Source organism: Shewanella litorisediminis (assembly GCF_016834455.1).
GTDB lineage: Bacteria > Pseudomonadota > Gammaproteobacteria > Enterobacterales > Shewanellaceae > Shewanella > Shewanella litorisediminis.
Window position 1 is genome coordinate 2,331,319 of sequence record NZ_CP069213.1, and the last position, 57,671, is coordinate 2,388,989.

The 57,671-nt window shown below is 53.2% G+C and carries 48 protein-coding genes (2 of these 48 only partly in view); 24 read left to right on the top strand and 24 right to left on the bottom strand.

From position 1 onward, the window contains the following. The 6 genes in view from fabG to yceD are tightly spaced (at most 57 nt apart) and all read right to left on the bottom strand, a layout consistent with a single transcriptional unit that may run on beyond the window. Positions 1–454, bottom strand: partial view of a 3-oxoacyl-ACP reductase FabG gene (gene fabG / locus JQC75_RS10125; RefSeq protein ID WP_203324001.1) — the 5' portion only. The gene continues 293 nt to the left of window position 1, outside the view; the window shows 454 of its 747 coding nt (coding positions 1–454); it begins with the start codon at positions 452–454; the stop codon falls past the left edge of the window. Between the two features lie 11 nt (positions 455–465). Continuing rightward, on the bottom strand, positions 466–1,392 hold the full coding sequence (fabD, locus tag JQC75_RS10130) for an ACP S-malonyltransferase (protein WP_203324002.1): 927 nt from the start codon (positions 1,390–1,392) through the stop codon (positions 466–468). A gap of 57 nt (positions 1,393–1,449) precedes the next feature. Beyond that, positions 1,450–2,409, bottom strand: coding sequence for a beta-ketoacyl-ACP synthase III (locus JQC75_RS10135; protein WP_203324003.1), 960 nt, complete (start codon positions 2,407–2,409; stop codon positions 1,450–1,452). 14 nt (positions 2,410–2,423) lie between these two features. Beyond that, a complete protein-coding gene (gene plsX / locus JQC75_RS10140; RefSeq protein WP_203324004.1) occupies positions 2,424–3,452 on the bottom strand; it encodes a phosphate acyltransferase PlsX in 1,029 nt (342 codons plus the stop codon). 14 nt (positions 3,453–3,466) lie between these two features. Next, positions 3,467–3,637 (bottom strand): 50S ribosomal protein L32, encoded by a 171-nt coding sequence (rpmF, locus tag JQC75_RS10145; RefSeq protein WP_011760097.1) that lies wholly within the window; start codon positions 3,635–3,637, stop codon positions 3,467–3,469. Positions 3,638–3,653: 16 nt separating this feature from the next. Then, positions 3,654–4,178, bottom strand: coding sequence for a 23S rRNA accumulation protein YceD (yceD, locus tag JQC75_RS10150; protein ID WP_203324005.1), 525 nt, complete (start codon positions 4,176–4,178; stop codon positions 3,654–3,656). 381 nt (positions 4,179–4,559) lie between these two features. On the opposite strand from yceD, the gene JQC75_RS10155 reads away from it, so the two are divergent. Together JQC75_RS10155 and JQC75_RS10160 are read left to right on the top strand one after the other, a co-directional pair. Then, the gene (locus tag JQC75_RS10155; protein ID WP_203324006.1) at positions 4,560–5,168 is read left to right on the top strand and encodes a Maf family protein; all 609 of its coding nucleotides are present in this window, start codon (positions 4,560–4,562) and stop codon (positions 5,166–5,168) included. Between the two features lie 298 nt (positions 5,169–5,466). Then, a complete protein-coding gene (locus JQC75_RS10160; protein ID WP_203324007.1) occupies positions 5,467–6,339 on the top strand; it encodes a PAS domain-containing protein in 873 nt (290 codons plus the stop codon). A 433-nt stretch (positions 6,340–6,772) separates the two neighbouring features. On the opposite strand, the gene JQC75_RS10165 is transcribed toward JQC75_RS10160, so the two are convergent. Then, positions 6,773–7,420, bottom strand: coding sequence for an HAD-IA family hydrolase (locus JQC75_RS10165; RefSeq protein ID WP_203324008.1), 648 nt, complete (start codon positions 7,418–7,420; stop codon positions 6,773–6,775). After that, complete coding sequence (gene rluC, locus JQC75_RS10170; RefSeq protein WP_203324009.1) at positions 7,420–8,382, bottom strand: 23S rRNA pseudouridine(955/2504/2580) synthase RluC; 963 nt, start codon at positions 8,380–8,382, stop codon at positions 7,420–7,422. Before rluC ends, JQC75_RS10165 begins: the two co-directional genes overlap by 1 nt. Positions 8,383–8,976: 594 nt before the next feature. Here rluC and rne point away from each other — a divergent pair. Next, on the top strand, positions 8,977–12,345 hold the full coding sequence (gene rne, locus JQC75_RS10175) for a ribonuclease E (protein WP_203324010.1): 3,369 nt from the start codon (positions 8,977–8,979) through the stop codon (positions 12,343–12,345). 181 nt (positions 12,346–12,526) lie between these two features. Beyond that, a complete protein-coding gene (locus tag JQC75_RS10180; RefSeq protein WP_203324011.1) occupies positions 12,527–14,083 on the top strand; it encodes a SulP family inorganic anion transporter in 1,557 nt (518 codons plus the stop codon). 82 nt (positions 14,084–14,165) lie between these two features. On the opposite strand, the gene JQC75_RS10185 is transcribed toward JQC75_RS10180, so the two are convergent. Further along, the gene (locus JQC75_RS10185) at positions 14,166–15,098 is read right to left on the bottom strand and encodes a bifunctional methionine sulfoxide reductase B/A protein (RefSeq protein WP_203324012.1); all 933 of its coding nucleotides are present in this window, start codon (positions 15,096–15,098) and stop codon (positions 14,166–14,168) included. A 179-nt stretch (positions 15,099–15,277) separates the two neighbouring features. On the opposite strand from JQC75_RS10185, the gene JQC75_RS10190 reads away from it, so the two are divergent. Both JQC75_RS10190 and ylqF read left to right on the top strand, forming a co-directional pair. Beyond that, positions 15,278–16,117 carry an isopenicillin N synthase family dioxygenase gene (locus tag JQC75_RS10190; RefSeq protein ID WP_203324013.1) on the top strand — a complete coding sequence of 280 codons (840 nt, stop codon included), beginning with the start codon at positions 15,278–15,280 and terminating at the stop codon, positions 16,115–16,117. 99 nt (positions 16,118–16,216) lie between these two features. Next, complete coding sequence (gene ylqF / locus JQC75_RS10195; RefSeq protein WP_203324014.1) at positions 16,217–17,161, top strand: ribosome biogenesis GTPase YlqF; 945 nt, start codon at positions 16,217–16,219, stop codon at positions 17,159–17,161. A gap of 89 nt (positions 17,162–17,250) precedes the next feature. Here the strand turns inward: ylqF and JQC75_RS10200 are convergent, their stop codons facing one another. Both JQC75_RS10200 and JQC75_RS10205 read right to left on the bottom strand, forming a co-directional pair. After that, a complete protein-coding gene (locus JQC75_RS10200; protein ID WP_203324015.1) occupies positions 17,251–17,730 on the bottom strand; it encodes a low molecular weight protein-tyrosine-phosphatase in 480 nt (159 codons plus the stop codon). A gap of 33 nt (positions 17,731–17,763) precedes the next feature. Then, the gene (locus JQC75_RS10205) at positions 17,764–18,777 is read right to left on the bottom strand and encodes a DNA ligase (protein WP_239001992.1); all 1,014 of its coding nucleotides are present in this window, start codon (positions 18,775–18,777) and stop codon (positions 17,764–17,766) included. A gap of 340 nt (positions 18,778–19,117) precedes the next feature. Here JQC75_RS10205 and JQC75_RS10210 point away from each other — a divergent pair, with 340 nt between their 5' ends. Next, positions 19,118–19,489, top strand: coding sequence for a diacylglycerol kinase (locus JQC75_RS10210; RefSeq protein WP_203324016.1), 372 nt, complete (start codon positions 19,118–19,120; stop codon positions 19,487–19,489). Between the two features lie 15 nt (positions 19,490–19,504). On the opposite strand, the gene JQC75_RS10215 is transcribed toward JQC75_RS10210, so the two are convergent. Then, entirely contained in the window at positions 19,505–20,377 is an 873-nt protein-coding gene (locus JQC75_RS10215) for a LysR substrate-binding domain-containing protein (protein ID WP_203324017.1), read from the bottom strand. 135 nt (positions 20,378–20,512) lie between these two features. Between JQC75_RS10215 and JQC75_RS10220 the strand changes: the two genes are divergently transcribed. The 4 genes from JQC75_RS10220 (at position 20,513) to JQC75_RS10235 (ending at position 24,269) form a co-directional block, all read left to right on the top strand. Continuing rightward, on the top strand, positions 20,513–20,950 hold the full coding sequence (locus JQC75_RS10220; protein ID WP_203324018.1) for a MaoP family protein: 438 nt from the start codon (positions 20,513–20,515) through the stop codon (positions 20,948–20,950). 20 nt (positions 20,951–20,970) lie between these two features. Further along, positions 20,971–21,900: an ATP-grasp domain-containing protein gene (locus JQC75_RS10225; RefSeq protein WP_203324019.1), complete on the top strand. Its 930-nt coding sequence runs from the start codon at positions 20,971–20,973 to the stop codon at positions 21,898–21,900. A gap of 185 nt (positions 21,901–22,085) precedes the next feature. Continuing rightward, entirely contained in the window at positions 22,086–22,946 is an 861-nt protein-coding gene (locus JQC75_RS10230) for a hypothetical protein (RefSeq protein ID WP_203324020.1), read from the top strand. A gap of 267 nt (positions 22,947–23,213) precedes the next feature. Beyond that, the gene (locus tag JQC75_RS10235) at positions 23,214–24,269 is read left to right on the top strand and encodes a GGDEF domain-containing protein (protein ID WP_203324021.1); all 1,056 of its coding nucleotides are present in this window, start codon (positions 23,214–23,216) and stop codon (positions 24,267–24,269) included. On the opposite strand, the gene JQC75_RS10240 is transcribed toward JQC75_RS10235, so the two are convergent. The 3 genes from JQC75_RS10240 to pdsO all read right to left on the bottom strand — a co-directional run bounded on the left by JQC75_RS10240 (position 24,256) and on the right by pdsO (position 27,874). Further along, positions 24,256–24,807: a class GN sortase gene (locus JQC75_RS10240; protein WP_239001993.1), complete on the bottom strand. Its 552-nt coding sequence runs from the start codon at positions 24,805–24,807 to the stop codon at positions 24,256–24,258. The two genes, JQC75_RS10235 and JQC75_RS10240, sit on opposite strands and share 14 nt — an antisense overlap. A gap of 79 nt (positions 24,808–24,886) precedes the next feature. Next, positions 24,887–27,058: a marine proteobacterial sortase target protein gene (locus JQC75_RS10245; protein WP_203324022.1), complete on the bottom strand. Its 2,172-nt coding sequence runs from the start codon at positions 27,056–27,058 to the stop codon at positions 24,887–24,889. Between the two features lie 93 nt (positions 27,059–27,151). Continuing rightward, positions 27,152–27,874, bottom strand: a complete 723-nt coding sequence (pdsO, locus tag JQC75_RS10250; protein WP_203324023.1) for a sortase-associated OmpA-like protein PdsO — start codon at positions 27,872–27,874, stop codon at positions 27,152–27,154. Between the two features lie 236 nt (positions 27,875–28,110). On the opposite strand from pdsO, the gene pdsR reads away from it, so the two are divergent. From pdsR to JQC75_RS10270, 4 genes are all read left to right on the top strand, one after another. Further along, positions 28,111–28,806, top strand: a complete 696-nt coding sequence (pdsR, locus tag JQC75_RS10255) for a proteobacterial dedicated sortase system response regulator (protein WP_203324024.1) — start codon at positions 28,111–28,113, stop codon at positions 28,804–28,806. Continuing rightward, on the top strand, positions 28,803–30,962 hold the full coding sequence (pdsS, locus tag JQC75_RS10260; protein ID WP_203324025.1) for a proteobacterial dedicated sortase system histidine kinase: 2,160 nt from the start codon (positions 28,803–28,805) through the stop codon (positions 30,960–30,962). Before pdsR ends, pdsS begins: the two co-directional genes overlap by 4 nt. 157 nt (positions 30,963–31,119) lie before the next feature. Continuing rightward, positions 31,120–32,121 (top strand): DUF2785 domain-containing protein, encoded by a 1,002-nt coding sequence (locus tag JQC75_RS10265; protein WP_203324026.1) that lies wholly within the window; start codon positions 31,120–31,122, stop codon positions 32,119–32,121. Positions 32,122–32,210: 89 nt separating this feature from the next. Next, positions 32,211–33,416, top strand: coding sequence for a cystathionine beta-lyase (locus JQC75_RS10270; RefSeq protein ID WP_203324027.1), 1,206 nt, complete (start codon positions 32,211–32,213; stop codon positions 33,414–33,416). Positions 33,417–33,570: 154 nt separating this feature from the next. On the opposite strand, the gene JQC75_RS10275 is transcribed toward JQC75_RS10270, so the two are convergent. Together JQC75_RS10275 and yegD are read right to left on the bottom strand one after the other, a co-directional pair. Next, entirely contained in the window at positions 33,571–34,065 is a 495-nt protein-coding gene (locus JQC75_RS10275; RefSeq protein ID WP_203324028.1) for a CreA family protein, read from the bottom strand. A gap of 21 nt (positions 34,066–34,086) precedes the next feature. Next, complete coding sequence (yegD, locus tag JQC75_RS10280; protein ID WP_203324029.1) at positions 34,087–35,439, bottom strand: molecular chaperone; 1,353 nt, start codon at positions 35,437–35,439, stop codon at positions 34,087–34,089. 375 nt (positions 35,440–35,814) lie between these two features. Between yegD and ppk1 the strand changes: the two genes are divergently transcribed. The 3 genes from ppk1 (at position 35,815) to JQC75_RS10295 (ending at position 40,103) form a co-directional block, all read left to right on the top strand. Next, positions 35,815–37,974 (top strand): polyphosphate kinase 1, encoded by a 2,160-nt coding sequence (ppk1, locus tag JQC75_RS10285; RefSeq protein ID WP_203324030.1) that lies wholly within the window; start codon positions 35,815–35,817, stop codon positions 37,972–37,974. A gap of 59 nt (positions 37,975–38,033) precedes the next feature. Then, positions 38,034–39,503 carry a Ppx/GppA phosphatase family protein gene (locus JQC75_RS10290; protein ID WP_203327195.1) on the top strand — a complete coding sequence of 490 codons (1,470 nt, stop codon included), beginning with the start codon at positions 38,034–38,036 and terminating at the stop codon, positions 39,501–39,503. A gap of 402 nt (positions 39,504–39,905) precedes the next feature. Next, positions 39,906–40,103 (top strand): hypothetical protein, encoded by a 198-nt coding sequence (locus JQC75_RS10295; RefSeq protein ID WP_203324031.1) that lies wholly within the window; start codon positions 39,906–39,908, stop codon positions 40,101–40,103. Positions 40,104–40,143: 40 nt separating this feature from the next. On the opposite strand, the gene JQC75_RS10300 is transcribed toward JQC75_RS10295, so the two are convergent. After that, on the bottom strand, positions 40,144–41,877 hold the full coding sequence (locus JQC75_RS10300; protein ID WP_239002146.1) for a SulP family inorganic anion transporter: 1,734 nt from the start codon (positions 41,875–41,877) through the stop codon (positions 40,144–40,146). 109 nt (positions 41,878–41,986) lie between these two features. Continuing rightward, positions 41,987–42,595 (bottom strand): LysE family translocator, encoded by a 609-nt coding sequence (locus JQC75_RS10305; RefSeq protein ID WP_203324032.1) that lies wholly within the window; start codon positions 42,593–42,595, stop codon positions 41,987–41,989. 101 nt (positions 42,596–42,696) lie between these two features. On the opposite strand from JQC75_RS10305, the gene JQC75_RS10310 reads away from it, so the two are divergent. From JQC75_RS10310 to ilvN, 4 genes are all read left to right on the top strand, one after another. Further along, positions 42,697–44,040: an aminotransferase-like domain-containing protein gene (locus JQC75_RS10310; RefSeq protein WP_203324033.1), complete on the top strand. Its 1,344-nt coding sequence runs from the start codon at positions 42,697–42,699 to the stop codon at positions 44,038–44,040. 185 nt (positions 44,041–44,225) lie between these two features. Next, a complete protein-coding gene (locus JQC75_RS10315) occupies positions 44,226–45,431 on the top strand; it encodes a multidrug effflux MFS transporter (RefSeq protein ID WP_203324034.1) in 1,206 nt (401 codons plus the stop codon). Positions 45,432–45,813: 382 nt separating this feature from the next. Then, positions 45,814–47,535 carry an acetolactate synthase 3 large subunit gene (locus JQC75_RS10320; RefSeq protein ID WP_203324035.1) on the top strand — a complete coding sequence of 574 codons (1,722 nt, stop codon included), beginning with the start codon at positions 45,814–45,816 and terminating at the stop codon, positions 47,533–47,535. Next, positions 47,535–48,029: an acetolactate synthase small subunit gene (gene ilvN, locus JQC75_RS10325; protein ID WP_203324036.1), complete on the top strand. Its 495-nt coding sequence runs from the start codon at positions 47,535–47,537 to the stop codon at positions 48,027–48,029. The genes JQC75_RS10320 and ilvN overlap by 1 nt, the downstream gene beginning before the upstream one ends. A 103-nt stretch (positions 48,030–48,132) precedes the next feature. Here the strand turns inward: ilvN and JQC75_RS10330 are convergent, their stop codons facing one another. From JQC75_RS10330 to JQC75_RS10345, 4 genes are all read right to left on the bottom strand, one after another. After that, positions 48,133–48,576, bottom strand: coding sequence for an Hsp20 family protein (locus JQC75_RS10330; RefSeq protein ID WP_203324037.1), 444 nt, complete (start codon positions 48,574–48,576; stop codon positions 48,133–48,135). Positions 48,577–48,773: 197 nt separating this feature from the next. Beyond that, positions 48,774–50,489, bottom strand: coding sequence for a bifunctional UDP-sugar hydrolase/5'-nucleotidase UshA (ushA, locus tag JQC75_RS10335; protein WP_203324038.1), 1,716 nt, complete (start codon positions 50,487–50,489; stop codon positions 48,774–48,776). A gap of 359 nt (positions 50,490–50,848) precedes the next feature. Beyond that, a complete protein-coding gene (locus JQC75_RS10340; RefSeq protein WP_203324039.1) occupies positions 50,849–51,529 on the bottom strand; it encodes an alpha/beta hydrolase in 681 nt (226 codons plus the stop codon). 3 nt (positions 51,530–51,532) lie between these two features. Further along, positions 51,533–51,763, bottom strand: a complete 231-nt coding sequence (locus tag JQC75_RS10345; RefSeq protein ID WP_203324040.1) for a DUF3389 family protein — start codon at positions 51,761–51,763, stop codon at positions 51,533–51,535. Between JQC75_RS10345 and JQC75_RS10350 the strand changes: the two genes are divergently transcribed. Beyond that, positions 51,749–52,780 (top strand): aminoglycoside phosphotransferase family protein, encoded by a 1,032-nt coding sequence (locus JQC75_RS10350; RefSeq protein ID WP_203324041.1) that lies wholly within the window; start codon positions 51,749–51,751, stop codon positions 52,778–52,780. The genes JQC75_RS10345 and JQC75_RS10350 overlap by 15 nt on opposite strands. Before the next feature lie 101 nt (positions 52,781–52,881). On the opposite strand, the gene JQC75_RS18995 is transcribed toward JQC75_RS10350, so the two are convergent. After that, a complete protein-coding gene (locus JQC75_RS18995) occupies positions 52,882–55,659 on the bottom strand; it encodes a TonB-dependent receptor plug domain-containing protein (protein ID WP_203324042.1) in 2,778 nt (925 codons plus the stop codon). Between the two features lie 241 nt (positions 55,660–55,900). Between JQC75_RS18995 and JQC75_RS10360 the strand changes: the two genes are divergently transcribed. Further along, positions 55,901–57,671, top strand: partial view of an alpha/beta hydrolase family protein gene (locus JQC75_RS10360; protein ID WP_203324043.1) — the 5' portion only. 221 nt of this gene lie beyond the right edge of the window; the window shows 1,771 of its 1,992 coding nt (coding positions 1–1,771); the start codon lies at positions 55,901–55,903; its stop codon lies off the right edge, out of view.

A 57,671-nucleotide genomic window follows, 5' to 3' on the forward strand; every position in this document is an offset into this window, starting at 1 on the left:
GACCGGCGTTGCCCATGGTGCCAACCACTGAACCAATGTTGATAATGCGGCCATGACGCTTTTTCATCATGCTGCGCATTACCGGCTTGGACAGACGGTACAGCGACGTGAGGTTGGTATCGATGATCTCTTCCCACTCTTCGTCTTTCATACGCATCAGCAGGTTGTCACGGGTAATACCGGCATTGTTGACCAGAATATCAACATCCCCTGCTTTTTCTTTGATCGCGGTAAACATTTCGGCAACGGATTCGCTGCTGGTGACATTAAGTACCAGACCAAACCCCTTGTCGCCCAGGTAATCAGAAATGGCTTGTGCGCCCTTTTCACTGGTGGCAGTACCCACTACAGTGGCGCCGGCATCGGCCAGCGTCAGGGCAATGGCTTTACCAATACCGCGACTGGCACCGGTAACCAGGGCTATCTTGCCGGTCAGATCCAAAGATACAGACATGGAAAACTCCTTTATTCGGTCAGCGCAGCAAAGCTTGCTACGTCGTTAACCGCTTGTGCAGAAACAGATTTGTTAATGCGCTTGGCCAGACCGGTCAACACTTTACCGGGACCGCACTCAACCAGATGGGTGATACCCTCAGCGGCCATGGCTTCCACAGTTTCGGTCCAGCGCACCGGGCAATACAGCTGACGCACGAGGGCATCACGGATGGCGTTTATATCACTTGGCGCCTGAACATCCACGTTATTGATAACCGGAATGGCAGGTGCGCTGAATTCGATTGCGGCCAGGGCTTCGGCGAGCTTATCGGCTGCGCCTTTCATCAAACTGCAGTGGGATGGCACGCTGACTGGCAGCGCCACCGCCATCTTGGCACCGGCGGCCTTACAGGCGGCAGCGGCGCGCTCAACGGCGTCTTTGTTACCGGCAATCACCACCTGGCCTGGGCTGTTGAAGTTAACCGGGCTCACTACTTCGCCTTCGGCAGACTCTTCACAGGCCTTGGCGATGGCGTCGTTATCCAGGCCAATGATGGCGTACATGGCGCCAGTGCCTTCCGGTACCGCGGCCTGCATCAGTTGACCACGAAGCTCGACCAGCTTTACGGCATCAGCAAATTGAATCACACCGGCGCATACCAGCGCTGAGTATTCACCCAGGCTGTGCCCTGCGAGCACCGCAGGCTGCGGCTTGCCGCTGGCCTGATAGGCACGCCAAATCGCGACGCTGGCGGTCAGCAGTGCAGGTTGGGTCTTCTGGGTTTGATTAAGCTGCTCGGCGGGGCCATCCTGCACCAGCGCCCACAGGTCATAGCCAAGCGCGGCACTCGCCTCAGCAAAAGTTTCAGTTACCACAGGAAACTCGGCAGCGAGATCGGCCAACATGCCCACGGCCTGCGAGCCCTGCCCTGGAAATACAAAGGCAAATTTATCCATTGTTATTAAACCTTTTTGAGTAAAAGCGTAAAAAGCCTAGCAGAATTCCGCAGGGAATTAGAAGCGCACCAGCGCACTGCCCCAGGCAAAACCGGCGCCAAAGGCCTCAAGCAATAAGAGTTGTCCGCGCTGAATACGGCCATCACGCACCGCTTCATCCAGTGCAATCGGCACAGAGGCCGCTGACGTATTGCCGTGCTTGGCCAGTGTCAGCACCACTTTATCCAAGCTCATATCGAGCTTCTTGGCGGTGGCGTTGATAATACGGAAATTCGCCTGATGGGGAACCAGCCAGTCAATGTCTGACTTCTGCACATTATTGAGGCGCAGGGTTTCTTCCACGACGTGGGACAGCTGAGTCACGGCAACTTTGAATACGTCGTTGCCCTTCATCTGCATAAAGCCCACGGCTTCTGAAGACTCACCCGTACGTGGCGGGAAAGCACATTTCAGCAGATCGCCCTGACGGCCATCGGCGTAAATATGGGTATTGATGATGCCCGGCTCGTCACTGGCGCCGACTACTGCAGCGCCGGCGCCATCGCCAAACAGAATAATGGTGGTACGGTCTTCAGGCTCACACAGGCGAGACAGCACATCGGCACCTATGACCAGCACCTTTTTGGCGGCGCCGGTTTTTACGAACTGATCGGCAACCGACAGCGCATAAACGAAACCCGAGCAGGCAGCCGCCACATCGAAAGCGGGAATAGTGTGCACACCCAAGAGTGCCTGAATTTCACAGGCGGCAGCCGGAAACGCATTGGCCGCACTGGTGGTGCCGCAGATGATCATATCCAGCTCTTCAGCCGCAATCCCAGCCATTTCAAGGGCTTTCAAAGCGGCCTGATAACCCATGGTAGACACTGTCTCGTCCATGGCCGCGATGCGGCGTTCCGAAATGCCTGTGCGTTCAACAATCCACTGGTCACTGGTTTCCACCATTTTTTCCAGATCGAGATTGCTACGCACCTGAGCCGGCAGGTAGCTGCCAGTTCCAAGAATTTTTGTATGCATAGTTTAAGGAGAAATCAGCTATTGATATCTAAAAGAATCGACTCGAGACGATCTTTAATCATCTCTGGCAGTCGACGTTTAGCCTCGGTGTAGGCAAGACTAATTGCTTGTATATAGGCGTGTTCGTCTGCATTACCGTGGCTTTTCACTACTACTGCGCGCAATCCTAACAGACTTGCTCCGTTATAGTGGTCGGGGTTCATCTGGTTGAGTACTTTCTGAATGCGGGGCGCGAGCAGTCGCGCGAGTAATCGAACCATAAAGCCTTTGGCCAGGCCTTGTTTTAATTGATGAACCAGCAGTCTGGCAATGCCTTCTGAGGTTTTGAGTGTGATGTTGCCCACAAAGCCGTCACAAACGATGACATCCACTTTTCCACTGTAGATTTCATCGCCTTCAATAAAGCCGGCGTAGTTGAGCTGAGGGGTGTGAAGCAGTAATTGTGCAGCTTGCTGCACATCGCCGTTGCCCTTGCATTCTTCGATGCCCACATTCAGCAGCGCGACCTTGGGCTTGGCGACCTTATCAATCGCCTCGCTGAGCACTGAGCCCATCACCGCAAATTGAAACAGGGTATCGTAGTCGCACTGAATGTTGGCCCCGAGATCCAACAAATAAACGGGTTTGCCATTAATTGCAGGTAAGCTGCTGACCAAAGCGGGCCTATCGACACCGGGCAGCATTTTCAGCAACACCTTGGCCATGGCCATCAGCGCGCCGGTATTGCCTGCACTGACACAACCATCAGCTTTACCATCACGGACCTGTTCAATAGCCAGTCGCATGGAGCTGTTTTTCGCGTGTCTGAGCGCAGTTGCGGGCTTATCGTCCATACGCACCACTTCTGTGGTATGCACAAGGGTTATCCTGCTGCGGACGTCTGTCTCGGCAGAGGAAAGATACGGGGCGATTTGAGTCTCGTCACCGACGAGCAGGAGGGAGAGCTTTGGGTGTAGTCTAAGTGCCTGCAGAGCAGCAGGCACCGTGACTTGGGGGCCGTGATCGCCCCCCATCGCATCTAACGCAAGCGTCAGATTCGTCATAGGAAGGCCAACAATTACTTGTTGATAACCTTCTTACCACGGTAGTAACCATCAGCGGTCACGTTGTGACGCAGATGCAGTTCACCGCTGGTAGCGTCTACTGACAGCTGAGCAGTGCTCAGAGCGTCATGTGAACGGCGCATACCGCGCTTTGAACGAGATTTTTTGTTCTGTTGTACAGCCATTTGTCTGTCTCCTGGATTACTTGCTCTTCAGTTTTTCTAACACTGCAAACGGATTTGGACGCTCCTCTTGAGCGGCTTCAATCTCGCCTACGACTATGTCCTGGGAACCCAGGTTGCAATCAATATTTTGATGCGCCGGGATCAGGGGCATTGCCAAAATCAACTCGTCTTCGACCAGTTGCTGCAGACGTATCTCGCCAATTTCATCGCACTCAATAGGGTCATACGCATCCGGGAGCTCATCGATTTCCGCCTCTGTCCTGCAAGGACTGAAGCAAAAGTCGACCGTAACCTCAGTGGTATAAAGTGCCATGCAACGTTGACATAACAGAGTGAGCTCCGTCACAGCCGTCCCTTTCAGGTAGACTATCCCCTGTAAATCAACACCACATTCCAACGACACTGTCACATCGGAACAGTCGCCGGCTGTCAATTCTCTCAATCGTTTTAACACCTTGCCCGGCACAATCCCCTGAAAACTCAGGCGATTTGACGCGGCACGGATCGGATCGATAGAAACCGGTATCTTTACTGTTTGCATAAGGCGCGCATATTATAGCTTCAACACGCCGGAGTCAAAGGAATTTTAGCCCAAATGCCCTGTGTGGGATCTGGCATCAGCTCCTGCTCCGGCAATGAAATTGACCGAGGCAAAATTCTACCCAAGCACCCTCGGGCACACAAGCGCCGGTCGCCTAAAATAAAAGCGATTGTTGTCCCGTATTGAAAATACCTCGAGACTTGCCAATCGGCTACTGGCCCGGGACAATGCCGCTGTCGGAATAATTAATCCTGAATCGGACAAACCAATCCCCTCGAATCATAGCTCATGGTTATGAGTTGAGTGTTCCGCTCCCATCATGGCTCTGAATACAGGACGAGTAGTGGTTATCAAACTAAAGACTAAAAAGGCCCACAATCAATGCGACCGTTAATCCTTGCCTCCACCTCACCTTTTCGGGCTGCACTGCTGGAAAAACTGGGGTTGCCCTTTCAGGCAATGGCTCCTCACACCGATGAGACGCCACTCCCCGGTGAATCCGCCATCGCCCTCACCGAGAGGCTTGCCATTGCCAAGGCCAGAGCCCTGGCAAGCGACGTGCCAGCCAACGCGCTCATTATTGGCTCCGATCAGGTTGCAGTGGTGGATGGCCATATCGTTGGTAAACCCCTCAGTGAAGAAAACGCTGTCCGCCAACTCAAAGCGCAGCGCGGAAAAAGCATCGTTTTCTACACTGCACTCGCCCTGCACGATGTTGAAAACGACAGCACCCTGTCCCTGGTTGAACCTTTTACCGTGCACTTTCGTGATCTCAGCGATGATGAAATTGTACAATACGTTAAAAAGGAGCAGCCCCTGTGGTGTGCCGGTAGCTTCAAATCTGAGGGGTTGGGTATTTGCCTGTTTGAACGGCTCGAAGGACGCGATCCCAATACCCTGGTTGGCCTGCCCCTGATTGCCTTGGTGGACTTACTCAAGCAGTCCGGGCTTTGTGTGCTTACCGGGCCTGAGCGAACTTGCCCTGCCTGAGCTTCATAAGCGACTTTAACGTCACCCCAATTTTAGATACAGCGCATTAGGGTAAAGGCCGTGGCATTTCTTATGTCACAGCTTTTACCTTTTCTTACATAAACGGCATTATCACATTCGCTACCCAACCCGCCCGCTGCAGATACATCAGCTGAGACATCCGCAATCAACAGAATGACAAAATTCAGCATCCATACCCTCTATTCGCTATTGTCACACCGCTATTGATTGTGCAACATGGCATTAACAGCACGATACTTCAGCGATGGCACGGATGCCCAGATGGATACGGAGCACCATGACAGATATTGAAGAGGCTTTGGCGCTGCTTGCCGCCCCCTGCACAGATGAGCGCTTTTTTCAGCGAGCACTGAAAGCACTGGCTCTGGTGACCCAATGCCGCTGGGCGGCGTTCGGCCAATTGTCACAAGACAGACAAACAGTAAACATTCTGTGGCTGTGCGATGGTAAGCAGGTGAAACCCGGTTTTACCTTCCCTCTGCATGGCAGTCCCTGTGAAAACCTGTATAAGCAGCAAAATGGTACCCACCTTTTGGTGGCTCGCGAGCTGCAAAAAGCATTTCCCACATTTTCGCTGATCCGCGATATCGGCGCCCAGAGCTATCAAGCAGAGCTTATATTGGATGAGCGAGGCATAGCTCTCGGTCATATCCTGGTGATGGATACTTTAGCGCAGGAAGAGAACACCAAATCACGGGAGTTTTTCCGTTTGCTGGCGCAGCGCATTGGTATTGAATATCACCGTCTGCTGGTATCCCGGCAGTTGAACCTGCACAAAGAAATGATAAGGGCTACCCGGCACATGATGTCGTTTGTAGACCATGACTACCGCTATCGCATCGTTTCTCAGGGCTACGAAGCCACCTTTGGGCTCAATGTCAGTGAAATAGAGGGGAAAACCGTTGCAGAGCTCCATGGCGAGGACGCTTTTCAAATTCACATCAAACCACTTCTGGACCGTGCCTTGCGGGGAGAAACACTACACACTCAGCACTGGATTTACCCGCCTTCGCCTCTCTCCCCCATGTTTCTCAGTGTTCATCACAATCCTTATATTGCAGAAAACAACGAGATTACCGGCGTGATTATTTCCGCCCACGATATCACTGCGCTGCGAAGGGCCGAAACTGATACAGCCAGTGAGCGATAACAGTGTCCGCGAGGCAGCCCCACCAGGATGCCATCATTGCGGCACTCATCAGTGCTGACGTCGCGACGGCAAATAGCTACATTTTTCCTTACTGGATTAACTTAATGGGACAGCGCAATGAATGAGGCTTGGCGACAGACAACTCGCCACAAATGCCATCGGAATTGTCACGGGGAAGACGACGGAGCGCTTGCACCAGGGGCGCGGTTAGAACAGGGCCTTGAATCAAAAACGGATGCCGAAGTGACCTATCGGGCGATTAGAAAGTATTTCAGGACGAGGCAAGCGGCCATGGCGACGAGGGGCGAGCATAACGTTTGCATGTATCCCGTTGCCAGCCTGAAAGTTCCGATAGCCTGACGGGAGAGATAACCTAAAAAGCAGCCAAGGGCTCTGCCGATAGCAAACTACTGCCATCGGCCGAACAAGCCTGTCAGCGAAGATGGTGCAATATTTCCAACGGATGAGACACCACTGCCAGCGGCGCAACACCAAGCAGTGTGTCCCTGTCGTGGGTGCCGTAATCCACCCCAATGGCAGCCACACCTGCGTTGTTTGCCATTTGCAAATCAAACGCCGAGTCGCCAATCATAACGGCACGTTCGGGACGAACACCCAGTTCCGCCAGCAACTCTTGCAACATCTGCGGATGGGGTTTGCTCTGGGTTTCATCGGCGCAGCGGGATGCGTGGAAAAAATCGCCAAGGCGGGTCTCGTCCAAAATGCGGTTTAATCCTTCCCTGCCCTTACCTGTGGCAATAGCGAGTTTTCGTGAAGCCCCTTGCAATGACGTCAAGAGCTCAGGCACTCCTTCAAATAATGGGCTCGGGGTGGCATTAAAAATCTGGTAATGCGCTTTGTACCTGTTTATCCAACCGGCTCGAGTCAATTCGGTTTCGTCGGGAAACAAAGCGCGCATGGCTTCCGGCATCGACAAACCAATCACATCACGGACGGCTTTTTCACTGGGTACGGCGATGGCAAGCTCTCGGGCAAGCGCCTGCATGCAATCGACAATCTTGCTGATGGAGTCCATCAGGGTGCCGTCCCAGTCAAAGATAATCAGATCAAATCGTTGCATCAGCCTTTTTTCTCCAGCGCATCGAGCACTGCGGTCAAATCGGCGTCCAGTGGTGCCTGAACCGTCATCTGTGTTTCAGACTCTGGATGGGTAAAGGTCAATTGCGCCGCATGCAAAAACAAACGCTGTAATCCTTTGGCCCGCATGGCGTCATCAAATTTTTGTTCGCTGTATTTATCATCACAGGCTATGGGATGGCCCTGATACTGGCAATGCACCCGAATTTGGTGGGTGCGACCAGTTACCGGGCTGGCTTCGACCAGGCTTGCCTCGTCAAACCGGCGCAGCACCCGGAAACGGGTTTCACTGGGTTTGCCTTCACTGTTCACCCGAACAATACGTTCTCCGGACTTGAGCGTGATCTTAAGCAGCGGCGCTTTCACCACCCTGTCATGCTCCTGCCACTGGCCGCGCACCAGTGCCTGATACACCTTCTGCATCTGCTTATTTCTGAGCTGATCGTGCAAATGACGCAGCGCCATCCGCTTTTTGGCAATCAGCAACACACCGCTGGTGTCGCGATCGAGGCGATGTACCAATTCCAGAAACTTACAGGTAGGCCTTAGGGTTCTGAGCGATTCAATTACGCCATAATCCACACCGCTGCCGCCGTGCACAGCAATCCCGGCCGGTTTGTTCAGCACGATAATCTGCTTATCTTCAAACAGGATGCGTTCTTCGAGCTGCGCCACGCGGTTCAGGTTGGCGGAAGGCGCTGTACGGTAATCTTTTTCCGCTACACGCACAGGCGGCACCCGCACCTCATCTCCGGCAGCCAACTTATATTCGGGCTTAATCCGCTTCTTGTTGACCCTCACTTCGCCTTTACGGACGATGCGGTAGATCATGCTTTTAGGTACGCCTTTAAGTTTGGCGAGCAGGAAATTATCAATGCGCTGACCCGCACCGTCTTCATCGATGCTGATCAGTTGAACCTGGGTTGGTGTTGTTTCTTTATTCATGGCAAAACATCTGGTGAAAACGATGCGCATTGTACAACAATCTCAACTTGAATGTGGCTTTACATTGCCGAAAATTTTGATTGTTGCTATATTCCATTCGCGGACGGGGATTAACAGTGGATAAAGTGTTCACAAAACCATCGTCCGTTCGGTGTTCCCACCGGAGTAAAATTGAAGGTTGAAGGATCGCAATTCATTGAGTTGCAAACCTTTGTCAAAGTGAAAGCTGATGTTACGGCAATAATGACAGGTTAAATCCAATATACCGCCACTTTTCTTGGTTTCTTGTGGACAACACCCCCCGAATCGAATTTGTAGACTGAACCCAGTCATCGGATGAATTTTGTCGGTTTGGGCATTCACGGAAGTATTTTAGAGAATTTATGGGGTTGGTTGACGTTTAACAACGAATTCCTTGTTTTTGTATTTATTGAAAAATAAGCCATAAATCGGAAGCGACACGCAGAGATTGCGTCTTACAGCAATGCGCTGAACCATGCCTGATAACCTGCCGTGAGGCACTGTAAACAGAGATCAGGCCCGGAATGCACCGACTTTTCTCCGGTGACCCATTTAAAGAAGAATGACGTCATCATGAAACGTATGCTAATCAACGCAACTCAATCTGAAGAGTTGCGCGTTGCCCTAGTTGATGGGCAACAACTCTATGATCTGGATATTGAAAGTCCAGGACACGAACAGAAAAAAGCCAACATTTACAAAGGTAAAATTACCCGCGTAGAACCCTCTCTCGAAGCCGCCTTTGTTGATTACGGTGCAGAGCGTCATGGCTTCCTGCCTCTTAAGGAAATTGCCCGCGAATACTTCCCGAAAGGTTATTCCTTCCAGGGCCGCCCCAACATTAAAGAGGTGGTGAGCGAAGGTCAGGAAGTGATTGTTCAGATTGATAAAGAAGAACGTGGTAACAAGGGCGCAGCCCTCACCACCTTTATCAGTCTGGCCGGTTCTTACCTGGTACTGATGCCCAACAACCCTCGCGCCGGCGGCATTTCCCGCCGTATTGAAGGTGATGAGCGTACTGAACTCAAAGAGGCCATGGCCGATTTGGAAGTACCCAACGGTATGGGCCTTATTGTGCGTACCGCCGGTGTGGGTAAAGATGCCGCCGAGCTGCAATGGGACCTCAAAGTCCTGCTGCGCCACTGGGATGCCATCAGAGAAGCCTCCGAGAGCGGCCCTGGTCCAATGCTTATCCATCAGGAAAGCAACGTTATCGTGCGCGCCATTCGCGATTACCTGCGCCGTGACGTAGGTGAAATCCTGATTGACCATCCAAAAATTTATGAGCAGGCCAAGCAGCATATCGCCCTGGTTCGCCCTGACTTCGTTGAGCGCGTGAAGCAGTACAAGGCCGAAGTGCCACTGTTCACCCACTATCAGATTGAGTCGCAAATCGAATCTGCTTTCCAGCGCGAAGTGCGTCTGCCTTCAGGTGGTTCCATCGTTATCGACCCCACCGAAGCCATGACCTCTATCGATATCAACTCTGCCCGTGCAACAAAGGGTGGGGATATTGAAGAAACGGCACTGAACACCAACCTGGAAGCGGCCGATGAAATCGCACGCCAACTGCGTCTGCGTGACCTGGGCGGCTTGATTGTTATCGACTTCATCGATATGACGCCTGTGCGCCATCAGCGTGAAGTGGAAAACCGTCTTCGTGATGCCGTGCATCAGGACCGCGCCCGTGTGCAACTGGGCCGTATCAGCCGTTTTGGTTTGATGGAAATGTCCCGTCAGCGCCTGCGCCCTTCTCTGGAAGAGTCTGCTGCACACATCTGCCCACGCTGCCATGGTCAGGGCACCATCCGCGGCACCGAGTCGCTGGCGCTGTCCATTCTCCGTTTGATGGAAGAAGAAGCCATCAAGGACAATACCTCTCAGGTTGAAGCCATAGTACCTGTGGATGTAGCCGCCTTCCTGCTCAACGAAAAGCGTAAAGCCATTCGTATCATCGAGCAGCGCCACGAGGTTGAAGTGTACGTGATCCCGGATCCGCACATGATGACCCCAGAGTACAAGGTGATTCGTCATCGTCAGGATGATGAAATCGAAGAAGCCAGCTATAAGCGCGTTGAAAAGCCGGAAGCCAAGCTGTACGAGCCACGCAAGCTTGAGCGCGCTCAGGCACCAGAGCCTGTGCTCAAAGGTTTCTCTGCCCCATTGGAGTCAGCGCCTGCTGCTGCGCCCAAGGTAGAAGTCAAACCTGTCAAGGCAGCCAGCGAAGCCAAACCCGGTTTCTTCAGCCGTCTGTTTGCAGCCATAGGTTCGCTCTTTGGCGGTGAAAGCACCGAAACCGAAGAGAAGAAAGCCCCTGCACGCAATGGTCGTCAGCCAAACAGCCGCGGTCGTAACCGTCGTAACGACAACCGTCGTGATGATGGCCGCCAGGAAGGACGCAGTGCCGACAGTCGCCGTGAAGACAGTCGCCGTGAAGACAGTCGCCGTGAAGACAGTGACAAGCGTCGCAGCGATAATAAAGACCGCCGTGGTCGCAATAAGCCAGAGCAGAGCGATGACAAGCTGCTAAACGACAAGAGCGATAAACCACGTGAGGAAAGACCTAAGCGTGAACGTACGCCCAAGCGTGAAAAGCCTGAAGCGGTTGAAACGGCCGATGACGCAGTAGAACCAAAGCAGGAAGCCGTACGCGAACGTCGCCAGCGTCGTAACATGCGCCGTAAAGTGCGTTTGGATGACGGTGCCGCCCAGGAGAATCTGGATTCAGTTAACACATTGGAATCTGCTGAAGACACTGCCGGTGACGCCCCCCAGGTGGCCGCGAAAGAGAAGTCTGACGATAAGCAAACCCGCAGCCGTCGTCAGCCTCGCAAGCCAAAAGTGGAAGAAAAAGCGGCTGAAACTGAACTGGAAGCAACCGACGTTGCACAAAGCAGCGAAGCCGTTGCAGCCACTGATGCTGATACCGCAGTCGCGCCCGTTGCCGAGGTGAGCACAGCTCAAGAAAGCACTGACTTGGATGTCCAGGCCGCTGATGAGGCCCAGGACGAGACTGAAAACGATGATAAGCCACGCCGTGATGGCCGTGATGGACAACGTCGCAGTCGCCGCAGCCCTCGTCACTTGCGTGCAGCCGGCCAGCGCCGCCGCCGCGATGAACAAGAGCAGCAAAATGGCGAGGATACCGCAGAGGACGTCCAAACTGAGCTTGCATTGAATGACACTGCAGCGCCTGCCGGGGTGGTCACTCAGGAGTCAGTGCTGGAACAGGCCGCTGAAACTGCTGACGTGGTTGTCGTTAACGAAGCCCCTAAAGCCGTTGCTGCCGAAGTTGCCAAGCTTGATACCGTTCAGACAGAAGTGATATCGGATGAGGTGGCGAGCCAAAGCAGCGAGCAGGTTTCAGCCCAGGTTGAAGCTGCTGACAAATCGCCTGCAAACGAAGCTGTTTCTGAAGTACAGCAACCTTCTGTAGACGTTGAGGTAAAAGCGCAAGCGCCTGCAGCCGAAACTGCTGAGACCAAAGCGAGCGATGAAACTCAGGCTGCTCCCTTAGCCGCCGAAGCACCGGTTGCAGACACTCAAAAGGTGGTTGCAGAGGCTGTGGTTGAAGCTCCCGTATCGGAAACCGATAGCAAGGCCGAACCAGCCGCTTCGCAGGAAGTGCCAGCCAAAGCCGCCGAGAAAGTAGTTGCCGCAGCGCCCATGACCAAGCCTGAAGCAGTTGTGCCAGCCAAGGCCAAAACCGTTGAAAAAGCCCCAATTGAGGTGGCTCCAGCAGCGGTGCCAGCACAGGCCAAGCGCCCAACTGGCAGCCGGTTCGGTAGCATGGTGAGTTCAGAAATGACCAAGCCGAGCATCGAGGCCCGTGAACAGGTTGCTACGCCCAAAGGACGTGAATACGAAGCTGCCACTGCCGAAAGCAGCACCCCCAAGGTGCAAAGCGCTAACAGCGCCGGCTCTGACATGGCCCGTCCCTAAGCGTTAAAAAGTAAAGAAAAAGCCGCGTAACAACGCGGCTTTTTTATTGGAAGTGTTTCTTAAAATAAAGACTGGGTCCCACTTGAGTCAGTGCGAATTTCGGGTTCTAACCCAGGGTGAAATTTGCTAGACTGCGCGGCTTTATTTGTTAACACCATCACAAACTCGTTTCAGAGGTCTCATGTTTGAGTTAATTCGCCATAAAACCGCCAGCCATAAGGCGGACCTCCTGTCCGGCCTGACCGTGGCACTGGCCCTGGTGCCGGAAGCCGTTGCCTTTGCCTTTGTAGCCGGGGTTGAGCCCATGGTCGGCCTCTACGCCGCCTTTATCATGGGCCTGGTCACAGCCGTGATTGGTGGCAGACCCGGGATGATTTCTGGCGCGACAGGCGCAATGGCCGTTGTGATGGTAGCACTGGTTGCTACTCACGGTGTGCAGTACCTGTTTGCCGCAGTGGTGCTCGCGGGTTTGCTCCAGGTAGCAGCCGGCATATTCAAGCTGGGTAAATTTATCCGGATTGTGCCCTATCCCGTGATGATTGGCTTTGTGAATGGCCTCGCGATAGTGATTTTTCTCGCGCAGCTTGGTCAATTCAAGGTGCCCGGCGACAACGGCGAGCTCACCTGGCTCACCGGTGAGGGACTTTATCTGATGCTGGGTCTGGTGGCGCTTACCATGGCCATCATTCACTTCCTGCCCAAACTCACCACAGCCATCCCCTCGTCTCTGGCGGCCATCCTCACGGTAACAGGTCTGGTGGTATTTTTTGAGCTGGATACACGCACAGTCGTGGATTTTCTCAAAACCATGAGTGGCGATGACAATGCCACCATCGCAGGAACCTTACCCACGTTTGCGATCCCCGAAGTGCCCTTCACCTGGGAAACCTTGCAAATCATCCTGCCCTACTCGGTTATTCTGGCCGCTGTCGGCCTGATTGAGTCGCTGCTGACCCTGACAGTGCTCGATGAAATGACTGGCACCCGTGGCCGCGGCAACAAAGAATGTGTCGGACAGGGTGTGGGTAACATCACCAGTGGCTTTTTCGGTGCCATGGGCGGCTGCGCCATGATCGGTCAGTCGATGATTAACATCAATTCCGGCGGCCGTGGTCGCCTGTCGGGTATCACCGCAGCACTGGCGCTGCTGGCCTTTATTCTGTTCGGCGCTGCCTTTATCGAAATCATCCCGCTGGCTGCATTGGTCGGTGTGATGTTTATGGTGGTACTTGGCACCTTTGAGTGGGCAAGCTTCAAGGTGATGCGCAAAGTGCCAAAGCACGATGCCTTTGTGATTGTGCTGGTGACGACCGTGACCGTGTTTACCGACCTCGCGGTGGCGGTATTTGTGGGTGTGATTGTCTCTGCGCTGGTATTTGCCTGGGAACACGCCAAGCACATCAGCGCGCGCACTGTGATCAATGCCAACGGCAGCAAGGTATATCAGCTAACAGGCCCGCTGTTCTTTGGCTCAGTGTCTCACTTCCTTGAGCTTTTCGATGCTGCCAACGATCCCAAAGATGTTATCGTTGATTTTGGCCAGTCCAGAGTGGCCGACCACTCTGCTTTGGATGCCATAGATACCCTGGCCGAGCGTTACAATGCCCAGGGCAAGACACTGCATCTGGTACACCTCAGCGAAGACTGTAAAGCACTCCTCGCAAAGGCCGGCGATCTGGTGGAAGTAAACCTGATGGAAGACCCCCACTATCGGGTGGCAGACGATAAACTGGATTAAAGTATTAACTTAATTAAAAAAGCGGCCCGATGGCCGCTTTTTTTATGACTGACACTGCTCAAAATGCACAGAGGGACTGCACTCAGGCTTTCAACAGTGAGGCAAAGGCCTTTTTGAATTTGTCGACCTTGGGTTTTACCACCAGGGCGCAGTACCTTTGCTCACCGTTACGGGCAAAGTAATCGTGGTGGTAATCTTCAGCGGCATAGAACGCATCAAAGGCCACCACTTCGGTCACTATGGGGTATTCGAAAGCCTCCGCCTCAGTCAATGCGTCTATCGCCTTTGCAGCGGATTCTGCCTGCGCTTCGTTATGGGCAAATATCACCGAGCGATACTGGGTACCCACATCGTTGCCCTGGCGGTTAAGGGTGGTGGGATCGTGGCTTTGAAAGAACACCTCCAGCAGGGTCTCAAAGCTCACCAAATCTGGCTGATACTCGATATGCACCACTTCTGCATGGCCTGTATCACCGTCGCACACTCTCTTGTAATTGGCATCCGCCGCAGTGCCACCGGCGTAGCCGGGTTTGACGCTGACAACGCCTTTCAACGCCAAAAAGATGGCTTCAACACACCAAAAACAGCCTGCGCCAAAGGTAGCAAAGGCATTGGCTGTCTGTTGCTTATCGCCCATGGTATCGTTTCCCTGCTCTGTTTCATCACGGCTTTTAAACACCATGGACACCGAGTTAACGCAGTGACGCAGGTTTTTCTCGGTGAGGTATTCACCTTCAAATACATGGCCCAAGTGACCGCCACAGGCCGCGCACACTATTTCCACCCTGCGGCCATCGGCGTCCATATGCCTTGCCACAGCGCCTGGAATCTCGTCATCAAATGCAGGCCAGCCGCAATGGGCATGAAACTTGTGCTCGGATAGGTACAGCGGCGCATCGCATTTCTTACAACAATACACGCCCTGGGCAGTATGCAGATAATACTCGCCACTGAAGGGACGCTCGGTGCCCTTCTCTTCAATTACGTAACGTTCAAATTCGTTCAGCGTTCTCATTGCAACTCCAACAGCTAAAGAGACTCATTCTGAGCTGACCCGGGTTTTCAGCCTTATATTGCACCGAACTTGCGGCCCCGTACTTTTTTACGGCAAAGCGAATACAGAATTTGCACTCAGCAACGCCCCCGACTAGACTCTCGCCCGGGGTTAAACCAACAACAAAAAGAAAACATAACATGAAATTGGAAACTATTGATTACCGCTCGCCCGACGCGGCAGCACAATTCGTTCAATCATTGCGGGATACCGGCTTTGGCGTGTTGTCAAACCATCCCATCCAGCAGTCTTTGGTCGAAGCCATTTACAAAGATTGGTACGAATTCTTCCAGAGTGATGCCAAGGAAGATTTCCGTTTCAATCCAGAAACTCAGGATGGTTTTTTCCCGGCTGACGTGTCAGAAACCGCCAAAGGCCACAGCGTAAAAGACATCAAAGAGTACTACCACGTTTACCCTTGGGGCCGTATTCCTGACAGTCTGAGAGCCAACATTCTGGCCTACTATGACCACGCCAATCAGCTGGCTGCCGAATTGCTGTCCTGGGTGGAGGCTCACAGCCCGGATGAGGTGAAGGCTCTCTTTACCGAGCCACTGCCTAAAATGATCGATGGCAGCCACAAAACCCTGCTGCGGGTATTGCACTACCCGCCCATGAAGGGCGACGAGGAGCCAGGGGCCATCCGCGCCGCTGCCCACGAAGACATCAACCTGCTCACCGTGTTGCCCGCGGCCAATGAACCCGGGCTGCAGGTCAAGGCCAAAGATGGTAGCTGGCTGGATGTTCCTTCAGATTTCGGCAACATTATCATCAACATCGGCGATATGTTGCAGGAAGCATCCGGTGGTTACTTCCCATCCACCTCTCATAGGGTTATCAATCCTGAAGGCATGGACAAAACCAAGTCGCGGATTTCCCTGCCGCTGTTCCTGCACCCTCGCCCCGATGTAGTACTGTCAGAGCGTTATACCGCCGACAGCTATCTGATGGAGCGCCTGCGGGAGCTTGGCGTAATCTGATGAAGACCAAAAAGCGTCCCAAGGGACGCTTTTTTTGTGCCTGATGGCGTATACGGGTAGAATATGCGCCCCAAGACAGAGGTAAACAGGATTTAAACAATGGCGATTCAATGGTATCCGGGACACATGCACAAGGCGCAGAAGGAAATTGCCGAAGCGATGCCCCAGGTCGATTTGGTAATAGAGGTGCTGGATGCACGCATTCCCTATTCCAGCGAAAACCCCATGGTTACCAAACTTCGCGGTGACAAGCCCTGTATTAAGCTGTTGAACAAATGCGATCTCGCCGATCCTGTTATCACCGAAGCCTGGATAGCACACCTTGAAAAAGAACAAGGGGTGAAAGCCATGGCCGTCACCACGTTGCAGCCCGGTCATCTGAAAACCGTCATTCCTGAGCTTGTGCGTAAACTGGTTCCCGACCGTGACCGCGCCGATAAAGACATACGCACCATGATCATGGGGATCCCCAACGTCGGTAAGTCCACCATTATCAACACGCTCGCGGGACGGGTCATTGCCAAAACCGGTAACGAGCCTGCGGTCACCAAGGCCCAGCAGCGCATTAACCTCAAAAACGGGATTGTGCTGTCGGATACCCCCGGCATTCTGTGGCCCAAGGTGGATAACGAGGCAAGCAGCTATCGTTTGGCTGTAACCGGTGCCATTAAAGACACCGCCATGGAATATGAAGAAGTCGCGCTCTTTGCTGCCGCGTTTTTCCGTGACACTTATCCTGCCGAGCTGAAAGACAGATATAAGCTCGATGAACTGTCCAATGACGATGTCGCGCTGCTGGAAGACATTGGCCGCAAACGGGGGGCGCTGCGAAGTGGAGGTTATGTGGACTTACACAAAGCCGCTGAGTTGCTGCTGCACGAATTCAGAAGCGGAAAGCTCGGGCTGCTGAGTTTGGAAACCCCGGCAATGGCGGAAATCGAAAAGGCCGAAGTGGAACGCATCCTCGCGGAAAAAGAAGCCCTGCGTCAAGAGAAGCTGGCTGCCGAAAAGCTTCGCCGCTCAGGTAAACGCCACAATAACTGAGCAATATGCTTTGGCCGGTGAGCAAGTGTTTGCGACCAGTTCCACTACAATATGCTTAATGAGTTTAAAGAGGGCCTTATGGCCCTCTTTTATTTGGTTTTCATCGCCTTAATGGCAGCTATCAAGGCATCACTGCTTTGTTCCAGTAAGTCCAGCACCCGTTCAAACCCCGCATGTCCGCCATAATAAGGGTCTGGTACTTCTTCGGCCCCAGTGTCACCAAAGCTTAATATGAGTTTCAGCTTGTGCCTATGTTCAGCCGGGCAGCGGCGCTTAAGCTCAGCCAGGTTATCCTTGTCTGCGGCAAGTATGAGGTCAAAGCGCGTGAAATCGCTGTCCAGCACCTGTCTTGCCCGCATCCCGGAGAAGTCATAACCCCGCGCTTCACCCGCCCTGATTGAACGGCCATCGGGTGCTTTTCCCTGGTGGTAACCAATGGTACCGGCAGAATCTACCTCCATATTCAGTCCGGCCCTGCTGGCACGCTGCCGAAACACAGCTTCGGCACTGGGAGAGCGGCATATATTGCCCATACACACAAATAAAATCGAAGCGGGTGCACTGTTCATGTTTATTTTCATCTCGTCAGGTCGCCGTAAAACTCATTCTTTCGGGCGAACACGTAAAAAACGCGCCCCCTTGGGGAGGCCTTTTTCAGTCAGCCCATGATATTGAAAAGTCACCCAATCGCCAATGGCAGGTGGATGACGGCGATTGTCGAGGCTAAAACCTGTGCCCAGCAAAAACTCACGGCCATCGGCAAGTCGCAACCGGAGCGACCCCATCATGCCCTCAAATTGACCTTTCCCCGGACGATAGCCAATGACCTGTCCTTCAGCGTCACTCAGCGGTTTGAGTTTGATGAGCAGCGGATTACGGCCATCGATATAAACGGCATCTTCCCGGTGCAGCATCAGCCCCTCAGCGCCTTGTTCGGTAAGAGTGTTGAAGTGCACATCGAGTGCATCAAGTCGCTGGAATCGCTTTTGCTCCACCAGCACCACGGGCGGGCCCAGTCCCGATAGTCGGCCCTGCAACCATGCGTAGCGCTGTGCAAATCCCAAACCTACCTTTGGGGTGTCAAACACCATAAAATGCACCCGATGCCACTCGTCTTCTCGTCCATGGGAACGCACAAGTCCACTGAGCCACTCAAAACTGCCTCTGCCCGCCCAAAGCTCGCCATCGAGTAACAGGTCCACAGGCAAGTTCTCAATAAACCAGTCAGGTGCTGGAATCAAATTCCCTGAGCGGGTTATCAGGGTTTTACCGGTCCAGCGGGCTCTGACACCATCGAGTTTTTCGCTGACAAGATAGCGTGGTAATTCGGCTTCTGAGGGCAAAGGTTTGCTGGATGCCAGCTGCAGTGGCCCCGCCAGGGGATCCACACTCTCTGGCTGATTTACACTGCTTGACGCATTTAAGGTCGTGGGGGGTGTCATCAACGTCAACGGTGTCGCTGTAACTGGCGACAACAACGCCATCGAAAGGTATGGCAACAGCAACAAAACGCGACAGAAATGATGCGGCATCCATGGACCAATACCGCCTGTTAGGCCATCTTTCCCTGAATAGACCCGGTGGGAAGTACCATAGGACTTGAGCCTGTGTTTCATCGCAGCCTCCCTGCGCGATAAGCATACACACCCTTAAGTTATAGTCTATTTGCCGCCCGCCCTTCACTCCTCCCAACCTGAAGACTGACTCCTGCTGCAAAAGACCCCAGCACATCAAGGCTACGACATAGACACGCTCCACCATGGCCGACTGTCTTTATCACAATGGCTGCATTATACTGGCGGCTTTTTATGGCCTGCCGCGAATTTGCTGAACTTTCTGTTTGTTGAACTTCTGTTTGTTGAACTTTCAGTTTGCTGAACTTTCAGAATAAAGGCGTTGCTCTTAGGCCATGTTTGAGCCCGACAATTGGGCTTGGTGGCAATGTTGGGGGAAAACATGAAACCGGCTAATAACCATGGCGTCAGACGCATCATTCGTGCGACCGGCTTTTCTTTTAAAGGCTTAAAATCTGCGTGGGTGCACGAAGCGGCTTTTCGTCAGGAGCTGGTACTCGCCTGCTTGATGGTGCCGGTGGCACTGTGGGTGGATGTGAGTACGGTTGAAAAATTATTGATGATCATGGCGGTGTTCATTGTACTCATCACCGAACTGCTGAACTCTGCCATAGAAGCGGTTGTGGACCGTATCGGGGATGAAATCCACCCCCTCTCGGGTCAGGCCAAGGACATAGCGTCGGCAGCCGTATTTATGAGTCTTGCACTCTGTACCCTGGTGTGGGCCTTCATCCTGCTACCTTTACTCTGGTAACGCGACCCTTTGCACTCAGGCGCTGAGCTCTTCGGCGCCTTCATCCGATTCCCGCGCCAAAAAACTCACAGCCCGCTCTATCTGAGCCAGCCTGTCGTTTTGAGACCAATAAACCACATACACATTACGCGGAATGGAACGCGCCCCGTCCACCCGGTACAGCTCTCCACGTTCAAGAAACGGGCTCACCATGTGATCCGGCAAAAATGCACTGCCACCGTTGTTAAGCACAAAATCCAACGCAATACGTGATGAACTGGTGTGCAGCACAGGCAGCGGCATATCGCCAAATTCCTGAGCGTGAAGAATATTAAAGGCAGTGCCCCAATCAACCTTAATGTAGTGATGCTTCAGGCATTCCGGCAAACTGAGTGGTCCTATACTGGACACCAGCCACAACTGCACCACACCAATACGGATCTGCTCAAAGTCTTCCATTTTGGGTGGATCGAAGGAAATCGCCATATCCAGAGTGCGCTCCATCAACTGACGGGTCATCACATTCTGGGGCAAAACTTCGGTTCGTAAAGCCACCCCTGGCAAGCCCTTGTGCAAGGATTGCAGGTTACCCTGTAAAAAAGCATCCCAGATGTTAGGACCGGCACCTATGGTCAGCTGTGTCGATTGCAACCGACTCAGTGACACGTCCTGCTTAGCGCGCTCCCAAGCTGTCAGCACAGCCTCGGCATGATTCAACATTCGCTCTCCGGCTGGCGTTGGCTGAATATTATTGCGTTGGCGCTCAAACAGCTCCACGCCGAGGATCGTTTCAAGCTGCTTCACCCGGAAGCTGACGGCGCTTCGGGTAAGGTAAAGATTTTCGGCAGCTTTTCCGAAATGGCGGGTACGTGAAACTTCCAAAAAGGTTTTCAGCAGATCTGTGTCCATAAAATTTCTTTGACCAACAAGACCAAAATTTTTTGATTCCTAATTCAAGGATACTAGCCAATACTCCAGTTGCAAATTATCCCACAGCTTAGGTAATCATCGCTATCAGCTTTTGTTGTATGGAAGGAAAAGACAATGTCAGAACAGTTAGTTGCCAGTAAAATCTATCAGGGTATGCCCGAGTCGGCCCCGATGAGCTTTCTGAGTCAAAGGCGCTTTTATGACGATGCCAATTTCCCCAAGGGGTTTCGCCGCAGTGGAGACTTTACCAACAAAGAAGCCGAATTGTTGGAATGTCACGGTCTGGCCATGAAAGCGCTCGCGGACGGCAGTCGCCTGCCATCGACTGACGAAGAGGCCCAATTTGTCGATGTTGTGCGCGGTAACAAGCCGCCCAGTAGCATACTGGAGCAGATCTGGTTAAAGTATTGCAAGCTGGCTCAGGGTAAGCCTTTCTACGCGGTCGTTGGCACAGTCCACGCCCCCGCAGTTGCTCCTGAGGCTGAAATTGAACTCGATGATATCGACGATGACGAGGTTTCTGATGATGAGGAACCCGAGGACACACCATGACGCTTAAGGCGAATATCTGAATGCGCGGCTGGATTTTATATAAGGAAACCGCGACTCAGCTCAAACCCGAACTGTACGAAATTCAACGTCTGTTGGACGCCGCCAAGGCGGACAACATAGATCTGCAGGTCTATGCCCCGGATGAATTTGATTTGACCGTTACCCGGGAAGACAACAAGAGTATTTTGCTTAATGGGCAGCCGGTTGAGCTGCCCGATTTTATTATCCCCCGCATGGGTTCAGGTACCACCTATTTTGCTCTGGCGATTATTCGCCACCTGGAGCGTTTAGGGGTTTATAGCCTCAACTCATCACGTGCCATTGAAACCGTAAAGGACAAACTTTTTTCTCAGCAGTTGCTTGCCGAGAAAAATCTGCCCACACCCAAGACCATGCTGGTGAAGTTCCCGGTGGATATTGAACTGGTGCAAAGCCATCTGGGCTTTCCTGTGGTGATCAAAACCTTGTCTGGCTCCCAGGGCAGTGGCGTGTTTTTGTCACACAAGCCACGTGAGTTTGATGACCTGATGCAGTTGATTGAGGCCACCAATAAAAACGCCAACATCATACTGCAGGAGTTTATTGCCAACAGCCATGGACGGGATCTGCGGGTGTTTACCATTGGCGGACGTGTGGTGGGCTGTTTCGAGCGCCGAGCTGCGGAAGACAGCTTTAAAGCCAACGTCAGTGCCGGTGGTGCGGCGCTGCCCTTCGAGGTCACTCCCGAAATTGAATGGCTGGCCACCCAAACAGCCAATATCCTCGACCTGGATGTGGCCGGTATCGATCTTTTGTTCGACAATGGCCACTACAAGATATGTGAAGCCAACTCCTCGCCGGGATTTGAAGGCCTTGAGTCTTGCCTTAACGTGGATATCGCATCGCAGATCCTGCACTTTATCCGCATCCGACTGGGGATGTTCAATAAAGAAGACCCACACTCAATTTGAGAACAAAAGCACCCTTCGGGGTGCTTTTTTGTTCAGGGTCAAAGTTTTTCACAATTTTGCAAACAAATATTTCACAATCCTCTGCCTTTGTGGTTAAACTCCAGAACGGCCAAGGTACGCCACCTTGACCGTCCGGGTAACAGCTAACCACATAATAACGATAAAGCCAGATTTCAGGAGCGACAATGCGGGCAACTTCGACCCTATTGTTACTGGCATTGGCAGGATTCAGCCAGTGCGCGCTCGCCAAGGATATGACCCTCAGGGTCGGTGGATTTTACTCTCAGTCTGATTCCAGCATAGACGTGACCGATCCCGTGATTGGTAAGGACTTTCGCCTGGATTTTGAGAGCGATCTGCAGCTGGCCGAAAACCAGTTCCTGCCCTTTCTCGAATTCGAATACGCCTTTGCAGACAGGCACAATCTTTACTTCGACTGGAAGCGGCTACATCGCAGCGCCGAAACCAATGCCGTCACCCGCCCATTTCAGGTGCAAATCGACGATACCGTGTTTGTCGTCACTGCCGGTGGCAAACTCAATACCACGCTCAATATTGATGTGCTTCGACTCGGCTATGGCTATGACCTGCTGCAAGGCAGCGATTACAGCCTGGGGATTACCCTGGGGTTGCACACCATGTTCATAGAGTCGGTGTTTGAAGGCGCTATCGGCGCCTGCCTTGCCACCGAACTGGATGGCGACCTGTGCAGCCAAAGACCCATTCCGCGCATTGTAGAAAACAATGTCACTGCGCCCTTGCCGGATATTGGCCTGATTGGTCATTATGAGTTTTTTCCCGGCTGGCGCTTCTCTGCCCATGGGCAGTATTTCGCCATCAAACTGGACGATCTTGAAGGCTCGCTGACCGACATTCGCGCAGGTGTCAGCGCCGATTTGGGCGAGAGCTGGAGTCTGTCTATGGCCTATAACTATTTTAAAGTTGATGTGGATGTAACCCAGTCCGCGGAAAACATCAAAGTTGCTGATTACAATATTTTCTACCGATTTATCGGCCCGATGATTTCGGTCAGCTACCGTTTTTAACGAACGAGTTATCGCATTGAATACATCAAGGCCCCACGGGGCCTTTTTGCTGCCCATTGTCTTTCATCCGGGATATCCCCTGGGCCCAGCTTTGCACTGCGCCACGTGAATCTCTTACCGCTGAATATGGAATCCCGACTGTGAGTCTCGCAGGTTCCCCACAGGTAAATAGAGCTTCATCACCAAGCGTGAAACCTTTGGTTTCAACCATCTGGCTTCAGGGCTATCATAAGCTTATCGCTTCCTCTATTGTCGTAGGAACAGCCCATGGGCGAAAAGCCGCAGACCCCAGAAATGGCACCCAGCGACCTTATGCAAACCGCCGCAGGGCGTTTGAAAAAGGCCGTTCCGCTGATGCTTAAGCATCAAATCCCTACCACCCCCACAAACTACGCCCTTTGGTACACCTATGTAGGAGAGCAGCAACCCGAGCTCAACAAAGCGCTGGATGATTTGGTTGCCCAGTACCACACTTTGCCCCCGGTCAGTGGCGAGCTATTGTATCGGCAACATCTGGCCGATCCTGTCGCGCTTGATGTGCGGGACATGCGCCAGAACCTCGAAGCCATGGCAACAGAGCTTGGCAACCAGCTGAAAGACACCAATCTGGATGCCACCGCATTTCAGCAGAAAATCGACGCCAATTTTTCACGCTTGGAACGCATAGATAATGAGACCCTGAGTATTGAGCAGGTGCTGAATCTGGTGCGTAATCTGGTGAAAGAATCCGATGCCATCCGCGAGTCCACCAGCTACTTTACCGGTCAGCTTGCCAAAGCCCAGCAAGAAATCGACACCCTCAAACTCCGGCTGGCCCAGAGCGAAAAAGACATCTTTTTCGATGCGCTCACGGGATGCCTGAACCGGCGGGCGTTCGATGCCGATCTTGCTGGCTTACTGGCACAGGCGCCGGATGGGTGCTGTCTTATCCTGTGCGATATCGATCATTTCAAAAGCTTTAACGATAACTATGGCCACCAGCTTGGCGATCAGGTGCTGAAACTGGTGGGCAAACGCCTCACAGAATCCTGCCGTGACGGCGTAAAGTGCTACCGTTACGGCGGCGAGGAATTTGCCTTACTGGCGCCCTCAACCAATCTGCGCATCGCCCGGCAGCTCGCAGAAGGCATTCGCCGCAGTGTGGAAAAGCTTACCCTCAAAGACAGACGCAGAGATGCCCGTATCGATAATATCAGCGCATCTTTCGGTGTGGCCCAGTGGCAGCCCAAAATGACCGCCAGAAGCCTGATTGAAAGCGCCGACAAGCAGCTATACGAAGCCAAACGACTCGGACGCAATCGGGTAATGCCTATCTCAGGCTAACCACCATCGCTTTGGCGACCGTGTCCGGACGACCCCAAAGCTCGTCCGGCTCTGCCACCACAACAAAGCGCTCATCGGCCCTGTCACTGAGACCATAAAAGGGGTAACAGGTTATGAGGGTTAGTCTGTCGGTCACTTGCTCCAGCACGGATAACTCTCGCTCCGATACCACAGAGGTGTATTTCACCCGATACTGCTGCACCTCACCGCGCATGTTTTCAAGCACCAGTTCATCCCCGGGCGCCAATTCCCGCAAAATGGCAAAATGTGTATCCCTGTGACCTGCAATCACGGTATTGCCGCCGGCCCCCGGGGCCGCAGTTTCTTCCAGCCAGCTTGGGGCAAACGCCAGGTTACGACCATTTGCCCCCGCCAGAATGTAAAAGCTTTCACTGTTTTCACCCTCACGCCTGAGCGTCAGGCTCGCGATGGGATAGGTGTCGGCCCAACCCCAGGGTTTATGGGGCAAGCCGTCTTTCAGGCTCTGCTCCCAGGCACTGGCAATTAAGTATTGAGCAAGAAAGGCTTTTGCCTGCATATATCCTCCATAACTCATAAGAAAAACACCCGATAACAACAGCATTAACGGCCAGTGCCTGCGGGGTCTGCCCCCCAATCTAAACCGGCTCATCATCCCGCCTCCATGGGACAGTGCAGATGGCGATGAGCACAAGCAAGCTGCCGCTCAGCAATAAGCCAAAGCTGCCCGATGCCGTTTGTGGCAACCTGCCACCTTGCCAGCCATGGGGCGTGGCTTCCGGCAGCCTGGCATCCAAACCCTGTCCGTTTGAGACCCGGGTTCTATCCACGGCAATCAGGCTGGTGTGGGCTGTAACCAGATGATATTCAAGCCCAAGCGCCACGGTCGCGGCGCGCCGCTCTGTGGGTGTTAAGGTTTGACGGGCGAGGTCATCGACCGCGGCTTTGCCATACTGAAGATCCAGACCACTGCCTCCGGGCACGGGTCGCGGCATCAGCTTGCGCTCCCAGATATGGCCGTCGGTATTTCCCCTGACGACAATGGGCATCAGGGTGTCCGGGGCACTTCGCACACTCAGGCCCAGCGCCTCACCTGCGTATAAGTCAGGCAAGGCGGCAGGTACTGAATCCACGGGGCGACCATCCGCCCAGGTCACGGAAAGGTCGCTCACTACCGGGTGCTCAATACGGCTGAGGAGCTGATTCATTTTCTCAGCCACCTCACCGCCATGACCGATAAAGGTGAAGCTGCCACGACCTGCTGCAGCGGCACGGCTCATGAAATAACCGTTTGGCGCGGCGCCTATTGCCACGGGGAAAAGCCGCGACTGGCCAAGACGGCGCTCAATCAACCCAAACAGCGCATCTTCCCCGTTCACCGCGCCATCCGTGATAAAGAGCACCTGGCGCAGCCGGTTTGTGTCTGCGTTTACCGGGGAAGGCGTTTTTAGAGCCAGCTCAAGGGCTGACGCCATCTCGGTGCCACCATCGGCTTCGAGACTGCGTACAAATTGCTGCGCCGCACCCAGATTGAACGCCGTTGCCGGTTGGGCGTCCGCCCAAAGCGGCCTTGCGTCATTGGAAAATGCGATGATATTGAACCTGTCCTGTGGCCCCAGACCACCCAGCGCGTGGATAAGGGCACTCCGGGCCTGCACCATGGAGTCTCCCGCCATGGAGCCCGAGGTATCAATTACCATGACCAGCTCCCGCGACAGACGATTGGCCATGGATGGTTGCGGCGGCATAAAGGCCACCAGACCATGGCTATAGTCACCCCGGGCGAATGCGACTTGGCGATTCTCGCCCAGCCCATTGTCATCCCCGGTATTCGTGACTCCCAAAGGCGCGGGATAGCTGTAACCCGGCTGCACCAGAAAGTCCGCAACCGGCTCAGTGCCCTCATTAACCGACCAGGAAAGCAGCAAATCCCTGTCGGCCTCGGAATCGGGGCAAAGGGACAGCTGCCAGCCGCCATCGCGATAATTTTGCTCACACAGACTATGGGTTGGGCTCTCGATGGCGGATACCGCAAAGCCAAAGATACTGGCCGAAAGCGACAGCGTCGGTGCTGGCATCTCAACGTGCGCCTCGGTCGAGGTGCCGGGCCAGAAGCCTGCCGCTGACCGCCAATGATTGCTGGTTTCGTCAAATGGTTCGGAAGAAGGCAAAAGCTGCGGCGTCTCAGTTGAGGCCCCATATCTTGGGGTTTGTGCCGTCGGGATCCTGAGCTCAATCCGCCCCGCCTGTGGGCGCAGAACCTCCTGATAATCAACACTGACAGTCAGGGTCTCTCCGGGCATGAAGTTGGCAATTCGGGTCGAAAAGAGATTGCTTTCGCTGTGGCTCACCAGACTTGCGCGTTTACCCTCCTGTTTGGCCTGCTGGAACACACGCTCGGCCTGGGCCTTTTCCTGAATGTCCCCCTCAATCTGGCGTTCGCCAATTTGCAGGCGCATACCACTCACGGCTGCTTCGGGCGCCAGCGCAAAACGATACTGGCCGTTTATCACCCGATTGCTGTGATTTTTAAAGGTTTGAGAGACAGTGACCCGGCTGACAAAGGCACTGACCTTGACCACATAGCGGGTGTCGAGGGCAAGATTGACTCGCTCCGAGCCCCCATCATCAAACACCAGTTCGCCGCCATGGCCAGGCGCGATGATATCGCCCGGCGCCGCAGTCAGCCTTGCCCCTTCCATTGCCAAGCTAACAGGCTGTGCCCGGCTGGCATCGCTGGCAATCACCGTCCCCGGAGCTGACAGCAGTGCCATCACAGCCAGCGCCGTCAGGCCTGATTTCTGCCTCACTGCAGGCATCCTGTTCCCTTGCCTGTGCATCATCTTTTTATCCTTCATATTATTCGTTGCCCGTGCCATGGGATGACCAGTCGTTGCTTTATATCAGTGTGTTGCAGCCATACTGGTGTCTGCAGGGACCAGTTCGAGGGTCACGCGCCGGTCAAAAAAGTTACTTTCAAAGCCCGCATCAGCACTGAGGGGGGCTGTGGCGCCATAGGCCTTTCCCTGGAGTCTGTCTGATGCCACACCGGCACTGACGAGATACGCTTTCACATTGGCGAGGCGCTGCTCAGACAGGGCCTGGTTGTAGTCACTGGCACCGCGACGGTCGGCAAAACCTTTCAAATCGATAACCAAGTCAGGCTGGGCTTCCATGACCCGGGCAACGGCCTGCAGTTGGTTTTGAAAATGCGGCTCAATCTCCGACGAGCCGGTTTTGAACTGTACGTTGAGCCCCAGCGTAAGCTCGGTCAGTTTGGCCTCACGGGCCGTTTGCAGGGTATTTAATTGGGCACGGGTGATGGCATAGTCACTGGCAAGGGCATCATAATTGGCACTTTTTTGCGCCAAGCGTTCAATCTCGGCATCCTGGGTGGCGAGAGCCAGCTTATGGTCCTTAATCTCTTCGTCATCCCCGACAGATTTTCCGATAATGCCACCGGCAAAGGCGCCTATGATGGCGCCTACGGGTCCACCCACGGCAGCGCCAATCAGGGCACCTGAGCCCAAACCGACAAGTTCTTCGTTATGGTCGCGCTCGGCGGCATTGGCAGCAGGGGCAATCAGCGCCAGAGAAATAACAGAAGCGAGTAATTGGGTTTTCATAAGTCATCATTCCTTGTTGGACTGCCGGACACCCCGGCCTGTTGGTGATGGACTTATTTAACCCCCCGCTCGTGGCAATCAAGGGGAGTAAAAATGGCGCTTTGCCTATCAATTGTGGCAACAAAATGGCAATCATAGCCCCAGACTTTCAATGGGGCTAAATTGCTGTATAGTCAGCCATAGATTGAATTAGCCCCTGCAAAATTGGCCTCGCGCCCGCTGTATTGAGTCACGCCATGAAACGAATTGCCATCGTCGAAGATGAAGCCGCCATCCGCGAAAACTACAAAGATGTGCTCCAGTCCCATGGGTATCTGGTGCAAACCTTTGCCAATCGTCCCGATGCCATGCTGGCGTTTCAAACCCGGCTGCCGGATTTGGCCATCATTGATATTGGGCTTGGGGATGAAATCGATGGCGGTTTTACCCTGTGCCAGGGACTGAGAGCCCTGTCGCCCACCTTACCCATAATCTTTCTGACCGCCCGCGACAGTGATTTTGATACGGTGACCGGCCTTCGGCTGGGTGCGGATGATTATTTGTCCAAGGAAGTCAGCTTTCCACATCTGCTGGCAAGGCTGGCCGCCCTGTTTCGCCGCTGTGAGCAGCTCAAGGCACCGTCCACACCGGATAATCTGCTGACCCGCGGACACCTGACCATAGATGCCAACCGGATTCAGGTGTACTGGCGCGATGAGCCTATTGAACTGACGGTAACCGAATTTTGGATGGTGCACGCCCTCGCCCGTCACCCCGGCCATGTGAAAAGCCGCACCGAGCTGATGCAGGAAGCCAAAATCTATGTGGATGACAGCACCATCACCAGCCATGTGAAGCGCATTCGCAAAAAGTTCATCGCTGCCGACGCCGAGTTTGATTGCATAGACACCGTCTATGGCATGGGCTATCGCTGGGACAGCCAGAGTTCATGATCCGTCTGCCACTGGGCCTTCGTGCCAAAGTCGTTATTCTCTCGCTGTTTTTGCTGTGCCTGCCCTGGCTTGGCTACCAATATGTGTGGGAGATGGAAAAGTATCTGCGTCACGGCCAGGAACGTACCCTTGAAGGTACCACCCAGGCGCTGGCCACAGCCCTGCACGAGCGCCCGAGGCTGTTCGACAGTCAGGCGAGCTTTTTATCCCAGGTGGAAAAACGCAAAGATCTCTATGCCCACCCGCTGTCGGGCCCCATTCAGCTCGACGGAAAACTGGATGATTGGGAGCCTTACCGCAGCAAGGCAATGCACTATGGCGCAGATATGCAGCTCATGAGAGGCTCACAAAGCAGCCTCAGCTTCAATCACATGATTGGCCGGTATGGTAATTACCTGTATGCCTTTTTTGAAGTCACTGATCCGGCACCTGTGTATCGCGGCCGCAACAGCCTGAGGGTGGACAGAAACGATCATCTGGCCATCGCCACCCTCGATGGCAGCAATTTTTTCCACCGCTATGTGGTGGCAACCCAGAAAGATGGCTGGGTAAACGCGTTCGAACTGCCCGCCGACCCTCAGCTCAGTTTACCGGCGCTGCCGGAAGTGCGGATTCAGGGGCAATGGCACACCACAGCTCAGGGCTACAATATTGAACTCAGGATCCCGCTGGAGATGCTGGGGGGCAAAATCAGTTTTGCCCTCCACGATGTCAACAGTCCCAAGACTCGCGAGCTGGTGGGGATAACGGGCACCTCCCGTACCGACAGCCCCGATAATCTGGGGACTGTACTTGTGCCCTCTCCGGAAATTGAAGCCATCATCAAAGGTATGGGGCACAACAGCGCCCGTATCTGGGTGGTGGACAGGCACGGCCGGGTGCTGGCGCGCTCCGGTGACATTAAAAACAGCGACAGTATCTGGACCAAGGCTATAGGGAATGAACGCCCCGAAGGCGCCTTTGAGCATTGGGTTCAGGAGTATCTCTACCCGCTTTACTACCGGGTGCTCACCAAGCCGCCTGAGGACTTTATCGACGGCCTGCAGGACTCCACTGAGCTCGAAGGCAGCCACATTCAACGGGCACTCTCCGGCAAGCCCGGCAGCACCTGGCGCCTGACCCCGGACAACAAGGCCGTGGTTCTGGCGGCGGCAAGTCCCATTTGGATTGATGATAAGGTGATGGGCGCCGTGGTGGCCGAAGAAACCACCCATGGGATCCGCACCTTAAGAAACCGTGCGCTGGAAAAGCTCTTCAATGTGATCCTGACCATTATGAGCATGGGCACGCTGGCACTGTTTTTCTTTGCCTCCAATATCTCAAGCCGTATCCGTAATCTCCGGGATCAGGCAGAGAGCGCCATCGATGCCCAGGGCCGGGTCAAGGCGAGCATCAGTCCGTCGCAGTCGCTGGATGAAATCGGTGACCTGTCGCGCTCATTGGCGGGCATGGTGCAGCGTTTATCCCAATACACCCATTATCTGGAGAATATGTCGTCCCGTTTGGGCCACGAGCTGAGAACGCCCGTGGCCGTGGTGCGCTCAAGCCTGGAGCATCTCTCTATGCTGAGTCTTGGGGATGACAGGCAAAAGTACGTCGATCGCGCCCAGGAAGGCGTAAGCCGCTTAAGCCTCATTCTTGCCAACATGAGTGAAGCCACCCGTTTGGAAGAGTCACTGTCTCAATCCGACAAGGTACGTTTCGATGCCAAGGCGGTGATAAAGGGCTGTGTTCAGGGCTACCAAATCACCTACCCAGGCGTTGCATTGGCGCTGACGATTGAAGAGGGAGACTACCCGGTGCGCGGCGTGCCCGAGTATCTGGCGCAGCTCATGGATAAGCTGATAAGCAATGCGCTGGAATTTATGACACCGGGTACGCCCATCAATATCAGCGTGAGTCACAGCCACAAGAGGCTCAAGCTCTGCGTTGTCAATCAGGGGCCGCTGCTGCCTGAGGACATGGCAGAGCGCATTTTTGACTCCATGGTCACTGTGCGGCCTCCGGGACAGGACAACAAACCGCACCTCGGATTGGGTTTGTATATTGCACGGCTGATTGCCGGATTTCACGGCGGCGATATCAAGGCTGAAAACCTTACCGGTAACGACGGTGTTCGCATTTCCGTCTCCATGCCGCTTGACTCTGCACTTTGACTGAAACCAAACACGCTCAATTGGCTGAATGACTGAGCCACAGTGAGGGCAAGCAGGTTAAACCTTGCCCTGTTCACGCCACTCTTGTAGCTTTTGCATCGTGAAGGATGATGTATTCATCCGGGTAAAAGCTTTAAGGGATTTTCAGGGACGCATAATGAAAAGTACGGACAAAAACACCGCCTCACATGTCGCCACTGTTACGCAAACACGCATCAAACATGGGGTGAAGGCTCTTGCCTTAACTTCCCTGCTCGGTGTGGCAGCCTTTTCAAGCAGCGTCCAGGCCACAGTTCAAAACGCACAGTTATCCCGGCCACACGCTCCCTGCGTTGATGCAAACTGGCCCACGTCACGACTATTGACCCTCGCAAGCACGGCGTTTGAGCTGCCTGATACCGAACGGGATGCCATGGCAATGCGGCTCTTCAGCTGCCTTGCTGAAGCCGACCCCGAGCTTCGAGATTCCGTCGCCTTCAGTGGATTAAGCCAGTGGCTGAGGGCAAGCGCCCTTAAAGAAGAGACGGTGAACGGCCTTTATACAAAGCTCTCCAAAGATGTGCGGGAGAGGAGAAATGACCCAGATGGTGTCTACCTTCCCTTTGCCATACTGACCCTGTCGGAAGTCGCCAGAGTCGACAGGGTGAGCCCATTTCTTGAGTCCTCTGAGCGGGACGCCCTCATAAAGCTGGCCGCGGATACCATGGCGGGTATCCAGGATTATCGGGGCTTCGATGAAAATCTCGGTTGGCGCCATCAGGTGGCACACAGCGCCGATTTGCTGCTGCAACTCATCCTCAATCCGTCGCTGTCACCAACATCCGTGGTGCAGCTGATTGAATCGTTGCAACGCCAGCTCAGTCCAACCGGACATTTCTATGTATATGGCGAGCCGGAGCGTTTGGCCCGTCCTGTGCTCTACGCCATGTTAAGGGATGATATCCCGGAAGACTTTTGGCAGAGCCAATTAACGACGTGGACCACGCCTGTCCATATCGACAGTTGGGACAAGGCGTTTGCCTCCAATACGGGCCTTGCTGAGCGCCACAACCGCCGGGCATTTTTCAGTGCCCTGCTGTTTGGTGTCTCAGGCAGCAAACAGCCCAGGTTGCTTGCGCTACAGCCCGCCATTCAGGCAGCAATGAAAAAGCTTCCCTGAGCCGGTCGTCAAAGGGAGAGTATCTCGGTTCAATTTAGCCATCTATATGGTAAGATGGCCAAATTCTCATTCCAGGGGCAGGACGCAGCATGTCAGATAAACCCATGAAAACCGCCACGAAAATCGTAAGTCTTGGCCGCGAAAAGAAATACAGCAAAGGGGTGATCAATCCACCCGTGTTTCGCGCCTCCACCATAGTGTTCGACACCATGGACGAAATGCGCCATGCCGCCAAAAACAAACACAATGGGGAAATGTTTTATGGCCGCCGCGGCACCCCAACCCATTTTGGCTTTCAGGCCGCCATTGCCGAGCTTGAAGGCGGTGCGGGCACCGCGCTTTATCCCAGTGGCGCGGCTGCCATTTCAGCCAGCTTATTGGCCTTTCTTCAGGCAGGCGATCACCTGCTGATGGTCGACAGCGTGTACGAACCGACCCGGGATCTGTGTGACAAGGTGCTCAAGGGCTACGGTATTGAAACCACCTACTACGATCCCTTGATTGGCGCCGATATTGAGGCCTTAATCCGCCCCAATACCAGGGTGCTCTTTGTCGAGTCCCCGGGCTCCATCACCATGGAAGTTCAGGATGTGCCTACCATCGCCCGCATCGCCCATGAACACGGCCTGGTGGTGATCCTCGACAATACCTGGGCGTCCCCCATCAACAGCCGCCCCTTCGAGCTCGGCGTGGATATTTCCATTCAGGCGGCCACCAAATACATCGTCGGCCACTCAGATGTGATGATGGGCACGGCCACCGCCAGCGCGCAATACTGGGACAAACTGCGTGAGCACAGTTACCTTCTGGGGCAAACCACCTCACCCGATGACGTGTACCTGGCGGCACGCGGTCTTCGCACCCTGGGCGTGCGCATGGCACAGCACGAAAAAAATGCGCTCACCGTGGCCAACTGGCTCAAGACCCGCCCGGAAGTCGACCACCTGCGCCATCCCGCATTTGAAGAATGTCCCGGCCATGAGTTTTTCAAACGGGACTTTTCTGCCAGTAACGGGCTCTTTTCCTTCGTGTTAAAGCGAGGGACGGTGGAGGCTGTCACCGCCATGGTCGAAGGCATGAGCCACTTTAAGATGGGCTTTTCCTGGGGCGGTTTTGAGAGCCTTATCCTTGGAGTAACCGGGATACACAACATTCGTTCGGCCACCCGCTGGGACAGCAGCAAACCCCTTATTCGTGTGCACATCGGTCTGGAAGACCCGGAAGATTTGATTGAGGATCTCAGCGCCGGGTTTGCGCGTTTCAATGAGGTTATGGCCCGGGACGCGAAAGAGTAACCGGATGATTGATTGAAGGAGCCTTGGGCATTTCCTCAGTTAACCCATCATCTCCCTGAAAAAAAAGAGTCCGCAGTGTCAGCTGCGGACTCTTTTCATGTCTGTCACTTCATCACATCAGTATATGCCTGCAACAGAGCTTCTCATGGGTTAATCAGTTCCCCGGTGACGGGCTGTTCATCGCACCGGACTGCCAGGCTTGGGTGCCATACAAGGGCACGGTTGAGAGCGAATGCTTGTGGCTGCCTGAGGTTTCCTTGGTCGAGTAAGACAGATACATCAGGGTTTGGGAGCCGGCATCGTAAATGCGGCGTACCTTCAGGGTTTTGAACAGCACGCTGAGGGAGCTTGAAAACACCACTTCACCGTTTTTGCTCTTGTCGATGGCGGCAATCTGAGATGCCAGAATGGGCCCTGTCTGACGGCAGGAGATAGACATATCGGAAGGGTCGGCCAGCGATAAATCCGCCTCCACCCGGCTGATGTGACAGGTCACGCCGGGCACCTTGGGATCTTGCCTGGCGTCAATCACCACATCCTTGGTGGTAAAAAGCCCCAGGCTCACCTTGCCTACGTCATCGCCACAGCCCGCAAGCCCCAGGGTGGCAACACCCAATAAGAGGGTGCTTTTCATCCAAGAAATATTCATATCGCCTCCTTAACGCCTTAATCAGGCAAATTCCAGTGCCGCCCGACGGGCAAGCCCGGCGGTGACTGAACCAAAGCTGTCGCCCTGCACCACCTCGATACCGGGGTATACGGCCGCAATACTGTTTGCCACCTGCGGACAGCGGCTGCTGCCACCGGTGACATAAATCAGATCCGGGGCGGCCTCATCCCCAACAGTGGATTTCATCAGCTCGCCAATGCGCAGCACCAAGGGCGCTATCGCCTGACCAAAGGCGTCAACGGCAACACTTGTGTGTGCGCCATCAGGATGCTCAACCTCAGTCGAGTCCACACCGCTGAGGTCGATTTTGGCAAGCTCAGCCAATTTCACCAACTGGCAATGCTGCTGGTCTCGTCTGAGTTTTGCCAGGCGGTCCAGAGCATCTGGGTTGGTGGCGTCTTTTCTAAGCTCCTTTAAGGTCGTGGCATAGCCAAGAGAAAAGAAGTCGCGCTGCGCGCCCACATCATTAATGGCCACCGCCTGCCAGAATAGTTGCCTTGGCATGGGTTTACCCGTGCTCAACATATCACCGAGACCATAATGGGGCATCAGGCATTCCATGGCGAGGGCGATATCCAGGTCGTTACCGCCAATACGCTGGCCACTGTGCCCCAGGCAGTCGTTACTGCGCTCTGTTTGGCCGCGCTTACCGGGCCCCATGGTCACCAAAGAACAATCTGTGGTACCGCCGCCCACATCCACCACCAATACCCGCTTATCTGCTTCGAGTGACGACTCAAAATCAAATGCCGCTGCGAGGGGCTCAAAGAGGAAAGACACCTGGGTGAAGCCCGCTCTCATGGCTGCCGTTTCCAGAATACGCTGGGCCTGAATATTGGCGTCTTCACCGCCAATCCCCTGAAAGTTAACCGGCCGTCCGATAACGGCGTGGGTCAGAGGCGATGGCAGCAAGGCGTCGGCGCGGCTTTTCACCTCAAGCATCATCAGGGTGACTATGTCCTCAAATAAGGCCACCTGCTCCGGGCGCAGGCCGGTTGCGCCCAAAAAAGACTTGGGGGAACGCACAAAAAAGCCTTCTTCAGGGGTATCCAGATAGGCATTTAAGGCCGCTTCGCCGATGAATACAGTATCGTCTGTTGCAGCTAAATCCAGCTCCTGACGCATACGTCTGGCGCGGGCAAGCTCTGCGCCCCGTTTTTGCATCAGCGCCCTGGCCTGCGTGTCGGGTAAGCGCTGGCACAAGGCCTCGGTGATAAAGCTGACATCCAGCGCATACACCACGGACATCAGATACTGACCACCTGCGTCACCGATGGGCAGCAGACGCACTGCGTCCCCTTCACAGACCGCCAGGGCGCAGTTGGCACTGCCATAGTCAAATCCTGCAAACACCCGATTTCTCCAAGCCAATAAAAAAGCCGTCCAAGGTAGCAAAAACGCCACCGACTGAAAAGCCAAAGGCCTCGTTACGGGTGAAAATTAAGCCCCTATTACGTTTAAGAAAGGGGGGCCATGACGGCGCGTCCCACGTGTTGAGATGACCGAGGGCCACTGGCTGATGACCAGAGGGCACGGGTCATAAATCTGACATATTTTTGAAGTAATCTCAGCGGCTGGGCTATTATTTTTCAATAATGCCAATCACTTGTTTCTGATTTAATTTCGGTGGCGCCCCGGGTTCCCAGCATGACAAATGGCTGATATTGTGTGCTGGCCCAGACGACATTCGCTGGCATGGCTGCATCACACGCTCAAAGGAGTTTTCGAGTGTCTCCCAATACAGACAAGATGTTTATCGACAAGGAGCTTTCCTGGCTGTCTTTCAACGAACGTGTGCTGCAGGAAGCCTGTGATCCCGCGGTCCCTTTGGTAGAACGCATACGGTTCCTGGGGATATTTTCCAGTAATATGGATGAATTTTTCCGGGTACGGGTCGCTTCGGTGCGCAGAGGGATTCTGCTCTCCAGTCTGCAGGATGGCCGCAACAACAGTCGCCATCTGATGGCAAAAATTCAAACCCGGGTGCTTACCCTGCAGGAGAGATTCGATACCATTTACGGCGAATTGATGCGCGAGCTGGTCAGGCGCAACATTCTGCTTATCAATGAGTCTCAGCTGAGCGAATTTCAAAGCCAGTGGCTTAAGTTACACTTCCGCGACCAGTTAAAACGTCACATTGCGCCCCTGATCGTCAGTAACCATCGTGCTCTGGTCAAACACATCACAGACAACGCCACCTACCTGGCCGTGTGCTTACACAGTAAGGATCGGCGCCAGTATGCACTGGTGGAAGTGCCCACCAAAAATGTGCCCCGCTTTATTGAACTGCCTACCGAAAAATCCAAGGCCAAAAAGCATCTTATCCTGCTCGATAACATCATTCGTCATTGCCTGGACGACCTCTTTTCGCCGTTTTTCGAGTACGAGAGCATAGATGCGTATTCGATGAAACTGACCCGCGATGCCGACTTTGATGTGATTGATGAGCTGGACCAGAGTCAGCTGGAAAAAATGACCCGTGGCCTGAAAAAGCGCCTCACCGCCGAGCCGGTGCGCCTGGTGTATGACAAAGACATGCCAGAGCATATGTTGGTGATGCTTAAAGAGCAGCTTGGGATCAGCTCCACGGAGTGCCTGGTACCCGGTGGCCGTTATCACAGCTTTAAAGACTTTATCGCCTTCCCCAACCCCGGCCGCAAGTATCTTGAAAACGATAAACTGGCCGCCCTGGACAGCGCCGGTTTTCAGCGCTGCGGCAACAGCTTTGATGCTATCGCCCGCGGCGACATCATGCTCAACTACCCCTACCACAAGTTTTCGCATTTTACCGAGCTGGTGCGTCAGGCGGCCTTCGACCCTGCGGTCAAATTCATCAAGATCAATCTCTATCGGGTGGCTAAAAAGTCCCGGGTGATGCAGTCGCTGATTGATGCGGTGAAAAACGGTAAGCAGGTGACGGCGGTAATTGAGCTCAGAGCCCGTTTTGATGAAGAGCACAATATCGAATGGGCCCGGATTCTGGCGGAGTCCGGTGTTAAGGTGCACCATGGGATCCCAAGCCTTAAAGTGCATTCCAAACTTTGCCTGATAGGCCGTGAAGAGCATGGTGAAAGCCGCCTGTACTGCCATGTGGGCTCAGGTAACTTCAACGAAGGCACCGCCAAGGTGTACACGGATTTGTCCCTGTTCACCGCCAATCAGGAAATTGCCCGTGAGGTTGAGCAGGTTTTCGATTTAATCGAACATCCCTACCGCCGAGACAACTTCAAGCACCTGATTGTCTCCCCCTTTGATGCCCGTCAGAAGCTGATTTCATTGATTGACGATGAAATCCTCAATGCCCGTATGGGCGGCAAGGCAGGCATCACATTGAAACTCAACAACCTGGTGGATGAGCAGCTTATCGGTAAGCTGTACGATGCCTCCATGGCCGGGGTGAAGATTCGCCTGATCATTCGCGGCATGTGCTCACTGGTGCCCGAAATCCCCGGGATCAGTGACAATATCGACGTCATCAGCATCGTCGACAGGTTCCTCGAGCACTCTCGGGTCATGCTGTTCCATGCCGGTGGAGAAAATAAACTCTTCCTCTGCTCTGCTGACTGGATGAGCCGCAACATCGACAGCCGTATTGAAGTGACCACCCCCATTTATGACCCCCACCTCAAGCAAATGGTGATGGACATATTGGCACTGCAATTGTCGGACAATACCAAGGCGCGAATTATCAACAAAGAGCAGAGCAACCCCTACCGCCACCGGGGAAATAAACGTAAAGTACGCTCCCAATTGGCGATATATCAGTATCTTTGCCAATATGAAAAACTCCTCAAGGCGCGTATCGAAGCCGAGGCAGCAGCCTTGGAGAGTGAGTCAGCGGCCCTGGCGGAACATGACGATAACAGGGATCTGCCGGTCGCCAGCTGATCCACGAGGGAGAAAACAGCTTGTCATCATCAAACCAGCGACACTTCGTTGCTATCGATATGGGCTCGAACAGCTTCCATTTGATGATTGCCCGTGAACAAGACGGCAGTTTGCAAATTCTGCATAAAGAAAAAGCGCAGGTACAGCTGGCGCAGGGTCTCAGCCCGGAAGGCTACCTCTCCGATGAGGCCATAGCCCGGGGTCTGGAGTGCCTGCGAAATTTCAGTCAACGCTTTTCAGGCTTGTGTGAAACCCAGGTACGACTGGTGGCGACCCACACCCTGAGAGTCGCCCGCAACCGTGATAAATTTTTAAAAGCCGCACTGACGGTGATCCCCTATCCCATCGAGGTGATCTCAGGCCACGAAGAGGCCCGACTTATCTATTCGGGCATAGCCCAAAGTCAGGTGCTCGCCAGGCATAACCTGGTTATCGATATCGGCGGCGGCTCCACCGAGGTGGTGATTGGTGAAAAGAATCAACCTGTGATGCTCTCAAGCCTTCGCTGTGGCTGTGTCAGTTACAACGAACGCTTCTTTGCCGATGGCGTTCTCTCCCTGAGTGCCTTTCGCGCTGCCCAAGCCGCGGCCGATAAACAGTTTTCATCGCTCTCAAAAGAGTATTTCGACGGTCGCTGGGATTTGGTGCTGGGCAGCTCAGGCTCGGTCAAGGCCATTTGCGAAGCACTGCTGGAGAGCTTTGGCGACGAGACAGTTACCCTCGCCAGATTAAAAGAGCTGAAGCTTAAGTTGGTACAGGCAGGTCATGTCGATGCGCTGCAATTTGCCAATATTGATAAAAAGCGCATCACTCTGGTGCCTGCCGGGCTTGCGATTCTGATCAGTTTTTTCAGACGGCTGGCCATAGAGCAGCTGGAGCCGACACCTGCAGCACTGCGCGAAGGCGTGCTCTATGAACTTGCCCAAATAGACCAGTCACAGGACATAAGGCACCGCACGGTAGAGAGCATCGCCAACCTCTATCATGTGGACACCAAACATGGCGCCAGGGTGCGCAACACCGCCATGGCCCTCTTTGACGGCGTGGCCGACAGCTGGCAAATCCGCCCCTTCGCCCGACTCTTGTCCTACGCAGCCTCATTGCATGAAATCGGTATTCACATCAATTCCCGCGCTTATCACAAGCACGGGGCCTACATCATCGCCAACAGCGACCTCCCCGGTTTCAGTCAGGACTTGCAACAGGATCTGGCCATGTTGATTGGTAACCAGTGTAAAAAGCCGCAGTTTGATCATATCAATGCCCTGCCCGACGGCCGCCGTGAAGTGCTGGTAAAGCTGTTGTGTTTGTTGCGTCTGGCGGTGCTGGTTAACCTTGGCCGGGTTGCACGCTCGCTGCGCCTGAGCTGCTCAGTCCTGGATACCAATGAGCTGGCGGTTATCCCCGAGCAAAGTGCCAGGGTTGACCTGTTGCTGAAAGACCTTAAGCGAGAAAAGAAACATCTGGGGCAGCTGGGGCTGATCCTGAGACTGGACAGCGAGCTTCCCTCTACCACTGACGAAGACTGACAACCCCGCTCCTAGGCGAGCAAGGTCTTGCCTGTGCCTTAACGCCTGCGCGTTGGCCGACTCAAGCCTGCTTGCCTTGAGAATCAGCCTTTTGCTGAACGTAACGCCCTTTTGCATCAGCCAAGCGCAAGCTTTTGACCAAACGGGGATCTTATCCGCAAATCTGCTATTGCCATTGGTTCTTCCAAGACAAAATGGCTACAATTTTAATCGGCGAATCCAGGGTTCAGGTAAAAATTGGCGTTTCGCCGGCAAAAAGGTTCGACGGCGATGAGTTTGTGTACTGGCAAATACGTACATCGTCAGGTAAATTAAAGCGATAAAAAAAATGGAACCCGGTGTTATTTTGGGGAAAACGCAAGAAGCGTCACCTTAACGGACTTGTTTTAAGGTATTGAGTATATGGAAATCACCATCTTGTTGCTGATGTTGCTCTTGGTAGCACTGCATTGCCTGTTCGGATACAAGGCGATACGCAGTGAAGCCAAAATCAGTCAGGGGCAAAAATGCCTCTGGTGCGCACTGAGTCTTGGATTGGGTCCTGCCGGATATTATTTTTATCAAGGGCTTATCCCTTGCGATATGCTTGGCAGAGATTAATCCTGTAATAAAAAAGCCCCGGTTTACCGGGGCTTTTTTATTACAGGTGACTGTGCTCCAGCACCAAATCCAAATCCACTGGTCGCTTGAGTACCGGCGCCTGACCATCCGCCAGTGCCTGCTTGTACAACTGACTCATCTTGAGGGCAAGATAGAGATCCGAGCGGATAAGCAGCCCCCCTTCACCTGTCGGTATGCCCTGCGCCTCACACCAGGACAACAACTGTCTTTTACGCCCGGCCAGAATCAGCCGGATGTGCCTTCGTTTAAGCAACGCATACAAGTCCGACAGCATGGCCATCACACTGATGTCTGGATGAGTAAAACAGGGCACGGCATCAATAATGACGCACTCCGGCGTTTCAGGCTCGGCGGCGATACGCTCGAGGATACGTCGCTTGAAATAACTGGCGTTAAAGTACGTCAGTGGTGAATTAAATCGGTAAATAAACACGCCAGGCACGGCCACGGCTTTATCACTGCCATCCAGGCTTCTCAGCGTCCCCTTGGCATCGAGCCCAAGGCATTGATCGCTCGGGCGCATCACCACCTGCAAAAACTGGAACAAGCCCAGCAATACCGCCAGGGTGATCCCCGGAATAACCCCAATCAGCAGCACGGCCACAAAGGTGGTCATGGCCAGTAAAAACGCCCTCTGATCGCGCTTTCTGAGCTTCCACAAGGTTTTAAGGTCGAGCAGCGACCAGGAGGCCACCACGAGCACCACCCCGAGCGCCGCCGAGGGAATAAAGGCCAGTGGTGCGGTAAACAGCCAGGCAATCACCCCTATGATAAGCGCCGCAATAAGCGACACCAATTGCGTCTTGCCGCCACTGGCATCGTTCACCGCTGTGCGGGAGTCAGCGCCACTCACGGCAAATCCCTGAGACAGCGCAGAAGCGATATTGGCGATGCCCAAGGCCCTGAATTCTTTATCCGGGTCGATATCATAACCATTTTTTGCGGCAAAACTTCTGGCCGTCAGCATCATGCTCACGAAACTGACCATGGCCAGGTTCAGTGCCGGCATCACCAACTCGCGGGCAATACCAATATCAAAAGCGGGCATTTGCAACCCCGGCATATTGATACTCACATCCCCCACCAATGCCACATCGAACTGTTCCAGATTTGCTGCCCACGCCACCAGAGTAGAAACCACAATCACCAGCATGGCAGCGGGCCAGCTGGGTCTGAAACGTTTAACCAGAAGGAAAATCAGCACGGCCCCCAGGCTCATCGCCAGGGTGGCCCAATGAATTTTCGACAGATATCCGGGCGCCGCGGCTATGCGGTCAAGCAGATAGCGCTCATCAAAGCTAAACCCGAGAATTTTAGAAGCCTGACCAACGATAATGGTGATGGCGACCCCGTTTAGCAGCCCCATCAAGATGGGTTTTGACAAAAAATCGGCCAGCACACCCAGTTTGAAACGGCTGGCAATGAGACACCAAAACCCCGTCATGGCAGTCATGGTCATGGCCAGTTGCCAATGTTTGATGCTGTCGCCCGCCGCCAGCGGCGTCACCACCGCCGCCACCACGGCGCAGGTCGCTGCATCTGGCCCCACAATCAGCTGCCGAGAGGTGCCAAAAAGGGCGTAGACCATCATAGGCAGGACGCAGGAATACAGGCCTACCAAGGCGTTTACCCCGGTGAGCTGCGCATAGGCAATGGCCACAGGTAATGCCACGGCACTTACGGAGAATGCGGCGCGCACATCATCTTTGAACCATTCTCTGCGGTAATCTTTAAATGATGCCAGACCCGGCATCAGGGACATCAAACGAGACACACAGACTCCTTTCAATTCATCCGTTCCCAGCCTTATCGTTGAATTAGCTTAGTTTGTCTATCCTTGCCAGTAAAAATAAATCCATTGACTACATCAATATCATTGGCAAGGTCAGCAGCAACGCCACCGCCATCAACTGATTGAAAGCGCGCTGACGCCCGGGTGTGTGTAAAAAGCGGCCAATGGCCTGGCCAAGCACCACCCAGGTGAAGGACGCAGGCAAACCAACCACATTAAACACCAACACCATCACCAGTGCACTGAGCCAGTAGGCTTCTCCCGCGAGGGTAAAGGCGCTGCACAGGGTCATCACGGCCAGCCAACTCTTGGGATTGATCCATTGGAACATCGCTGCTTCCAGCACCCCTATGGGTTTGCTGCGCCCCGACGTGGATTGCCCCCCAAGAGGCGCAGTGGCAATTTTATAGGCGAGCCACAAAAGATAGGCCAGAGACAGGGTTTTGAGGACCTGATGCAGCAGTGGGAAGCCCTCAAACAAGGCGCCGAGCCCCAGGAGCATGGCCAAATGCAATGAAGTGGTGCCCAGGCGAATTCCAACAATATGACGAACACTTTGGCGAACGCCAAAGTTAGCTCCCGACTGTGCCAACAACAGATTGTTGGGTCCTGGGGTCACGGTCATAGTGGCGCAAAATACCGCGGCAGAGAGGGTCAACGCCGTCAGGGTCATTTCCATGAATGAAAAACTCCAAATTGTATGGATACAATAAAGCCATGATTTCGATCAATTATTGCCATACTATAGAGCCCAAGAAACAGATCAATCGGAATATTGTCATGAGTACAATTTGGACTCCCAGACTGGAAGATTTCAGCGGCAGCAAGTATGAACAGCTGGCAAATGCCATAGGTGATGCCATTACCCGCGGGGAATTGACGCCTGGAACCAAGTTACCACCGCAGCGCCGGCTCGCCGATGCCCTTGGCGTGACCCTGGGTACCATCACCCGTGCTTACACCAAAGCCATTTATCGAGGCTGGGTGGAGGCGCGTGTGGGCGATGGCACCTATGTACGGATGCTTGAACGTAAAGACACGGGGCCCCTCGATTTGGCGACTTGCCAACAAGCGGTAACCGATCAGGCCACCATACTGGGAGACGTGATGACCCGCATGGGGCGTGACCCCGTTCGTTTGGCAGGCCTGCTCGACTACCACGCAACACATTCGGAAGTCCAACAAGAGACAGTGCTGAAATTTTTGGCAAAATCCGGGGTGAATGATTTTGGGGGCAAACTGGTGTTTACTCAGGGTGCCCAACAGGGGCTGTATGCCGCCCTCGCGGCAGTATGTGCACCCGGCGACTGGGTATTACATGAGGCCTGGTGCTATCCGGGATTAAATCGCGCCGCCGAAGCCCTTGACCTGAATTTGTGCGGCATTCCCTTGGTGAATGACGGCCTGGATTTGGACGAACTGGCAGCATGCATTGAAAGGCACAAACCCAAGGCCATTTACCTTACACCCAACAGCCAGAATCCTGCCTGTATTGGCTACAGCGAATCTCAGCGGCAACGCATTCTGGCTCTGGCCAGAGCCAACGACATCATCATCATCGAAGACGATGTGAATTACTGCACGTCAACCGAATGGAGTCAGCCCATTTGGCAACTGGCCGCGGATGCGCAATCTGTGGTGTATTTGAGCAGTATCTCCAAACGTTTTGCCGGCGGCATTCGGTTTGGCTTTATGCTGCTGCCGGCAAGGTTGCTGCCCAGGGTCAATCGCATCATACATGCCCAGTGCTGGATGGTATCGCCGCTGCTGATTGAAATAGGTTGTGAGCTTATCCGCTCAGGGGGCATTCACCAACACAGAGACGCCTGGATAACCTCACTGCAGCAACGATTTCTGGCCATGGCGGCATCCCTCGACTTAGAGGCCAAAAGCCGTGGCCTCAATGGTCGCCTGACGCTGCCAGAGGGTTTCAGAGCCAATAATGTGATAGCGGCGCTGGCCTCAAAGGGTATTCTTGCCCGCAGTCTTGCCGATTTCGGCGGCCCGGCCAACGGTATCAGATTCAGCCTTGGCCGTATTCCTCGAGGCGAAGAAGACGAGGTGTTCTCGCGGATACACACCACACTGGCAGACGTGCTGAATCAAGGCATTGCCGTGGTTTAAGCGTAAGCGGATGAGGCTGACCCGTGATGAATCACCTGCTGGGCAACAATTGCTTTCAAATGTCTCTCTTGCCATTGCTGGCAGTTGCCCGCTCGGTCACCTAGGATGGGAGTTTCGCCGCGGCTGGGGAGCCGTTTTCCAACAATTTATCGCCTGATTTTTCATTTCCACCACGAGAGGTAACAGTGGGTTCACCGACAACAACACAAGCAAACGCGCCAAAGCTCAACAAGGCCTTTTTGATTCCCTTGCTGGCCGCCATAGTGGCCATCACGCCGCTGGCCATCGATATGTACTTACCGGCGATGTCGGCCATCGCGCTGAGTTTGGGTTCGGACGTGACCCATGTGCAGCAGAGTCTCAGTGTTTACCTCGCCGGATACGCCTGCGGTTTGCTGCTGTTTGGCCCCATGGCAGACAGGTATGGTCGCCGTCCACTGGTCCTGTTTGGCCTGACCGGGTTTGGCATTTGCAGCTTACTCTTATCCCATGTCAGCACGCCGGACGCTTTTTTTGGCCTGCGCTTTTTACAGGCGATGATAGGTTCAGCGGCCACAGTAGTCGTACCGGGTTATGTAAAAATTCTTTATGGGGATAATACGGCCAAGGGCATGTCCTATGTGAGCCTTATCATGATGCTCGCCCCCTTGATTGCCCCCAGTATCGGCAGCTTTATTCTGGGCTTCAGTCACTGGGAAATGATTTTCTATGTGCTCTCAGGCTACGCCCTGCTGGCGCTGACACTGGTGTACTTTGGATTACAGATCCCCGAGATAAAAACAGAGAAACATCAAAGACCGGGCTTTATTGAAGCCTATCGCACCGTACTGACCCGCTCTGGGGTTAAGGGGTTTATCGCCAGTGGCGTACTCACCTCCTTTGCATTTTTCTGTTACCTCACCGCCTCGCCCTTTGTGTTTATGGAGGTTTACGGGCTCGACAGCCAGCGTTTTGCGATGGTGTTTGCAGCAAACGTGGGCGCGCTGATGATGGCCAATATTCTGAATTCACGAATTGTCGGCCGCTTCGGTTCGCTGAGACTGCTCAGAGCTTCTACCCTCTGTGGTCTGGTATTTGCCATGCTGCTTTGCGCTGCCAATGCCATAGGCTTAGGACTTTATGGCACCCTGCTGACCCTGATACCTTTGATGGCCTGTCTTGGCATTATGTCGGTAAATGCTGATGCTATTGTCCTGCTCAAGTTTCAACGCGAAACAGGCACAGCCACTGCCGTAATAGGCACCCTCAGATTTGGTATTGGCGCCTTCGCAGGTCCACTGCTGGCACTGTTTTACACCGGCACTGCCCTGCCATTTTCGGCATTGATGCTGCTCGCGGTATTCGTCGCCGGCGTTTGTCAGTACCTCGCAAGACGCTCTTCGATTGAATAATCTGCAATTGGTTGAGTTCAGGCCCTTCGCATCAATTTGGGCCTGAATTCATAATTTTTCGAATACATTTCAAACAGTTAGCCTGTAAAATATTGTAAATTAACTCAAGTTCAGACCCGTTCTCCTAGCCCGCTGATGTTGAATTTTCTTTAAGTTTGTTGTTTTTTTTGAATTCAGGCTTGAATTTAACCAATCTTTTTTAAAAGATGAATGCCTGTCCATCTGCGACAGTTGCCCTGCTCGCTCAAGACGAGTGAGCGTTTCTTACCGGAATCAGGGCAATTGAGTGAGTTCTTGGTACCCCAGGAGCTTGGTTTTAGAGCGATTACCGTCGCTGTAACAAGTACTGTTTACCGTAACGGTATCTTTTGAGGATGCACGAATGGAAAAGCTTTCCGGCGCCAGCATGATAGTTCGATCCCTTATCGACGAAGGCGTAAAACACATTTTCGGTTATCCGGGTGGTTCTGTACTGGATATCTACGATGCCCTCCATGAAAGTTCCAATATTGAACACATTCTGGTTCGCCATGAGCAGGCCGCAGTACACATGGCCGACGGCTATGCCCGTGCCACGGGTGACGTAGGTGTGGTTCTGGTGACCTCGGGCCCCGGCGCCACCAACGCCATCACCGGGATTGCCACCGCCTATATGGACTCGGTCCCGCTGGTTATTCTGTCCGGCCAGGTGCCCTCCAGTCTGATTGGCAATGATGCGTTTCAGGAATGCGACATGATTGGCATCTCAAGACCCATTGTGAAGCACTCCTTTCTGGTGAAAGACCCTACTGAAATACCCGAGACCATTAAGAAAGCCTTTTACATCGCTGCCACTGGTCGCCCTGGCCCCGTGGTTGTCGACTTACCCAAAGACACCCTGAATCCGGCGCTCAAGTTCGACTATGAGTATCCGTCAGAGGTGAAAATGCGCTCTTACAACCCCACGGTGACGGGCCATAAGGGCCAGATCCGCCGGGGGTTACAGGCCCTCCTCAGTGCCAAAAAGCCGGTGCTGTATGTGGGCGGCGGCGCTATTATTTCAAGCTGCCACAAGCAAATTCTGGCGCTGTCTGAGCGGCTGAATATTCCGGTGGTCAACACCCTGATGGGACTTGGCGCCTTTCCCGGCACTCACCCCAACAACATCGGTATGCTGGGCATGCATGGTACCTACGAAGCCAATATGACCATGCATAACAGTGACCTGATATTCGGCATTGGGGTGCGTTTTGATGACCGCACCACCAATAACGTGCAGAAATATTGCCCCAACGCCACAGTGCTGCACATAGATATCGACCCTTCATCCATCTCAAAAACGGTACAGGCCCATATTCCCATCGTAGGCAGTGCCGACAAGGTACTGGATGAGATGCTCTCGCTGCTGGACGGCGACGCCGCAATGCACAACGATGAAGGCGCCATCGACTGTTGGTGGAATGACATCAATCAGTGGCGTGCCCGCAAGTGCCTGGCCTACGAGACCAGCAGTGAAAAAATCAAACCGCAGCAAGTGATAGAAACCCTCTATCGCCTCACCAAGGGCGACGCCTATGTGAGTTCCGATGTGGGTCAGCATCAGATGTTTGCAGCCCTCTACTACCCCTTTGACAAGCCAAGACGCTGGATAAACTCAGGGGGTCTGGGCACCATGGGCTTTGGTTTGCCCGCCGCCATGGGGGTGAAGATGGCCATGCCCGATGAAACCGTGGTGTGCGTCACCGGCGATGGCTCCATCCAGATGAATATTCAGGAGCTTTCCACCGCGCTGCAATACGATGTGCCGGTAAAAATCATCAACCTTAACAACCGTTTCCTGGGCATGGTTAAGCAGTGGCAAGACATGATTTATTCAGGGCGCCACTCCCACTCCTACATGGATTCAGTACCGGATTTTGCCAAGATTGCCGAGGCTTACGGCCATGTTGGCATTACCATCAGCCGTCCGGAGGAGCTTGAGTCCAAGCTCGCCGAAGCCCTGTCGATGACCGACAGGCTGGTGTTTGTGGACATTAATGTCGATGAAACTGAGCACGTCTACCCCATGCAAATCCGCGGGGCCGCGATGAATGACATGTGGCTGAGCAAAACGGAGAGAAGCTGATGCGCCGAATTATATCTGTACTTTTGGAAAACCAACCCGGTGCCCTTTCCCGTGTGGTTGGCCTGTTCTCCCAGCGAGGCTATAACATCGAGTGTTTGACAGTGGCACCCACGGACGATGCAACCCTGTCGCGGATGAATATCACAGTGGCGGCGGATGAAATGGTACTCGAGCAAATCGAGAAACAACTGCATAAGCTGATTGACGTGCTCAAGGTATCCAATATCACCGAATCGGCCCACATCGAACGTGAGCTGGCACTGGTGAAGGTAAAGGCCCAGGCAGAAGTGCGAGAGGAAATCAAACGCAGTGCCGATATCTTCCGCGGCCAAATTGTGGATGTGACCGCTACCCACTACACCATACAGCTGGCCGGTACCACCGAAAAGCTGGATGCCTTTATCAATGCCCTGGCGGAAGTGACCAAGGTGGTGGAAGTATCACGCTCTGGCGTGGTGGGGTTATCGCGCGGCGACAAATCCATGCGGGCATAAGCTGAAGACCTCAGGCCACAAAACGCAAAACGCCAGTCTGAGACTGGCGTTTTTTGTCTAAGGCACATTTACAAATTCATGCCTCAGGTTGCCTCATCGGCGCTTATTCGACATTTTCCAGCACCGGGCGAGAGCCTATTTCAATCTTGCGTGGTTTCAGCGCTTCGGGGATTTCCCGCACCAGGTCGATATTCAGCAAGCCGTGTTCAAGATAGGCACCGGTCACGGTCACATAATCCGCCAGTTGGAAAGTACGCTCAAAGCCTCGCTCAGCGATACCCTGATACAGGTATTTGCGCTCAGCACTCTTATCTTGTTTGTTGCCTTTAACAACCAGCTTGTCGCCTTCGCTGCTGATCTCAAGCTCTTCCATCGAGAAGCCGGCCACAGCCATGGTGATACGATAACGGTTTTCACCGAGCAGCTCGATATTGTATGGGGGGTAACCATTGTTGCCATTATTGGCGGCAGCATGTTCGGCCAATTGGGCAAGGCGGTCAAAGCCAATGGCACTGCGGTAAAGTGGGGTTAAATCGTAATTACGCATCTTTATATCCTCATCATAAGCAATATAGTTGGCGGGCCGACCGGGTCGCACCCTGACAAATGACGGTATCCCCGAAGGCGATACCCGAGCCCTCATTGAGCGGCTCACTACTTTATGTAAGGGCGAATTTTGGGGTTTCAACCCCAAAAAAAGAAAAAGGCCGTTAATCCGGCCTTTTTAATTAATAGCTCTTTAGATTACTTAGTTGTGATTTTACAACCATCGGTACTATCAGAGTTAATGTAAACAATATCGCCTACAGGGTTGTAATCAGTGGCCTTGATGCTGCGCTTCTGCTTGAAGAAATCGTAGAGCACGTCAGCATCAACATAACCTGTCTTTACGGCATTCAGCACTGGATAACCATCACCACCGTCCGCGTTGAAACTAGGTACTGTGAACGTGTAAGTAGCATCACCGGTAAAACCCTTTCCGTTTACATCACTGATGGCGACACTTTGAGCAGTACAGTCAACTGTCATCTTAACGCCGGTGATCTGGGCATAAGCACCCGAATCAATTTGCTTTGATGCAACTACACCCAAGTACTCGGCCAGTTCGGTCCCCGTCATGGTACTCAGGGTCACGGTGTTGCCAAAAGGCTGAACGGTCAGCACATCGCGGTAGGAAATATCACCGGCCTCGATAGACGCGCGTACACCACCAGAGTTCATCACGCCCACATCGGCCTTGACTTTGTCGGACTGCGCCATGGCAAGCAAGCGCCCCAAATTGGTTTGACGGAAACGTACATCTGACTTAGCACCTTCCAACAAACCATCGGTAGTTGCAATCACTTCATTCAAAGAGTCCTGCCCCTTATCCTGATAGTACTGCAGCAGTTCTTTCAGCTCAGCATCGGGTGTAATGGCATCGCCCACCAGCACCTTGGTCTTGTTACCTGACTCATCTTCGACGGTTTTCTTCAGGTTAACCGGGATCAGCTTATAACCGGCCAGGTGCAATTCACCATTGAAATATTCAAAGTCAGCGCGGCCAACATACTTGCCCCATTCATGGGCCTGCATGATCCAGGTGCCGTTTTGCTGATCAGGAGTACACTCATCGCCCGCTTTGAAATCGGCATAGTTATTGGTGCCCGGCTCCATACATACAGGGTTTTGGGAGTGACCACCAATCACCAACTGCAGATCGCCCTTGTTCAGGCTGCGAGCCATGGCCACATCGCCGGGGGCGTTGCTGCCATTTTGGCCATCGGCATAGTGACCCATGTGAGTCACGGCAAAAATCACATCGGCCATGTCACCGTCTTTGATTTCTTTGATGACCTTGGCCACTTCTTCTTTAGGATCAGTAAAGGTCAGTTCACCGATGAACTCAGGGTTACCGATTTTGGCCGTATCTTCAGTGGTCAGGCCCACTACGGCAACACGAACACCATTAACATCAAATACTTTGTAAGCGTCGAAATAACGGCTGCCGTCGGCCTTGTAGATGTTGGCTGACAGGAAGGGGAAGTCGGCCAGCTGGCGCTGCATATCCAGAATATTCAGCGGGTTATCGAACTCATGGTTACCCACAGCCATGGCATCGTAACCAATCTTGGTCATACCGATAAAATCAGGGACTGCGTCTTGCAGATCAGACTCGGGTACACCGGTATTGATGTCACCACCGGACAGCAGCAGCACTTCGCCGCCATTGCCTTCCACCTCACCGCGAATGCTGTCAATCAGCGCTTTACGCGCGGCCATACCATACTCGCCATCTTTGTTTTCCCAGAAACGACCATGGTTGTCGTTAGTGTGGAGCACGGTAAAGGTCTTACAGGCATCACCGGCTTCGGCGCAGGTTGTTGGTACAACCGGCTCTTTTGGATCGGCATCCATACAGCCAGTGAGAGCTGCCAGTACAGCAGTCGCCAGCAATCCTTTCATCAGTTTATGTGACATATTATCAACCCCATGATTTTATTTATTTTAACCATCATCATATGCAGACCAGGCACTTCGGCCTTTTGTCGCGCAACATAATAGCAATTCTGACGGCAAATTGTGGCAGAAATATGAATTTTCGTGAGCTAAGTGTAGGTTTTCACAGCATTTTTACCAAGACTTTGTTCAGCTCAAAGAACAGGCAAAAGGCAACTTTTAAGATGAATGCCGTACGCTAACAAAGACGCCACAAAAAACTCACACACAGCCCATAAAGGACGGTTGTTATGGCACTATCGAATGAACGCTGAGGACTGTTTCAAATAAAAAACGCACCCTGAGGTGCGCATTCATTCAATCGTCACAGAGGATGCACATTAATCAACCAATCTGGACAGGATCCAACGACGGATCTCAACCAACTGGGTGGGTAAGACGCTATGACCCATGTTGAAACTCTGCCATTCAACTTCATAGCCGGCATCCGACAGCGCCTTTTGGGCCATCTGGCCTGCAAAGAGTGGCACCACATCATCCTGCTCACCATGGTGTTGCAAAATAGGCGTTGACGCATTGGCAGGATGGCAGTCCTCAGGCAGAGTATCTGCGCCGGGCAAGTAGCATGACAGCGCCATCACGCCGGCAAGGGGCTGATGGAACCTCAAACCACAGAAAAGACTCATCACCCCACCCTGGCTGAAGCCAGCCAACAGGATACGTTCACTGGGAATACCCGCCTCTATCTGAGCTTCAATCAGCGCCATTATCTGGCGCTCTGATTCAAGCACTCCCGCCAGGTCTGCCCTGTCATGTAAATCCATGCTCTTGATGTCATACCAGGCACGCATGATGTATCCACCGTTGATGGTGACTGGCTGCTCGGGGGCGTGAGGAAAAATAAAGCGAATGCCAGCATCCTTTGGCAGCGCCAGCGCGGGCACTATAGGCGCAAACCCCGCACCTGAATCCCCAAGACCGTGGAGCCAAATAACCGCATAACGGGCAGGTACTGTGGGTTCAACAACAATGGCGTCCAAAGGTGTTTGTTCAATCTTCATGTATTATCTCTTGTCCTTTTCCAGTCCATAAAAGGCGGCGATGGCTTCAAGCTGCCCGTCATCGTCCAGTAACAAAGACCAACTGACCGCACCGGCATCAGCAATCAATAGTTTGGCCTCGGCCAATAAACGCATATCATCCACCAATGCCCTGAGTTGCACGCCGCCGTTAAGCCGGCACAGAAGCTCTGTATGGGCAAGGATGAGTTTTCCCTGTGAATGGCTAATGATCATCAGGCCTCCATGGGCATATCCGACAGTGGTAATTGCGCTGGTAACCTTAAGGGGACTGAATTGTATCAGCTTTCTGACACCTTAACAGACTGGATAGTCGAGACAATCGGTGAATCCGTATCACGGGTAGATATAAATAACCAGGGTTGGACCAACCTGGTACTTGAAATCAATGGTCGCTGGATGGCAAGACTCCCCAAACCTCTCAGCGACGATGCCGGTCACGCGCTCACAAGCCGCTATACACTTGAAAAACAGTTGCTGGATACCTTAACTGCATCCATTGGGCGCGATGGCTCAAACAACTTGTCTTCATCGGTTTTGCCCAAGGTGTATTTAGCTCCGGACAACCTCGAAGTTTGCATGCTCTATCCCAAGCTCGCTGGCAATCCCATCGACTGGCAAAGCGAGCAGATGAACGTATCAGGTGCCAAAGCTTACACGCCTCTTGCCGGGGCTTTGGGCGCCTTGCTTGCGAAGCTCCACACCACAAAAATGGCCCATCCACAGTTGGTGGCATATCCCTATGGCGACGAAGACTTTCTGGGCGACGTGCTGCCTGCTCTTCACCCTCTGGTGAGCGATGAGACTTATAACAATGCTTACCGTTACTTCTCGACAGTACTGGACACATTGAATAGCCAATCCAAGGTATCAGTGAGTCTTTGCCACGGTGACTTCGGTCCGGCCAATATATTGCTCGGCAGCGATTTTCGGCTCAGTGCTGTACTGGATTTTTCGGATGTGTGCCTGGGTGATGCCGCCATGGACTTCGCCCCGTTATGGCGTCGCAGTCCCAGCCAGTTTATGCACGACTTGCTGGCAACCTACCGAGAAGTCTCTGGGGAAGATCATTGGCAATCGCTACAGTCACAGACACTCAATAACCGCATCCAATTCCACGCCCTGAGAAAAGCCGTCTTTGTGGTTTGGTATGGCAAAGGATACGGCTTTGACAATGGGATAACCGGTAGTCTCAATTATCTTAAGCAATATTTCACTCCAGGGCACCCATGACACCGGAACACCAGCGATAGACGGGTTGCAACCCTGTTCCACCCTTAGCACCGCAAATAAAAAACCGCCTTACGGCGGTTTTTTTAGTTAAGTTCTAAACGTTAGAACTTGTAAGACACTTCTGCACGGTAGGTGGCACCTACACCAGCACCTGGATAGGCGAAGCTGTTGTAGAACGGCCAGCTGTCGTGGGTCACGTCAGTTTCTGGACGAGTGTTGAAAATGTTTTCAGCACTTACGCTCATGCTCAGGTTGTCGTTGAACTGGTAACCCAGACCCAGGTTAACTGTGTAATAAGGGTCCAGACGGTCCACTTTCAGCACATCACCGGTCTCAGGATCGTAGTTCTCTGAAGGCTGCTCCCAAAGTGGGATCTGACCAATACGGTCACCACGGATAGCCATGGAGAAATCCTGATAGGAGTAGGTCAACACCAGAGAGGTCTTGGAACGTGGCTCTGAGTTATCCTTATCATCACGGATATCTTCCAGCATACTTTCATCAGTTGCCTGATACTTGGTGTGCAGGATGTGCGTCCAGTTCAGGGTTGCACCGAAGTCACCGATTTCAGTAGACAGTTTGTAGTGGATAGAGGCATCCAGACCGTCCTGCTGATACTGGGACTTGTTCACTGGCGTGGTGTTGATACCGGTCAGTTCACCTTCGTTTGGAGCACCGACGGCGCCACGGCCGACCTTGTCCTGGTTGGCCATACACTCGGCACTGGACGGATCTTTACCATTCAGACCATACTTACAGTCATACTCGAGGTCCATGATAGCCTGTGCGCTTTCATCACCGATGATGTCTTCCAGCTTGATGCTGTAGTAATCCAGGGTGAAGCTCAGGTTCTCGATTGGCTCGGCAACGATACCGATACCCCAGTTGGTACCACTTTCTTCTTCCAGGGTCGTGCTACCTGAACGGCTACCTTTGAAACTGCTGGAATTACAGTTAGATTCGCTCGGTACGAATGATGGATCATCATCGTAGTCGTTTACGCGGCAATCAATCCAGTCGTAGGTGCTTGAGTAGAAACCACTGTTACCGGCAAACACGTAGTGCATGTCTGGCGCACGGAAGCTCTGCCCCCAGGTACCACGGAACATCAGCTCATCCATTGGCTTATAGGTAACAGCAACAGATGGTGACAAACGGCCACCCACGTCAGTGGTAGCGTCGTCGTAGCGGTCATAACGGCCAGCCAGTGTCACATCCAAACCGTCCAGCACAGGTACCAGCACTTCCAGACCTACTGCATAACGGTCACGATCACCGCCACCTTCAGTACCGGTCAGACCATACCAACCCAGACCTTCAGTGTTGAGAGTACGGTCGTCCTGGATGAGGTCGTAGCCCTGCTTGTTGTACTCAGCGATAGCTGCAAAGCCTACAGCACCGGCAGGCATATCAAACAGGTCACCGCTGATTTCAGCAGAGAAAGTACGTGAATAAGAGTCAGCAGTGATGAGCTGGGTGCCCAGCACGGCATCACGAACATCCTGGGTGATTACGTCGTAGATACCGACTTTACCGGCACCATTGTACAGGCCATATGGGTTATCAATTTCACCAAGGAAGTACTCTGCAACGGCCTCTTCTTTCAGCCAATCACGACGGCTTTCATAGTCCATGCGTGACTCTGAGTAGTACACTTTCCAGTCGTAGTTATCGGCGATAACGCCTTTCAGACCCAGGGTAACGTTAGCACTGGCTTCCTCAAACTCGGTCTTACGCTGGCCCATCTCATCGAAAGAGAAGATACGCTGATGCAGCACGTAGTCGCGGGTACCATAGTTACCGGAACCGTCAGGGGTATTCACGAACAAGTCTTCACTGAAGAAATGGCGAGAACCATATACACCAGATTCCATCTGAGAGTACATGACATCGGCAAAGCCGCTCAAACTGTCAGAGAAATCATAGGTGCCTGAAAAATAAGCTGAAATATTTTCACGTTCGTTTTTGATGGTGTTATCACCTGTGGTATCTACACCACAGTATTTACCGAAGTTGGCACGATCTGCGTAAACATAGCCAGAGCCGGTGGCCGCACAGGTCTCTGCACCTGGGTCACGGTATGTTCTGGCCCGGCGATCCAAAACCAGGATACCCCTTGAAAGAGGTGAGGCACCAGCAGGGTTATCATCTACCGAGTCCATGAAGTCACGGTCGCGGGCGTAGATAGGATCCTGCTTGGAGTATTCCACTGCAGCGGTCACTGAGTAGTTGGAGCCTACTGCACCAGTAGTCAGAGAGAAGCGGCTCTGATCGCCACCACCGTCTTTGGTGGTACCCATCATGGCAGACACAGTGGTGGACTCAACACCTTTCTTCAAAATGATGTTCACAACACCCGCTACGGCGTCTGAACCGTAGATGGCAGAAGAACCCTGAGTTACTACTTCGATACGGTCAATAGCAGCAAATGGAATGCCATTAAGGTTTACGAAGTTACTTTTACCGTTATATGGGGTTGGGTTTTCTGCGATGCGACGACCGTTCAGGAGCACCAGAGTGTATCCTGGGCCAAAACCACGCAGGTCGATTACGTCGGCGTTAGGGGTAAAACCACCCTGAGCACCGAATTCGTTACCCTGCACGGTACCAGTGTTTTGTGACAGGCCCTGCAGTGCGTCAAATGCAGTGATAAAGCCCTGATCTTTCATGTCATCTGCGGTGATCACAGTAACAGGCGTTGCAATTTCCATATCAGTACGGCTAATACGGGAACCCGTTACTTCAATTCGTTCGACTTTCTCTTCCTCTACAGAAGTCGTGTTTACCTCTTCTGCAGCGATAGCGCCAACGGACAGACCGAGTGTGGCTGAAAACAGCCCCAAACGCACGGCCGTGGAAAGTTGTGTTGCCTTGAACATTAAGCCTCCTTGTCACAAAAACTACCTAGCCTGATCATTCAAATCCCCGGACCAACTAGCGTGACTGATTTATATTTAAATTTATAGTTTTCAGTACGGTATAAACGATTGAAATTTATTGTATTTCGTTTCCCAAATGTTACCATTTGGTTGTTTCCGCGCTCTAACGTTATCAATTGTTATAACGATTGTAAATAGCAAGGAATATTTTACAATCAGCTAACATAAGGGAGTACCAAAATTGACTAGTAAAAGGAAATTCACTAATTCAATCAGCTCATTAGCATTGATTAGCGCTGCTTTTGGCTGCTTCGCCGAACAATCGAATTCGGCTATTTCGGTGGAAGGTTTTGCCAAACATGCAATGTTCTCCGCCGTAAAAACCTCACCTAAAGGCGACTACCTTGCCGCAACCTATCCTTATGAAGACCACAAACGTCTGGCCATCATAGATACGAAGACCAAGAAAATTACCTGTCAGTTTTTCTTCCGCTCTGACGAGTCGGTTGCATCTTTCTGGTGGGCGAACGATGAAAGGGTTGTAATGTCCATCTCCAAGCAATTGGGGCAGTATTCACAGCCTTTTGGTACCGGGGAACTCTTTGCCGGTAACGCGGATTGCAGTAAGAGAGAACAGATATTTGGCTCTCGAAATAATGATCTTGCCGGTGCTCAAGTCGAAGACTTGCTGCTGACCGACAAGGACAACATTCTGATTTCGTCTGCGCTGGAGAAACGCTCTTACTCCAACCTGTATAAGCTGAACATCTATACCGGTAAGAAAGTACTGGTAGAGCGTGCCACCCATGAGAATGCCAGCATAGTGCTTGATAACAACAAGCAATGGCGTGTATCTCAGTCGTACAAGACGGAGCGTCAGGGGCTGCTGAAGAGTGAAGCTTCGGGTGAGATGGTGACCTACTATCGCCATACACCGGACTCTGAATGGAAAGAAATATCCATTGTCGATATGAGCCGGGAGAGTGCCAAGGGCACTACCGCTATCGTAGGCTTTAATGCAACCAGTGACAAAATGTATCTGCTCAGTAACGTTGAGCATAGCCAAAAAGGGCTGTATGAATATGATTTGGCCACTGGCAAGCAAAAGCTTGTATATAAAAACGATGTAGTAGATGCACAGCCCTTCTTCAATAGGTACTTCGATGCCAACGGCAACCAAATCTCTGAAGTTGTGGGTGCACTTGTTCACGAAGGGAAACCCAAAGTCGTTTTCTTTGACGAAGATTCTGCGTTTGCAAAGGAGTTTCGTGCGCTTGAAGCAAGCTTCCCTCAGGACGCCGTATTTATTACTTCATCTACCGCCGACAACAACACCTGGATACTGACCACAGCATCTGATGTGAACCCAGGCGAGTTTTATTCTTACGATCGTGTGAATAAAAAGATTGCCTACGTCGCGTCATCCAAGCCATGGATTGACAAAGCCAAGATGTCGCACAAAGAGCCGGTCAGCTTTAAAGCAAGGGATGGATTAACCGTCCACGGTTATCTGACAGTTCCACGCGGCAAAGAGGCCAAAGATCTGCCTCTCATTGTGCACCCTCACGGCGGCCCGCACGGTCCTCGTGATTACTGGTTCTATGATGATGAAGTTCAGGTGTATGCCAGCGCGGGTTACGCTGTACTGCAGGTAGATTTCCGAGGCTCAGGTGGATACGGTCGTGAGTTTGAAGACATGGGCTTTGGCCAATGGGGCAAGGAGATGCAGGACGACCTGACCGACGCAACCCTGTGGGCCATCGACAAGGGTATCGCCAATAAAGACAAAATTTGTATGTCCGGTGCCAGTTATGGTGGCTATGCCTCTCTGATGGCAGTGGTAAAAGAACCGGATCTCTACAAGTGTGCAATTGGATATGTGGGCGTGTACGATCTACCGTTGATGTTCGAAAAAGGAAACGTTGCTGAACGCCTCGGCTGGGGTAAAAGGTACATGGAACAGGCATTTGGTGGCTCAGAAGAAGAAATGAAGAAAGCTTCTCCGGCTCACA

Excerpts from the sequence above, each read along its gene's own strand:
- fabD (WP_203324002.1), bottom strand. The coding sequence starts at position 1,392 with ATGGATAAATTTGCCTTTGTATTTCCAGGGCAGGGCTCGCAGGCCGTG.
- JQC75_RS10135 (WP_203324003.1), bottom strand. The coding sequence starts at position 2,409 with ATGCATACAAAAATTCTTGGAACTGGCAGCTACCTGCCGGCTCAGGTG.
- plsX (WP_203324004.1), bottom strand. The coding sequence starts at position 3,452 with ATGACGAATCTGACGCTTGCGTTAGATGCGATGGGGGGCGATCACGGC.
- rpmF (WP_011760097.1), bottom strand. The coding sequence starts at position 3,637 with ATGGCTGTACAACAGAACAAAAAATCTCGTTCAAAGCGCGGTATGCGC.
- yceD (WP_203324005.1), bottom strand. The coding sequence starts at position 4,178 with ATGCAAACAGTAAAGATACCGGTTTCTATCGATCCGATCCGTGCCGCG.
- JQC75_RS10155 (WP_203324006.1), top strand. The coding sequence starts at position 4,560 with ATGCGACCGTTAATCCTTGCCTCCACCTCACCTTTTCGGGCTGCACTG.
- JQC75_RS10160 (WP_203324007.1), top strand. The coding sequence starts at position 5,467 with ATGACAGATATTGAAGAGGCTTTGGCGCTGCTTGCCGCCCCCTGCACA.
- JQC75_RS10165 (WP_203324008.1), bottom strand. The coding sequence starts at position 7,420 with ATGCAACGATTTGATCTGATTATCTTTGACTGGGACGGCACCCTGATG.
- rluC (WP_203324009.1), bottom strand. The coding sequence starts at position 8,382 with ATGAATAAAGAAACAACACCAACCCAGGTTCAACTGATCAGCATCGAT.
- rne (WP_203324010.1), top strand. The coding sequence starts at position 8,977 with ATGAAACGTATGCTAATCAACGCAACTCAATCTGAAGAGTTGCGCGTT.
- JQC75_RS10180 (WP_203324011.1), top strand. The coding sequence starts at position 12,527 with ATGTTTGAGTTAATTCGCCATAAAACCGCCAGCCATAAGGCGGACCTC.
- JQC75_RS10185 (WP_203324012.1), bottom strand. The coding sequence starts at position 15,098 with ATGAGAACGCTGAACGAATTTGAACGTTACGTAATTGAAGAGAAGGGC.
- JQC75_RS10190 (WP_203324013.1), top strand. The coding sequence starts at position 15,278 with ATGAAATTGGAAACTATTGATTACCGCTCGCCCGACGCGGCAGCACAA.
- ylqF (WP_203324014.1), top strand. The coding sequence starts at position 16,217 with ATGGCGATTCAATGGTATCCGGGACACATGCACAAGGCGCAGAAGGAA.
- JQC75_RS10200 (WP_203324015.1), bottom strand. The coding sequence starts at position 17,730 with ATGAACAGTGCACCCGCTTCGATTTTATTTGTGTGTATGGGCAATATA.
- JQC75_RS10205 (WP_239001992.1), bottom strand. The coding sequence starts at position 18,777 with ATGAAACACAGGCTCAAGTCCTATGGTACTTCCCACCGGGTCTATTCA.
- JQC75_RS10210 (WP_203324016.1), top strand. The coding sequence starts at position 19,118 with ATGAAACCGGCTAATAACCATGGCGTCAGACGCATCATTCGTGCGACC.
- JQC75_RS10215 (WP_203324017.1), bottom strand. The coding sequence starts at position 20,377 with ATGGACACAGATCTGCTGAAAACCTTTTTGGAAGTTTCACGTACCCGC.
- JQC75_RS10220 (WP_203324018.1), top strand. The coding sequence starts at position 20,513 with ATGTCAGAACAGTTAGTTGCCAGTAAAATCTATCAGGGTATGCCCGAG.
- JQC75_RS10225 (WP_203324019.1), top strand. The coding sequence starts at position 20,971 with ATGCGCGGCTGGATTTTATATAAGGAAACCGCGACTCAGCTCAAACCC.
- JQC75_RS10230 (WP_203324020.1), top strand. The coding sequence starts at position 22,086 with ATGCGGGCAACTTCGACCCTATTGTTACTGGCATTGGCAGGATTCAGC.
- JQC75_RS10235 (WP_203324021.1), top strand. The coding sequence starts at position 23,214 with ATGGGCGAAAAGCCGCAGACCCCAGAAATGGCACCCAGCGACCTTATG.
- JQC75_RS10240 (WP_239001993.1), bottom strand. The coding sequence starts at position 24,807 with ATGCAGGCAAAAGCCTTTCTTGCTCAATACTTAATTGCCAGTGCCTGG.
- pdsO (WP_203324023.1), bottom strand. The coding sequence starts at position 27,874 with ATGAAAACCCAATTACTCGCTTCTGTTATTTCTCTGGCGCTGATTGCC.
- pdsR (WP_203324024.1), top strand. The coding sequence starts at position 28,111 with ATGAAACGAATTGCCATCGTCGAAGATGAAGCCGCCATCCGCGAAAAC.
- pdsS (WP_203324025.1), top strand. The coding sequence starts at position 28,803 with ATGATCCGTCTGCCACTGGGCCTTCGTGCCAAAGTCGTTATTCTCTCG.
- JQC75_RS10265 (WP_203324026.1), top strand. The coding sequence starts at position 31,120 with ATGAAAAGTACGGACAAAAACACCGCCTCACATGTCGCCACTGTTACG.
- JQC75_RS10270 (WP_203324027.1), top strand. The coding sequence starts at position 32,211 with ATGTCAGATAAACCCATGAAAACCGCCACGAAAATCGTAAGTCTTGGC.
- JQC75_RS10275 (WP_203324028.1), bottom strand. The coding sequence starts at position 34,065 with ATGAATATTTCTTGGATGAAAAGCACCCTCTTATTGGGTGTTGCCACC.
- JQC75_RS10290 (WP_203327195.1), top strand. The coding sequence starts at position 38,034 with ATGGGCTCGAACAGCTTCCATTTGATGATTGCCCGTGAACAAGACGGC.
- JQC75_RS10295 (WP_203324031.1), top strand. The coding sequence starts at position 39,906 with ATGGAAATCACCATCTTGTTGCTGATGTTGCTCTTGGTAGCACTGCAT.
- JQC75_RS10300 (WP_239002146.1), bottom strand. The coding sequence starts at position 41,877 with ATGCCGGGTCTGGCATCATTTAAAGATTACCGCAGAGAATGGTTCAAA.
- JQC75_RS10305 (WP_203324032.1), bottom strand. The coding sequence starts at position 42,595 with ATGGAAATGACCCTGACGGCGTTGACCCTCTCTGCCGCGGTATTTTGC.
- JQC75_RS10310 (WP_203324033.1), top strand. The coding sequence starts at position 42,697 with ATGAGTACAATTTGGACTCCCAGACTGGAAGATTTCAGCGGCAGCAAG.
- JQC75_RS10320 (WP_203324035.1), top strand. The coding sequence starts at position 45,814 with ATGGAAAAGCTTTCCGGCGCCAGCATGATAGTTCGATCCCTTATCGAC.
- ilvN (WP_203324036.1), top strand. The coding sequence starts at position 47,535 with ATGCGCCGAATTATATCTGTACTTTTGGAAAACCAACCCGGTGCCCTT.
- JQC75_RS10330 (WP_203324037.1), bottom strand. The coding sequence starts at position 48,576 with ATGCGTAATTACGATTTAACCCCACTTTACCGCAGTGCCATTGGCTTT.
- ushA (WP_203324038.1), bottom strand. The coding sequence starts at position 50,489 with ATGTCACATAAACTGATGAAAGGATTGCTGGCGACTGCTGTACTGGCA.
- JQC75_RS10340 (WP_203324039.1), bottom strand. The coding sequence starts at position 51,529 with ATGAAGATTGAACAAACACCTTTGGACGCCATTGTTGTTGAACCCACA.
- JQC75_RS10350 (WP_203324041.1), top strand. The coding sequence starts at position 51,749 with ATGGCTAATGATCATCAGGCCTCCATGGGCATATCCGACAGTGGTAAT.
- JQC75_RS10345 (WP_203324040.1), bottom strand. The coding sequence starts at position 51,763 with ATGATCATTAGCCATTCACAGGGAAAACTCATCCTTGCCCATACAGAG.
- JQC75_RS18995 (WP_203324042.1), bottom strand. The coding sequence starts at position 55,659 with ATGTTCAAGGCAACACAACTTTCCACGGCCGTGCGTTTGGGGCTGTTT.